This window comes from Faecalibacterium sp. I3-3-33, from assembly GCF_023347295.1.
Classification (GTDB): Bacteria; Bacillota; Clostridia; order Oscillospirales; family Ruminococcaceae; genus Faecalibacterium.
Genome location: NZ_CP094469.1, coordinates 2633516 through 2690606, shown reverse-complemented (window position 1 = coordinate 2690606; position 57091 = coordinate 2633516). Strand labels below are relative to the sequence as shown.

Genomic DNA, 57091 nt, shown 5'->3' with positions numbered 1-57091 from the left:
ACGCTGGAAAACGGCGTGGAGCGGAGCGTGAGCGTGACCATTGTGGTGAGCGATAACCCCTATGCAGCCTACTATGGTTACTGGGACTTTACCGGCGGCAGCGCAGCCAACAAGACCACCGCAAAGAACCTTGCGACCAAAAAGGATGACAGCATTCTGGTGAACGTGAATGGCACCGAAAGCGGCTATCTGACCGGGGACGGCCTGACGCTGGCTGCAAACAGTGCCGTGAAGATCCCCGTGGTAAGCGGGATGCCGGACGGCATCGAGATCTACATGGACTTCACGCTCCCTGCAAGCCTGTACGGAGATGGCCTGAGCAATAAGGGCTTTATTTCGCTGGCAAAGGGCACTGCGAATGTGCTCGCCTTCGGCAGCGAGCTGTACAGCTATGCGTGGCCTTCGATCTATGGCATTGCGGAAGGAAAAACGGCAGAAGCAGACTGCGCATGGCGCTGGGCGACAGACGCCGGTGGCACTTCACTGGGAAACACCTATATGTGGTGGGGTGCCGAGTCCCTGCACCAGCATCTGCGGCTGCGGCTGAACACCTCCGGCGGCGGTGAGTTTGCGATGCAGGCAAATACAAACGGCGACAACTGGTGCACCTGGACACTGCCTACCTATGGCGGCGCAGAGAACAAGTACCCCGGCTTCAAGGCCTTCAAGAGCGCCTGTGACGCGATCCTTCTGGGCAACCGTGCGACCCTGAATTTCTGCCCCGCAGGCACTATCCTCCATAGCGCCTACATCAAGGAATACAACGGTTAAGAAAGGATGTGAACTATGGCGATTAAGCAGTATAGCCTTACCAAAGACGGTAACCGCCGCCTTGCACCGGACTTTAAGGTGCGGGAGCTGCGCTGCCAGGACGGCACCGACACCGTTATGGTGGACGAGGTGCTGACCGTGGTGCTCCAGTGTATCCGGGAGCACTTTGGGAAGCCGGTGACCATTACCAGCGGGTACCGGACGGCAGCGCACAATGCGGCCGTGGGCGGTGCCAAGAGCAGCCAGCATCTGCTGGGCCGGGCGGCAGACATCCGGGTGGAGGACGTGAGCGTGGAGGACGTGGCCGCCTACACCGAAAGCCTGATGCCGGACTGGGGCGGCGTGGGACGCTACCCCGTCAAGGCGGGCAGAACTACCGGCTGGGTGCACGTGGATACCCGGGCAGACAAAGCCCGGTGGAGGGGGTGAGCGCGATGACAAGCATCATCTCGGCCATCATCGCAGGCGCGGTGACCCTGATCGGCGTGCTGATCGCCAACGGAAAAAGCCAAGCGGTGACCGACACCAAGCTGGAGGAACTGACCCGGGAGGTGCGGGAGCATAACAACTTTGCCCGCCGCGTACCCATTCTAGAAGAACAGATGAAGGTGGCAAACCACCGCATCGCAGATTTAGAGAAAGAGAGGAACTGAACCTATGAACGATACCCATTGCAAAATTTCTGCCGCCACACTGGCGCGCACGGCTGCGCTGGCACTGGCACTGACCAATCAGGTGCTGAGCGCCTGCGGCAAGCCCATGCTGCCAATCGAGAGTGCCACCGTGGAACAGCTGGTGACCACCGGCCTGACCGTGACCGCCGCCCTTGTGGGCTGGTGGAAGAATAACTCCTTCACCCCGGAAGCTATCAAGGCCGATGGCTATCTGGAACAGCTGAGGGAAAAGCAGTAAAAGCCGCCGGGCAGACGGGACGATATTTTTGTGAATAGGGCAATGCCGGAGCGTCTGCGGACGCTCCGGCATTGCATTTTCACAGGGAGGATATTGGAGCCGTTTCCAACAAAAAACTCCCCCGGCGGGTTGCCGGAGGAGCATTCATTTTTCTATTCTAAACACGGATGCGCCGCCCTGACATGGTGCGCAGCCGGGCTTACTTCAGGAACTTTGCCACGGCGCGGGCGACGATGCCGCCCAGAATGCCGGACACCAGAAATTCGGCTACGCCCTGCACGCCAACCAGCAGCACAACGAACATGAAGGGGTTGGCAGCGCCCTTGACGGACACCAGATTCTGCACATAGTCGCAGCCGTAGAAGGCCAGCACGATGTAGCCCATGAAGAACAGGGTGTTCAGGGCGGGTGCGGTCATGGCGCTGAGGATGTAGCTCCAGGTGCGGGACTTGTCCAGCTTCCGCAGCGCCTGGAAGATCAGGCCGCAGCACAGACCCATGAGCACACGCATGCCCACGCACAGGATAAAGGTGTTCAGCGGGCTGACCTGAAACAGTGCGCCGGTCATGGCAGAAGCGCCGGTGATGGCATCGTAGAAGCTCACAGCGCCGAACACGCCGCCCAGCAGCGCGCCCACAGCGGGACCCATGGTGATGGCACCCACGGCGATGGGCAGGGTGAGAAAGCTCATGTACAGCGGGCCCATGGGCACACTGCCCAGACCGACAAGCTTCATCACCAGTTCAATGGCCACCAGCAGGGCCACACGAGTCAAGGTCTTCGTATTGGTATTCTTCATAATTCAGTTTTCCTCCTGCTGCCGTTCCGCCCTTTGTTGTCGGATACGGCGCAAACCTGCCCGCTCTGTGCGGGTTTTAGGTGAATCTTCAAATCTTTGGAAGCGCGTAGTTGTCAGGGCGTGTTCCAGAGAAAAATGCGTTAGAATCTGTCACCGGGGAAGCGCACCCCGGCGCTGCGGCGCGCCACCGTGAGGACCCGGCTCACCGCGATGCTGGTGTCCAGCATCCGGGTGCACAGTTCTTGGTCTCCGGTGGTCATGGCGCGGTAAAAGGCCTCGAACTCTGCCGCCTGCCGGGGACGGTCTCCGTTCAGGTTATAGTGCTCCTCCTTGCCCTCGTTGGGATGGAAGGTCACGCCGCCGCAGTAGTTCGGGGTGGATTTTTGCAGAATATAGCCCTTTGTGCCCTGAATGATGCAGCGGGCAGGAGCTGCGCAGTCCTTGGCGGCAAGGCTTACCGCCTTGAAGCCGCTGTAATCCATCATCAGCACACCGCTGGTGTCGATATTGCGCTCCATGTTGGCGGCATACACCGCCTTGTTGGGCTCACCGAACAGACCCACGATGTAGCTGACGTTGTACACGCCCAAGTCCATCAGTGCACCGCCCGCGCACAGCGGGTCGAACACCGGCGGGGTCTGCCCGGCGCAAAAGGCATCGTACCGGCTGGAATACTGGCTGAAGCTGCACTGTACCATACGCACTGTACCCACCCGGGGCAGCAGCTCCCGGAGCTTTGCGTAGTTGGGCTGGTACTGGGTGGTGATCGCCTCAAAGAGGAACAGCCGCTTGCGCTGTGCCAGCGCAGCCAGTTCCTCGGTCTCGGCGGCGGTCACCGCCATGGGCTTTTCCACAATGACGTGCTTACCCGCTTCCAACGCCACCCGGGCGTAGCGGGCGTGCTGCAAGTTGGGCACGGCGATGTAGACCGCGTCTACCCATTGCAGCAGTTCAAAGTAATTGGTGGTGTGCTGCGGGATCTGATATTGTGCACACAGCTCTGCGGCCTTTGCCGCCGAGCGCGGGGTGCTGCACACCGCCTGCACAGTAAACGGCGTGTGCTCCACAAGCCATGGCAAAAATTCCTGCACGATCTTACCCGTGCCAAGAATGCCCAGTTTCATAATGCTCTCCCTTATCCTCTTGTTCCCTCAGCCTACCAGCGCCTCCGGCTCGCGGCGGGTGCGGCGGTTGGGGTACGGGTGCTTTGCCCGGGGGCGTCCCTGCTGACCGTAGTGTCTGCCGCCGCCATGGCTGCGGCCGTGCTCCTGCGGGGCGTTCAGCTGGTACAGCAGTGCCAGCCCCTTCATCAGCAGCTCGGGGTCATAGGTCAGGGGATGACGGCACAGCGGGGTGACGTACTTTGCCAGACCGCCGGTGACCACCAGCGTAGCCGGGCAGCCCAGCTCTTCCTCAATGCGCTGCACCATGCCGTCGATGAGCACGGCGGTGCCCAGCACCGAGCCGGATAGCATACAGCTTTCGGTATTGGTGCCGATGGCTTTTTTCGGGGAGCCCAGATGCACCTGCGGCAGCTGGGCACAGCGCTCGCCCAGTGCGCGCAGCCCGGTGGAAAGGCCGGGGCAGATCACGCCGCCCCGGAATACCCGATCCTTGTCCACCACATTAAAGGTAGTGGCGGTGCCAAGGTCTACCGTGACGACCGGCAGCGGAAAGTTTGCCGCCGCGTAGGCGGCATCCACCAGCCTGTCCTTGCCCACGGCGCGGGGCTCGTCCACCCCCATGGTCAGCCCGGTGCGGATGTCCGGCGAAATGATGACCGGCTTTTTGCCGGTGTAGTGACGGGCGCACTCGGCCAGTGCCCCGGTGATCTGGGGCACTACGCTGGTAAGCACCGCGCCTTCAAAGCGCATGGGACGCTCCGGGTGGCGGCGGTGCGCAAAAATTTTATCCATTTCGGCACGATATTCCGCAGCCGTGCGGGTGCGCACCGTGTCCATGCGCGCCACAAAGCATACACGTCCGTCCCGGATGCCCCCAAGGGCGACGGTGGTGTTGCCTATATCAATGGCTAAGATCATAATTCTGTTTTCCTTTTCAATATAAAAGAAAAGAACCGGTTTGCTCTTTGTCAAGCGTATTTTACCGCATTTTTGCGCAGGATACAAGTTCCCGGCAAAGATTTTGTTGTGCTGGTGGAAGTTTTGCATTATACTAAGGTAAGATATGTGGAAAAGAACTGTTTTTCCGGGAGGTAAACGAACCATGGATCTGAACGGCAAGTGCGTCCTGCTGGGCGTGAGCGGCGGCATTGCCGCCTATAAGATGGCCAATGTGGCCAGTGCACTGCGCAAGCTGGGTGCGGATGTGGAGGTCATCATGACCCAAAATGCCACCCAGTTCATCACCCCTCTCACCTTTGAGACCCTGACCGGCCACAAGTGCATGGTGGACACCTTTGACCGGGATTTCAAGTTTGAGGTCACCCACATCTCGCTGGCAAAAAAAGCGGATGTGATCCTTGTAGCTCCCGCCACCGCCAACGTGATCGCAAAGATGGCGCACGGCATTGCGGACGATATGCTTACCACCGTGGTGCTGGCCGCTAAGTGCCCGAAGCTTGTGTCTCCCGCCATGAACACCGGCATGCTGGAAAACCCCATCACGCAGGATAACCTTGCCACGTTGGAGCGGTACGGCTTTACCGTCATCCCCTCCGAAAGCGGTGTGCTGGCCTGCAAGGATGTGGGCAGCGGACGCCTGCCCAAGGAAGAAGTGCTGATCGAGCACATTCTGCACGCCATTGCCCGCCCGAAGGATCTGGCAGGGCTGCGCATCGCGGTGACCGCCGGCCCCACGCAGGAGGCGCTGGACCCGGTGCGCTACCTGACCAACCACTCCACCGGCAAGATGGGCTACGCCCTTGCCCGCGCCGCCGCCATGCGGGGCGCCGAAGTGACCCTGATCCACGGGCAGACCGCGCTGCCGCCGGTCAAGTTCACCACCGATGTGCCGGTGACCACCGCCCGGCAGATGTACGAGGCAGTGACTGACCGCTTTGACACCACCGATGTGCTCATCATGGCCGCTGCCGTGGCGGACTACCGCCCCGCCACTGTGGCAGATGATAAGATCAAAAAGAAGGAAGGCGACCTTTCCATCCCGGTGGAGCGCACCGAGGACATCCTTGGCACCATCGGCCCCCGCAAGACCCACCAGTTCCTGTGCGGCTTTTCCATGGAGACCCGGGACCTTGTGGAAAACTCTTCCGCGAAGCTTGCCAAGAAAAATCTGGACATGGTGGTGGCCAACAACCTCAAGGTGGCCGGTGCAGGCTTTGGGGTGGACACCAACGTGGTCACCTTCATCACCCCGGACGGCACACGGGAGCTGCCTCTGATGAGCAAGGCAGACGTGGCCGATGCCATTCTGGACGAGATCCTGCGGCGGCGGGCAAAGTAATACTACCGGGATTTTGTTGTACACATATCACAAAATTCACTAAAACTTTATGGTTCTTTCCGAAAATTCGGCCTTACCTGTTTATTTTATGCTGCAAAAATTATATAATAAGAGTGTGTCCCCATATTTGGAAGGAATCGGTCTGCGCTGCAGCCGTTAATATTTGGAGGAGAGCCTTACTATGTTCATGTACTCGGATTATAGCCAGCATCTGCTGGACCATGTAAAGAAGATCCATTTTATCGGCTGCGGCGGCAGCGGAATGTACCCGCTGATCCAGATTTTGGCCGCCAAGGGCTACGAGCTGTCCGGCAGCGATGTGCTGGACGGCAGCATCATCCGCTACGAGCGGGAGATGGGCGTGAAGGTCAGCCTTGGCCACAATGCGGATAACGTTGTCGGCGCGGACATGGTGGTGTACTCTGCCGCCATCTCCAAGGACAACGTGGAGCTGAACGCAGCCGCCTCCTACGGCATTCCCACCGTGGAGCGCAGCGTGCTGCTGGGCTATGTGAGCCGCCTGTACAAGCAGAGCATCTGCGTGTCCGGCACCCACGGCAAGACCACTACCACCTCCATGATCACCACTGCGCTGGAACTGGCAGGCCGCGACCCCTCTGCCGTCATCGGCGGCAAGCTGCCCCTCATCAACGGCTACGGCAAGGCTGGCAAGGGCGATGATATCGTTATCGAGGCCTGCGAGTTCGCCGAGACCTTCCTGAAGCTGACCCCCTATCTGTCCGTGGTGCTGAACATCGACAACGACCATCTGGACTACTACGGCAGCATGGGCGAGCTGAAGTTCGCCTTCAAGCGCTTTGCCCTGATGACCCAGTTCATGATCTTTGCCAACGCCGACGACAAGAACACCATGGACGTGATGTACACGCTGGACCGCCGGGTGCGCACCTTTGCCATCGACAACCACGGCGACTACCGCGCTGTCAACATCAATGAGTATAAGCCCGGCTTCTTCGAGTTTGACCTGAAGGAGTGGAACACCACCGACACCACCCGCATCCGCCTGTCCGTGCCCGGCCGCCACAATATTTATAATGCACTGGCCATGTGCGCCGTGTGCCGCTTTGTGGGCCTGAGCGCCGAGCAGTGCGCCGAGGCTGCCCTGAACTTCAAGGGTGCAGGCCGCCGCTTTGAGGTGTACGGCGAGTGCAACGGTGCGCTGGTCATTGATGACTACGCTCACCACCCCACCGAGCTGCGCGCCACCCTGAACACTGCCAAGGAGATGGGCTATAAGCGTCTGATCGCCGTCCACCAGCCGTTTACATACAGCCGCACCAAGATGCTGTTCAACGACTTTGTGGATGTGCTCAAGATCCCGGACATCACGGTGCTGACCCCCATCATGGGCAGCCGCGAGCCCAACGACCCCACCATTACCAGCGCAAAGCTGGCAGCGCAGATCCCCGGTTCTGTGCTGGTGAACAGCCTGCAGGAAGCCGCCGACTGGGTCAAGCAGAACGCCCAGCCCGGCGATCTGGTCATCACCCTCGGCTGCGGCGATATCTATAAAGCCAGCAAGATGATGGTGGAAAAGGATCAGTAAGTTTATTTTAAAAAGGACACCGGACAGCCCGCGGGCTGTCCGGTGTCCTTTTTTAGATACAGCAGCTGCTGTCAGGTGTCATCGTAATGTCCGCGGCAGGAAACGATAAACACAATGCCGTTTTCTTCGTAGTAAACGATGCGGTTCACATCATCGATACGGCGGCTCCACCAGCCGCTGAGCGTACCGCGCAGCGGTTCCGGCTTGCCGATGCCGTCAAAGGCGTTGCGGGCGATATCTTTGATCAGCGCGTTGATGCGTTTCAATGTCTTTTTGTCCTGCATCTGCCAATAAAGATAATCCTCCCATGCGCGATCCTCCCACAGCAGCCGCATCAGGCTTCCTCGATGAGATCATGCGGGGCAAAATGCGCCTTGCCGCTGCGCACATCCCGCATGATGCCTTCCAGATAACGCTGATTGGCAGAGGAATAAAAGGGGTCTGCGGTCAGCTCGAACGGAATGCGCTTTTCCCGGGCGCAGGCCTTGAGAAAGATCGTGATAGCCGTGTTCATGCTCAGACCGATCTCGTCAAAGGTCTGTTCTGCTTCATGCTTCACAGCATCATCTACGCGAACACTGATCTGTGCCATATCCAGCACCTCCTTCTTTCTTTGATTGTATCACAAATGAAAGCAGAATGCAATCAAGATGCTTTCTTTTTTATTCTATGCCTTTCATACGGAAATATTCCAGCAGATACAAGGAGCGCCCCGCAGCCGAATGGCTGCGGGGCGCTCCTTGTGTATCTATATACGATTCTGGAAGGATGTTGGCATTATCAGAACTTGAACAGGTCCACGATGCGCTGCCACAGGCGGGTGAAGATGTTGCCCTCCTGCACCGTCTCGGTCTCAGCCACAACATTGTCGGCAGCGGCCACGGTCTCGGCGGTCTTGTAGATGAACTTCACGCTGCTCTCGGCGTCCTCGGGGGCACCGGCAAAGCTGGTGTAGCTTTCCAGCCGGTCGGTCATCTCGTCCAGCACGGTCTTGAGGCCGTGCAGCTGATCCTGATCCAGTGCGCCGGTCAGCTTGGAGATGCCCTCCTCGTTGAACTGGTTCAGACCATCGTTCAGCTGGTGGGTGCCGTCATTCAGCTGGCTTGCGCCCTCGTTCAGGGTGTTCACGCCATCGTACAGGGTCTTGGTACCGGCGGCAAGCTGTGCGCTGCCGTCCTTGGCAGAGTGTGCACCATCTGCGGCGGTCTGCACGCCGGCGGTGTACTGGCCCACGCTGGAAACGAAGTACTGGATCTTGGAAAGGCTGTCCTTCAGGGCACGCACATCGGCGATATCCTGACTGTTCTCTACCTGATACTTCAGCTCTGCCTTGGCGGTGTCCTTGGCCTCCTGACTGGTCAGCAGCTGCACCAGACCGCACAGCATGGAGGGGTCGTAGTTCTGCATCAGATGCAGAGCAGCCTCCAGATCATGGTTCGTCTTGGTAGCGGAAAGGTACAGTGCCAGATCCAGCTGGCTGTCCTTGAAGCTGGGAGCCTGCTCCCAGATGGTGCGCACCATCTTGCGGCGTCCGGCAGCCAGCGTCTTGTCGTTGATGGTCAGGATGTTGTCGATGACCGCAGCGTAGTTGTCCCAAGTCATGTCGGTGTCGATCAGGCCACCCTCTTTCAGGGTCTTGTTGGCAGAAGCCAGCACACCGTCCGCCACCTGCTGCGCGCCGCTATTCAGGGCGCTGTTGTTGGAGCTCAGGGTGTCCAGACCGTTGGTCAGCTGTCCCAGACCCTTGTCCAGCGCGGCTGCACCATTGTTCAGGGTGTTAGCGCCGTCCAGCAGTGCCAGCACACCGCTGGCCAGCTGACTGGTACCGTCCTCCAGCTGAGAAGCGCCGTCCAGCAGCTGGCTCATGGCGTCGTTCAGCTGGTTGATGCCGTCGGTCAGGTCGTTGATGCTGCTCAGGTCAAACACGTTGTCAGTGCCCAGAGCCGCAGCGCTGGTGGCGCAGGCCATCATCACCTGCGGGCAGGTCAGTTCGGTGACATCCGCTTCCACTGTGATGGTGTCCTGCAGATAGTCCTCAATGGTGTCCAGCTCGTCCGGCAGCAGACCGGACAGGGAATCCTTCACGCCCGGCAGGGTGACAAAGGCAGCCACATTGCTCTTGGCGGCGCTTTCCACCAGACCGTGCGCAGCCACCACGTTGGTGGCATCCTGTCCGAAGATCACGCCCACAGCGGTGACCAGCGGGGTGACGATGGTGCGGTCGGTGCCGTTCACCTTCACGGTGCCGGTCTCGTTGTTCTTCAGGGCGATGGTCATGGTCAAATGACCGCTCTTGCCGATCAGATCTTCCAGTGCGGCTTCCTGACCGTCCAGTGCGTAGGTGACGGTAGCCTGAATGGGCAGGGCGCGGTCGGTGTTACCTTTATAATACACATCGGTATCATCGGTGTTCCACACCAGCTTTTCGCCGTCCTGTGTGAACTCGGCGCTGCTCTCGGTGTTCTGGATATTGGTCAGGGTGCTCTGGTCGGTCACCTTGGACAGGCCGGAGGCGCTGTAAACATGCTCGCTGACGGTGGTGCTCTGGATGGAGCCATCGGCGTTCATCACAGCGTACACGGTCTCAGACTTGGTAAAGCTGCTGCCGCCTGCGGCAAAAGCCGGGGCTGCACAGCTGGCGGCGAGGGCAACTGCCAGCGCCGCACTGGCGAAACGAAGCGATTTTTTCATAACGCATTACTCCTTTTCAGACTTTTTGGCGTTGGCAGATTCAGGCACCATCCACTTCAGGGTGGTGTGGCGGATGATCCAGTCACACAGCATCAGGGCGGCGGGCAGCACCACCAGAATGACCAGCATACTGATCAGAGCGCCGCGGGAGATCAGCAGGCAGATGCTCCGCAGCAGCTCCATCTTACTGATGGCTGCCACGCCGACCGTAGCGGCAAAGAAGGTCAGGCCACTGGTCAGGATGGACTGACTGCAATGCTCCAGCGACTGCTGGGCAGCTTCCTTGGGGGTGCGGCCAAAGGCACGCTCCTCGTGATAACGGGTGGTCATCAGGATGGAGTAGTCCACGGTAGCGCCCAGCTGGATGGTGCCGATAACGATGCTGGCGATGAAGGGCAGCTGTGTACCGGTAAAGTACGGGATGCCCATGTTGATGGCAATTGCGGCTTCGATGCTGGCGACCAGCAGCACCGGGATGGACAGGCTCTTGAAGGAGATGGCGATGATGACCAGAACGGCCATGATCGACCAGACGTTGACGTTCTTGAAGTCCACGTCTGCCACCTCGATCAGGTCTTTGGTCATGGCGCCTTCACCGGTGATGACGCCCTCGGGATCTACATTTTTGATCAGGCCGATCATCTCGTCCAGCTGGCTGTTGATGGCATCCGTGCCGGTCTTGTAGGAGCTGTTGGCCAAAATCAGCTTGTAGCCGCCGGACTGCAGAATCTCCATCACGCTGTCGGGCAGCAGCTCGGTGTCAAAGCCGGGGCCGGTAATGGAATCCAGACTTACTACCTGCGTGATACCATCCACGTCCTTCAACTCGTCGCACAGGTCGGACACCTGCGTGGCGGTCAGATCGTCATGCACCAGAATGAAGTGGCTGGTAGTCATGCCGAAGTCCTCGCCCAGCTTGTTGGTGCCCACGATGCCGGTCAAGTCCTGGGGCAGAGAGTCGAACAGGGTGTAGTACACGCTGGTCTTGTTCTGCGCAATGGCAAAGGGGATGAGGATGAGGATAAACACGACCACGATGGGCACGGAATGCTTGGAAACAAAGTAGCTCAGCTTGGTCAGCCGGGGGATAACGGTGCGATGCTTGTATTTTTCCACCCACTTATCAAAGGTAAGGATCAAAGAGGGCAGGATGACCACGGTGCAGATGACGCCCAGTGCCACGCCCTTTGCCATGACAAGGCCGATATCGCGGCCCAGCGTCAGACGCATGGCGCACAGTGCAAGGAAGCCTGCAATGGTGGTCAGGCTGGAAGCGGAGATGGAGGTCATGGTCTTGCAGATAGCGCTGGTCATGGCCTCCTCATTGGAGGAGCGCAGCTCCTTTTCTTCCTCATAGCGGTGCAGCAGGAAGATGGAGAAGTCCATCGTAACGCCCAGCTGCAGCACGGTAGCAAGCGCCTCGGTGATGTAGCTGATCTGCCCCAAAAAGATGTTGGTGCCGAAGTTGTACGCGATGGGGAACAGCAGACCCAGCATGAACAGCAGCGGGGTGAGGGTGCTTTCCAGCGAGAGGAACAGCACCAGCAGGCTGGCGCCCACGGCGATCAGGATGTACAGGGGCATTTCCTGATTGACCAGCGCCTTGGTGTCCTGCAGAATGACGCTCATGCCGCCGAAGAAGCAGTCCTTACGCAGCAGCTTTTCGATCTGCTTGACGGCTTCCATGGTCTCGTCGCTGGCACTGGGGGCGTCAAAACGGACGATCAGCATGGTGGAATCGTTTTTGCCGAACATGAACTGCTGCACATCGGCAGGCAGCATGGCGGTGGGGATGTTGGGGTCGATCACATCGCTGAGCCAGAAGGTCTGGGTGACGCCGGGCACGGCTTCTATCTCCTTTTTCATGGCGATGAGTTCATTGGTTGGCAGGCCCTCTACCGTGATCATACCGGTGGAGGCCAGATGGAAATCGTCCTCAAGGGCTACCTCGCCGATCATGGAGTCCAGATCCTGCGGCAGGTAGGTGAGGATGTCATAATTGATGCGGGTGGCAATGGCGCCGATTGCGGAAGGAATCAACAGCAGCACGGCCACTGTTAAGATCAGCTTGCGCAGACGCACGATGCCTTGTGCGATCTTTTTCATGAGAACCCTCCAGAATAGAAAGTTGATTGGGAATGTCCGCAAAACTGACTGTCGGTCATCTTCCGGGCAAACACTATTATATCCACCCCGGACAGTGTGTCAAGCAGGAAAAGTGACTGAAAGTCAGTTTTTTTATCACTTGCAAAAAATTGTATAGCAAACCGGGCTTGCACAAACGGCCAAGGACTGCTAAACTAAGGTACGCAGACCGGACGCAGCACATACCTGCGTCTGAATTTAGAGAAAAGAGGAATCTACCCAGAGCATGAGCACCGTGGAAGGTAAGAAACAGGAAAAGCGCCGCGCCCTGCTGGATGCAGCCTACGAGCTGTTTCTGGAGCGGGGCACCGCCAAGACCAGCGTGGAGGATATCACCAGCCGGGCAAAGGTGGGCAAAGGCACGTTTTATCTGTATTTTCAGGATAAGGGCGCGGTGATGCAGGCGCTGCTGGGGCGGGTGAGCTACCAGCTGCTGAGCGATGCCTGCCTTGCGGTCGAGCAGCACCCCGAGCTGCCCGACTTTACCGCGCAGGTAGTGTTCGTCATCGACCATATCATCGAGGCTTTGCGGCAGGATGTGCTGGTGCTGCGGTTTCTGGAGCGCAACTTCGTCTGGCCCGGGCTGGACCAAATCGAAGCCAGCAGGGAAGCCGAGCCCCTGATGCGCAAGCTGCTGGCCATTGTGCTTTCCAGCCCGGAGATGGCCGGACGTAGTGAGCGGGAGGTCTACCAGCGCATCACCGCCCTTGGCAGTATGTGTATGTCGGTGTGCTATTCCAGCATTCTGGAGGGCAAGCCGGACAACATCGACGCCATGAAGCCGGTGCTGTACGATATCATTCGCCGGGCACTTTCGCCGGAAAAGTAAAAAAGAACGCATAAAAAGCATAAAAGGTCTTGCTTTTTGCAAAAAGCTGTGGTAAACTATCCAAGTCGATATGACATGGACGGTTAGCTCAGCTGGTAGAGCATCTGCTTGACGTGCAGGAGGTCACAGGTTCGAGTCCTGTACCGTCCACCAAACAGTTCGTACTCGAACCCGATTCTTTACGAGAAAGGGTTCGGGTACGTTTTTTTGTTTATCGGAGGTTCTGCGGAAGGACTACTCGGAACGGTAAACAAGAACGAACAAAGGCAGGGTATCACCATGACGGTAGTATCCTGCCTTTGATATAATATATTTTAATCTTGGCACCACCAATATAGCTGATAGTTTCGAACTGAGCTAATAAAAAAGCCTACCACAAAAGCTGTGGTAGGCCGTAGTATATTTAGAATGCGTCAATCTGCATCAATTGACGATGTTGAATCAGAAATTTCACTATTAGGCAAAGTAATGTTAATGTCCGAGGGAGAACTATTGTTCAGGTTTACTACAATAGGTGATGAACTTGCCTTAATCATCAAAGCGAGACAAAGGACACTAAGAACGTATTGCTTCTTTTTCATACTGGTCGAGCCCCTTTCATTGTCCGATGATTTGTTACATATGACTTATCTTTGGGGGCTTAGATGTCCCCCTCATTAAATGTACAGCATAATTAAACCCCCCTTATGTGTTTCTGTTAATAAAATATCAAATCTGTGGTGATTTGTCTATAGGCAGCCTAAACGAAAATGCAACACAGTTTTCGGCAAAAAACACAAAAGGCTCAACCAAAAAAATCGATACGTTCGATTTTTAGAATGATTTTGTTTGATAAAAAACGAAAAAGTAGATTGCCTCGATTGACTTTTTCTCTAGAATTATGGTATTATATAATATACAATTTTGTCAGATCGCATATTTTCATTAAATCGAAGGAGACACTCTTATGAAGGGCTTTGATGAGCTTAATGGAACAGATTTTGCTGTTCTAGATGCAATTCGGAGATCGGAATCATCAGATAGATCAATACTTGAGACATATAGTGGCTTATCGTGGCCAACTGTAAAAAAGGTATTTTTGCAATTGCAAGAGTCAGGAAACATACGAAAAGATTCAGATATAAAAAATGATGAAGAAGCAATTGTATGTAACCAAGGCTACTTTCTGGGTGTTTCAGTAGGGACACGAGAAATCAAGGCTGTTTTCTGCGATGCGCAGTTTAATATGTTGTCACATATGGAAATGCAAAAGATGTCAAGTTGTTTTTCCATGAATAAAGTTAAATATTTAATTGATAAGAGTCAGCAGTACAAAATATCAAAAGGGCGCACGGTGGAACCAAATGAATTATATTTCTGCTTTGAATCATCATCTCTACAAGATGTAATTTCTGATGTTATTACAGAAATAATAGAAGCATATTTTGAACTCGATGATGACACACAAAAATTGTTGGGTATTGGTTTGGCTTTTCCCGGAATTGTTGATTCACAAAAAGAACAAATTATTGCATGCCCTAATATTCCAAGTCTAAATGGAAAAGAACTTCGTGGAATACTAAAGCACGATCTTTACAATAGTTTAAAGAAATATAAAATTCCTATTTATATAGAACACAACGCTAAAGTTAACTTTATAAATGAAAAAGAACTTCTATATAAAGATCACAGCGAAAGCAGCGTTGCGTTTAAGGAAAATGTCCTATGTTTATATATGGGAACAGGTATAAGCTTGGGAGGCTGTATTAATGGCACATTGATTACTGGTTCAACAAATTCTTTTGGCGAAATTGGGCATACCGGAGTGATAAACTTTGCTAAAGAAATGAAAAAAGACGAAATAGATGATCACGATGTTTGTCCTTTTTGTCATCAAAAATGCGTTGAATGGCTCATTCGAAAAGATGTTTTCGATGCAGTATCAATCAAAACTTATAGAGAAAATTCGACTGCCCAAAAATTAAAAAATTTATCACCAGAAAAGTATAAAAAATTGACACAATATCTTGGCTATTTGTTAAATATTATAATAAATGTATTCAACCCGGATGTTCTAATCTTAAGCGGAAGAATATTCGACAATATATCGGCACTTCGTGGAGATATAGAAGCATTAAAAAGCAGTCACACTCTTTCGTTTTCTGGTTCAAATTGTAAAATTATTCTTGGAAATGGTGGGCAGTATGGAATAGCTCGTGGAGCCGCATTAAATACTTACATGAAACATTATACGTATAAAGACAAAGCTATTCAATGGCCAACGACTGAAAACAGATTATAAAGAATCCGGTCACATATATTATACGATCTACATAAATCTTATGGTTTTTAGAATTATCTTGTGTGAATGCCGAAAAAATTGCTTTCATAACATGCTTATTATCGACATCGAACACAACGATGAATGGAAAATATTTGGATATATTGAAGAGTGGCTTTTTTTGTGATATAATCATCATGGGTAATTTTAGAATTTTAAAATGATGCGAGGCGAGATCATGGCTACTACACCGAGTACTGGAAAGTTAATTTATCATATAACATCTATAGATAATCTGCCTTCGATTTTAAAATTTGGTCTGCTCTCTCGAAAATGCTTATTACAAAACCACGATATACACTTTACTGACATTGCTGATCCAGAAATCTTAAATAAACGTGAGCGATATAAGGAAGCTCTTTCGCAATATGTCTTATTTCATTTTTTTGCCAAGAATCCATTTGATGGTGCGGTGTGCGAAAAATATGGATCAGAAAATATGGCAATCATCGCTGTTTGGAGAAGTATTTGTGAACATAATAATTATCAAATAATTCCATCACATCCATTGGATAGTGATGCTCCAGATCTTTATTCTTATGGAGAAGGTTTCAAGAAGGTTCGATGGAATATATTAGACGATAGAGAGCATCGCGATTATAAAAATGCAGAGATCCGGAAAGCATGTATGGCAGAATGTGTTGTGAAGGGATGTGTTCCGGTATCAGATTTTGCATATATTTATGTTTATAGTGAAAGGGCAAAAGAAAAGATTTTAAAAATGGAAAATGCCGTAGCTATTAAGGATAGGATACAGGTTATGCCTAGTATGTTTCCCATAAGTCGATAATTAAATTGGGAGGTGATTCAAGTGTTTTTCTATACAACAGGAGATTTGCTCCAGTCCGATGCGGAAGCTCTTGTCAACACAGTAAACTGTGAAGGTTATATGGGAAAGGGAATCGCCTATCAATTTAAACTTAAATTTCCAAACAACAACAAAGACTATGTTAAGGCGTGTAAAAATGGTACACTACGTCCCGGAAAACTTCATGTTTATAAGGAAAGTGAAAAAATCATCATTAATTTCCCGACCAAAGATAAATGGCGTGAAAAATCACGAATGGAATATATTGAGGATGGGTTGGATGCGCTTGTTTTACTAATAAAAGAACTCAACATAAAGAGTATAGCTATTCCACCGTTGGGAAGTGGTAATGGTGGTCTTATTTGGAATGACGTTAAGCAAGTTTTGGCAAAAAAACTAGAGGACACAGCCAAACAGGTAGCGATTTATATTTATGAGCCTTCTCGAAACTTTGCCACAACGCCAACACAGGAGCCAAAACTGAGCACATCAGCACTCGTGTTAATGGAATTAAAGGGGCATTTAAAAAAGTTTAACAGTCTTCGTTTGCAAAAAGCGGCGTATTTCATGGATTTGTTTTCCTCAAAAAAATATTTTCGTTTTGTTCCTCATAAATACGGTCCTTATGATCATTCCATTGATATAGTTAGTAAGGGAATTCGTGAATTTCAGCAGTTTCATGGAACATCTTCTACAAAAGAAGCTGAGAAAATTCTATTTAATAAACTTACGAGTGAGTCGGTAAATAATACTTTACAAGCATTGCTCCCTTGGATCATAAAGTCTTGTGATTTTGTAAACTCTATTGAAACTGATCATGAACTAGAATGTTTGGCAACAATTTGTTTTCTAATTGAAAATTCAGGAGGCTTAACAGCAGAAGGAATTGTTTCCGGATTTAAGAATTGGTCTGAGGAAAAGGCAAAGAGGTTTACTGAACAAGAAATTATCGAGGGAATCCAAAAGTTATATATGCTTGGAGTTATAGAAAAAAATCTTGTAGGTTATAACCTTGTTGCATAAAACAAAAACAGGGTGCGCCCACCCGGACGCACCCTGCCAAAGACCACAGACAATAGCGATATGTATACCAGGGAGTTCCCCAGCGGGAACTTCCTGGATTTCTTTTTTGTTTGCGTGATGAGCCTGCTCCGCCTGCCACGCGGCAAACTCCTGCTGGCCTTCCTCGCTGTTCCAGCAGGCAAGGATCGCCGGGTAGAATGCCCGTGCCAGACGGTCGATGACATCATCGGGGTAAGGGGAAATGTTTGTGGACTTTTTCTTTTTGTTCAAACGCACGCTCCTTTGACTGTCCCACCATGGCAAAGCCGGGCGAGAAAATCAAAGTTCCAATTTTTATCAGGCGCAAGGGCGCGGATGCTTTCCGCCCTGCACTTGCGGCTGGTGGCTCATTGATGGCTTACAAGTGCCTGTCGTTATGCCGTTTTTTCTTCTTCAAGGGCTTCTGCAAGAGCCTTTTCCAGATAGGTTTCGATTTCAGTCAGGTAGTTAGCAGGCCTCTGCATTGCGAAGCGGAGAACCTTTTGCTTTTCCGGGTCAGTGAAATAGCTGGGATTGTTTTTGAGCGTTTTCTTCCATGAGTTTTTCATCATTTCGGTCGCACGGCTCAAGGATTTGTAAACCTTCATAAACTCGTCCGGTACATGATATCACCGGAATTCTTCTGTTTGTGGTGTGGGCATGGGAACGGGTTCCGCTTTTTCAGGTTCAAATTCTGCGCTGGCAGATTCCAACACTTCCAATGCCTCTGGATGCAGGATTTGAGCAAGGACATCTGAACGATGCTCGACACTTGCCTGCACAAGCTTGGACATTTCTTCGTTGGTGAACTTCACTTCGCCGGAAAAGACTTTCTGCTTGATGCCGGGAGAGAGGTTGTCTGCGATGTCAATGCCTCGTGTATAGTGGCTGGCGCGGAGAACGGAGGCACGGCTGACACCGTTTTCCTCTGCGATCCGGTCGCAGGTTTTCTTCCCGGAGTGGTGGTTATCACCGTGATCACCACCACTTTTCTTTGCTAAAGTGTACTGATTGCCCCGAAAGATTTTTGCAGCTTTCTTCTCGGCTTCGTACTGCTTCCCAAGCAGATAGCGTTTCTGTTCAGGACTCAGGTTTCGCCGTCCCAACTGATTCCGGCAGATCCACGCAATGGCTTCTTCGCGGTTCTCGAATCGGAGCGGCATGGTGGAGAAATAAATCTCCGGGTGCTTTTGGAGGATGGCATAACGATTGTGACCGTCAACGAGGGTATTGTTCCATACAATCAAAGGGGAGAGCAGCTTGCCTTCCTTGAGGATATTTTCTTCAAGCTGCTTAAATTCATCATTGGTCAGAGGGGGAATCTGGGACTGAAACTCCGGGTCGATTTTCAGATTGATCATATGCGCACTCCTTTATCTCTCCTGCTGCGCCGGTTCTTCCTCCCGGAAAAAGGACACAACATTCTGCTTTGCGGTTTTCAGTTTGAGCAGTTCCTCTTTAGATTCCTTGTACTGCTCGTAGAACTTCGCCTTTTCGGATGCCAGCTGCGCATACTCGGCTTCCAGCTTTTTCGAGCTGGGCAGCTTTGTAATGTTGTTTGCCTTGAAATAGGCTGCTGCCGCCCGGTACGCTGTCAGCTCTGCACGGTGCTGCTCCTCAAATGCTGCGGGTCGCTTGGCGGTCTTTAACTGCTGTGCGACATTCTTGGTGCTGGTGTAGGCTGCGATGTGATAGCGCAGCTCTTTGTTGAATTTCATGCGACCTTCGAGGTCTTTCACCACCGCCAGTGCGTCGTGATACTTGGTTTCCAGTTCGGTGATGCGCTGGTTCAAGGTGTCCTCGTCGGTCAAGTCCTTTTCCTGCAGAAGCTTCACGGTTTGTGCCATAACTTTGAGATTGTGTTTCGTGAGCCAACGCTTATAGCCGATGCCCTTGCCCTCGGTCATCCTCGACTGGATGTCGATCAGTTTCCCGATGGCATCCTGCTTGAACTGCGCCTTGGGTTTGCGTTCGGCATTTGCCTGCAACGTGGCAAGCACTGCCGCCTTATCGAACTTGTCACCGAGATGTTTCGCCCGGATGAACTTCGTTCTGCCAGAGGGCAGATAGCTGAGCAGTCCACGGCTTTCCTTGACGGTGATGCCATACTGTTGCATGAGCCTGTCAGAAAATTCTTCAAAACTTGTTGTGCGGTACAGCACCGAAGAAATCTGTTTCCGTAAAGTGTCTTTCATGGTTTCAAACTTCTTCTGCCGGGACGGTTGCCCAGCTGCGGTGAGGGCTGCGTTCTCACGGTCAAGTTTCAACTGACCACGCCTACGCGCCCAATACTCAGCTTCGCTGACACGCTCTTTCGAGCCGTTGAGCAGGTCGATCTGGTACAATCCGGCACCCTCGCACAGCTCCATGACCTCGACACGCAAATGCCGCATGGTCTGGGCTGTGCTGGAGTGCTTCATGCCCTCTAGCCAGTCACGGGGCTTCTGCATATAGGGCTTGCGCTCCACTTCCCGTGTTCGGACGCTGCCAATCACGATGTGGACGTGGATGTTTCCCGAATGGTTGTGCCCATCCGGGTGAGTGCAGACGATGGCAGGGTGACCGGGAAAGTTTTCTTCGCAGAATTTCAGGCCAAGTGCCTGTGCCTTTTCCATAGTCAAGCCGTTGTCGGCTGCATCTCTTGGGTCAAAGCTGATGATATACTGGTGGCTCTTGATATCACCATGCTGGGTATTCTTACCATACTTGCGGTTTGCCAGCAGACAAGCTGTTGCAAACGAGAAATCGCCACACTCAAGGGTGTCGAGCAGGTACGATTCTCGCAGCTTCGGTCTGCCCTGTTCATCCAGAAGTTGCTTTCCAGTGAACGCATCATGCTGGTAAACGAGATACGCTTCGATGGCGGTGTAGTCCGAGTTTTTAGAGCTGATATGCTTGAGCGTTGCCATACAGTTCACCCAGAACTTTCTCGGCGTGCAGCCGAAATGCGGTCAGGTCCGCAAGTTCGTCAAGGAGTTTCGCCCGGATCTGCTCGGTGTCCGCACCGCCGGAATTGAAGTGCCTTGCAAGCTGGTTGAGGTTGGTGCCCACTTTGCTGCACTGAGCAAGCAAAGTGGAAACAGCGGTTAGGGTTTCTTCTCCGCCGCCGGCAACGATGACTGTTTTCTCAATCTTGACGTTGTGGATGGCACGGCGGATAAAAGTGGAGAGGGAGAGATTCAGGAGTTTGCAAGTGAGTTCCAGTGACGCTTTTTCCTCCGCTGTCACACGGAACTTGATGACGTGCGTTTTGTTGTTCGGCGTGTCGTGGTGCTGGGAATTGCTAGGGATCGGTTGAACATTCGTTTTGGTCATTGTACCTCCTGTCTGTTCGATAACTCCTCGGTGAAGTTATGTAAAGCACGACACGCCGTTGCTGTTCGCACCGTCAGGTGCGAACCATGAGCAGGGTTTGGGGTTGGACCGCGTTTGCGAAGCGCAGCGCAGCAATGAAAGCCCCAGTGGGGCTTTTAAGCGGCAGCGCGGTCTGCGACAGCAGATGGAGGGGCGTTGCCCCGACAAGCTCGGTGGGATTTGCGATAGAGAGTATCATGGATTGCGGCGAGCGTCAGGATGATTTTGCAAAATTTATTAAGGGAATGCAGTGATAGTAGGACTTATATTTAACACACGGCAAGAAACAATTTCCGTTTCGCACATTGTAATGTTCGCAGAAAAAACTTATAATGCTTTTGAACCTGTAGGACACACAAAACGCGGAAAAGAGAGGGAATCATGAGAAAACTGTTCCTTTTGGAAGATGATCTGAGCCTGATCAGTGGGCTGACTTTTGCATTCAAGAAACAGGGCTTTGCACTGGATACAGCCCGGACGCTGACAGAAGCCGAGGTGCTGTGGTCAGACAGAAAATATGACCTGCTGGTGCTGGATGTTTCCCTGCCGGATGGCTCTGGCTTTGATTTCTGCCAGAAGGTGCGGCGCACATCCAACGTGCCGATTCTGTTCCTGACTGCTTCGGATGAGGAAATGAATATCATCATGGGACTGGAACTGGGCGGGGATGATTACCTGACCAAGCCGTTCAAGCTGGGTGTCCTGTTGTCGCGGGTCAATGCACTGCTTCGCCGTGCAAATGCGTCCAGCGCAGGAGAACCCGTACTGGAATCGGGCAGCATCACCGTCCGGCTGTTGCAGGGGCAGGTATACAAAAACGGAATCTTGCTGGAACTGACCGGCGCAGAGTACAAGCTGCTCTGCTTCTTTATGCAGCATCCGAATGCCGTGCTATCCAAGGAACAAATTCTGGATGCACTGTGGGACTGCGATGGGGATTACATTGACAGCAGTGCCTTAACAGTGTATATCCGGCGGCTGCGGATGAAGATTGAGGACGACCCCGGCAAACCGCAGATGCTGCTGACTGTCCGCGGCATGGGTTATAAATGGAATGGGTAAAGGTGCCGTATGAAAGTATTCGCAAACCGGGAGATCCGAAATTTGTTCCAAGCCGTGCTGGCGGTCTGGGCGGTGGCATTGGCGCTCACGCAGGACATCGTATGGCATACGACGCATGTATTTTCTTTCGGGTTACTGTTGGTTTTTCTGCTTCTGGGCGGCTGTCTCTGGGGCGTGCTTTTTCGCTATTTCCAAAGGCAGAGCGCGCTTCTGGAACAGGCAGTCCAGCAAATCCAAAGCTGTCTGGATGGCAACTCGGATGCACGACTGGGCTGCGACCGGGAGGGAGAACTTTACCGTCTGTTTCACTCCGTTAATGCATTGGCGGCAGTTCTGAGCGCACACGCAGACAACGAGCAGCGGGAGAAGCGTTTTTTGAAAAATACCATTGCAGATATTTCGCACCAGCTCAAAACACCGCTGGCGGCGTTGAATATCTACAACGGTCTGCTTCAGGACGAAGCGGTTTCGCCGTCGGAAGTCAAAGAGTTTGCAGACCTGTCCGAACAGGAGTTGGACCGCATCGAAACGCTGGTGCAGAATCTGCTCAAAATCACCCGGCTGGATGCCGGTTCGGTCGTCTTGGAGAAGAAAAACGAAAATGTTGCTGAAATGGTGCAGGACATCGCGCGGCAGTATCACTATCGTGCAGAGCAGGAACAGAAAAAGCTCGTTCTGTCCGGCTCAGAGGCGGTTACACTTTGGTGCGACCGTGACTGGATGCAGGAAGCTGTGGACAATCTTGTAAAGAATGCCTTTGACCACACAAAGAGCGGAGATACGATTCAGGTAGAGTGGAATGCACTGTCGCCCATGGTTCAAATCAAAGTACGCGACAACGGCAGCGGCATCCACCCGGAGGATCTATACCATATCTTCAAGCGGTTTTATCGCAGCCGCTTTTCACAGGATACACAGGGCATCGGGCTGGGTCTGCCGCTGGCAAAAGCCGTTGTGGAAGCCCATCACGGCACCATTGAAGTAGACAGCGAGCTGGGAAAGGGCACGACCTTTACTCTGAATTTTCCGATTCCTACAAAATTGTAGGCTGAGTGTAGGCTTGCAGTAAGGTTGACGTGTTATCCTTTTCTGCACAGACAGAGATAATCCGTCTGAATTGAAGGAACCTGCAAAGTGAGGGATACACTATGGAACTATTAGAAGTCAACCATCTCTGCAAGACCTACGGCAGCGGAGAAACCGCTGTCCATGCGCTGAAAGATGTCAGCTTTTCTGTGCCGAAAGGCGAATATGTGGCGGTCGTTGGCGAATCCGGCTCCGGCAAAAGCACCCTGCTCAATCTGATCGGCGGACTGGATACGCCGACTTCCGGCAAGGTGCTGATTGACGGCAAGGATGTTTTTGCCATGAAAGACCGGGAACTGACGATCTTCCGCCGCCGCAATATCGGTTTTATCTTTCAGGCATTCAACCTCATCCCGGAGCTGACCGTGGAGCAGAACATCCTGTTCCCGGTGCTGCTGGACTACCAAAAGCCGGACAGGGCATATCTGGAAGAACTGCTGACCGTGCTGAATCTGAAAGACCGTCGGAAGCATCTGCCAAGCCAGCTTTCCGGTGGGCAGCAGCAACGGGTAGCCATCGGCCGCGCCCTGATGACCCGCCCTTCACTGATTTTGGCGGATGAGCCGACCGGCAATCTGGACACCCAGAACACCAGCGAGGTCATTGCCCTGTTGAAAGAAACGTCCCGGAAATACGAGCAGACCATCCTGATGATCACCCACAACCGCAGCATTGCACAGACGGCAGACCGGGTGTTGCAGGTATCGGACGGCTGCCTGACCGATTTTGGGAGGTGCCGGGAATGAGCAGCACAGAAATGAAAAGCTATCTGAGCCTGATCCCGATTTCTGCCAAGGTACGCAGACGGCAGAACCGCATGACGATTTTGTGCATCGTCATTGCGGTGTTTCTGGTCAGTGCTATTTTCAGTGTAGCGGATATGATGCTGCGCACCCAAATGAATCGCGCAGCAGGAAAAGATGGCAGTTGGCATTTACAGATTGCTGGAATTACACAGAGTCAGGCAGAACAGCTGGCACAGCAGCCGGACGTGGTGTGCACAGGTGCAGGAGCGGTGTTCAATGAGGGCGGAGAAGAGGATTACCGCCTGAACGGAAAACGGGTGGTTCTTTACGGTTGTGATGTGCAATTTCTGCTTGTGAATCGTTCCGTAGCCTTTGAGGGGACTTTTCCGGAACAGGACGGAGAGGTGCTGCTTGGAAAAGGTGCCGCCCGGATTTTTGGTGTGGCAATCGGAGATTCGGTCATGCTGAAGCTGCCGGACGGGCAGAACCGGACACTGACTGTGACTGGAATCGGCGGTGTGGACGAAAGCTATTACGAAATGCAATTTGCACTGGTGGATATTTATCTGCCGCAGGAGACATTTGAATCGCTTCTGACTGGGCAGGGAGAAGCTCTGCCGCAGACTGTGTACGATCTGCAGTATACCAGCGCTGCCAAGGCGGCAAAAGCTCTGCCGCAGCTACAGCAGCAGTATGGCGAGGATGCCGTGCATGAAAATTTGAATGTGATGGGTTCTGCCGGACAGAGCAACAGCACTGCGTTCCGGACGGTGTACGGCATGGCGGGCGTGCTGTTTGCTCTGGTGCTGCTTGCCGGTGTGCTGATGATCTCCGGTACCATGAACAGCAATGTTGCGCAGCGCACCCGGTTCTTTGGTATGATGCGCTGTCTCGGAATGAGCAAACAGCAGGTCGTTCATTTTGTCCGGATGGAAGCACTCAACTGGTGCAGGATTGCGGTCCCGATCGGCCTTGTTCTGGGGACATTTTCCAGTTGGGCGGTGTGCGGCGCACTGCGGTACGGCATTGGCGGCGAGTTTGCGACAACGCCAGTATTCCGGTTGAGTATGGGCGGTCTGTGCGCCGGTGTTGTGGTGGGCGTAGTAACGGTGTTGCTGGCGGCACAGGCTCCGGCCAAGCGGGCTGCAGAGGTCCCGCCTGTGGCGGCGGCTTCCGGGAGTGAACAGGCGGCAGTTGTGCATCATGCAGCGAATCTTGGCTCCGGTCGGACTGAAACTGCACTGGGCATATACCATGCCACCGCAAGCAAAAAGAATTGGTTCCTGATTACCGCAAGCTTTGCATTAAGCATTGTGCTTGCACTGGGATTTATCGTTATTTTGCAGTTTGCTTCTCTGCTGTTGCCAAGTTTGGCACCATGGCAGGCGGATGTGATATACACCGGTTATGACAACGAACGGGTGCTGCCGGATACCATGGCGCAGCAGTTGCGAAGGATGCCCGGTGTTGCACGTGTATGGGGCTGTACGGGTCTTGTCCATGTACCTGCCAGCAGCGACCGGAACAATGTCGAGCAGGTCACATTCTGTTCGTACGATGACTTTATGCTGGAATCCAGCAAAAGCATGGTGGTCAAGGGAAGAATGGCAAAAAATTCCGGTGCAGACAATGAAGTGATGACGATGTACAACAAAACAAACCCCATCCGTGTCGGGGATACCATCACGGTGAACGGTGTGCCGCTGACGGTCGTGGGCGCATTCTCACAGGGAATATTTCCGGACGATGTGACCATTATTGCGCCTGAAACGCTGTTCCGCCGTGTAGCAGGAGAACAGAATTACAATATGATCGGGGTGCAGCTGGACCGCACCGCCAATGACGAGACCGTGCTGGCGCTGGCGGCTTTTTCCAGTGATCAGATCGTTGTGCAGGATTTGCGGGAAAGCAACCGGCAGGACCGTGGGACTTATTATGCGGCACGGATCGTACTGTATGGATTTCTTGCCATTATTGGCGGCATTTCCCTGCTGAACATCATCAACAGCATTTCCATGAGCGTGTCGGCACGAATGAAGCAGTATGGCATCCTGCGTGCCATCGGGATGGATGATGCACAGCTGAAACGCATGGTCTCTGCCGAAGCTGGCACCTATGCAGTGTCCGGCCTTGTGGTGGGCATTGCGCTGGGTCTTGTGCTGAACCGGATGCTGTATACCCGGCTCATCACCCATTATTTCGGTGCAGCGTGGCAGGTGCCGTGGGGCTGTCTTGCCGTGATTGTCGTAGTCGTGCTGGCGGCGGTGGTGCTGGCAGTATATAACCCGGTCAGGCGAATCCTCATGCAGCCCATTACTGCAACCATCAGTGAATTATAAGCCAGAACAACAGATGCCCACCAGCTTATGGCGAAAAGCATAGGTCGGTGGGCATCTGATTTATGAAAAGAATTAAATGCTGTTCGTTGATTTTCCCATTGCAAACCGTTGTAAAACATGGTATATATTATACGAAACTACATTTTGAAAGAACCGTTCGCCGTTTAATGATGTGTAAAGTGAGGTGCAACCATGACTGCTGTGATCTACGCCCGCTATTCTTCCGACAGCCAGCGCGAAGCGTCCATTGAAGGGCAGCTGCGCGACTGCAAGGACTACGCCGAGAAGAACGGTATCACCGTGGTCGGCACCTACATCGACCGTGCCTACTCTGCCAAGACGGATGACCGCCCGGACTTCCAGAGGATGATTAAGGACAGCGCAAAGAAAATTTTCGATGTGGTTCTGGTCTGGAAGCTCGACCGCTTTGCCCGGAACCGCTACGATGCCGTGAACTACAAGTACCAGCTGGAGAAGAACGGTGTCCATCTGGTGTCTGCCATGGAACCCATCTCGCAGGGGCCTGAAGGCATTATGGTGGAGAGTATGCTGATTGGCATGGCGGAATACTATTCCGCCGAACTCGCCCTGAAAGTAGCGCGCGGTGAGCGCGAAAATGCACTCCAGTGCAAGTACAACGGCGGGATCGTTCCGCTGGGCTTCACCATTGGCAAGGAGGACAGGCTGTACCATATCGACCCTGAGACAGCTCCCATTGTGCAGGAGATCTTCACCCGGTACGCCAACGGCGAGCCTGCCGAGAAAATCGCAGCATCCCTGAATGAGCGAGGGCTGCGCACCCGCACCGGGAAGCCGTTCGTAAAGAACAGCTTCTTCCAGGTTTTCCGGAACCGCCGTTACATAGGTGAATACCGATATAAGGACATCGTGACACCGGGCGGCATTCCCGCCATTGTGGATGAGGACTTGTTCAACCGGGTGCAGCAACGTTTCGAGCAGAACAAGATCGCCCACGGTCGCCCTGCGAAAGAGGATGTGAGCTATCTGCTGACCACTAAACTGTTCTGCGGCAAGTGCGGTACGCTCATGGGCGGCGAGAGCGGCACCAGCCACATGGGAAACACCTACTATTACTACAAGTGCGGCAACGCCAAACGCCACGGCAAGGCGCACTGCGACCTGAAAGCCATCCGCAAGGAGCCTCTGGAGCGGTTCGTGGTGGACACTGCCATTAAGGTGATTTTCAGCGATGAAATCATCGAACAGATGATAGATTTGGTCATGGAAGCCCAGCAGAAGGAGAACACCCGGCTGCCTGTCCTGAAAGACCAACTCCGGGATACAGAGAAGCGGCTGGCAAATCTTCTGGAAGCCATTGAACAGGGTATCCTAACCCCGACCACCAAGCAGCGGCTGGACGAACTGGAAGCCCGGAAAGAAGCTCTGAACACCAGCATTCTGGAAGAAGAGCTGAAAAAGCCCGTCCTGACCCGCGAATGGATGCGGTTCTGGTTTGAAAAATTCCGCAAGGGTGACATGAGAGACATGGAACACCAGCGGCAGATCATTGATACCTTTGTCAACTCGGTCTACGTCTTTGACGACCGGATCGTACTCAATTTCAACTTCACAGACGATGCTAAGACGGTCACTCGTGAGGAAGTGTTGGGTTCGAGTGCTGTGGACAATGCTCCACCAAATCCCCAGACCATTCGGTCTGGGGATTTTTTGTTGTGACAGGACGAGAACAAAAATAAGCAAAGGCAGGGTATCACCATGAGGGTGGCATCCTGCCTTTTGCTATTTTTAACAGTGTATGGTATACTCGGCTTAGCCCAGTAAATTGGAAGTTATGGAGGTAACAATACTTATGAAAAGATTTCTTTCTTTGTTTTTGTGTCTTACCTGTATCCTGACTTTAGTTGCGTGTGGAAAAAAAGCAGCGCCCATTACGCTGCCTCAAGCCGATAAGATTACATCTATTGATATAACTACTGAAGAAAACACAGTAAGTCATTCAGACAAAACTTGGATAAGTGAAGTAATCGCCGATATTTCCAGTTCTGAACCAACTAAGAAGGAAAGCGTTCAAGACTTTCCGCAAGCGGAAAGTTATATCAAGATTGACTTCCGGCTTGAGAAAGGAACAATTACGATCTTTGCGTATGAGGACAGGGGAAAGTACTATCTTGAACAGCCTTATCAAGGAATTTATAAAACTGATCGCAAACTGTTCGAAAGGCTGAAAGAAACTGATTGATTTCGGCTTACCGTACTCGTTCCCTGCAAGGTTTGGGGCTCCGCACGCCCCAACAAGAGCATCCGAGGTGAAGTTCCCGCCATCTGCAAAAAGCTTTCCGCGCCAAAAACCGCCTTGGCAAGAAGGATATCCATGCCATAATAAGGATACAGCAACATCTTTTGACCGAAAGGAGCTTCGTGATGCACTATCTCCTGCTGAACAAGGATACCGTCTGGCTTGCGTTTCATTGCGAGCAGAACGAATACATGGAAACCGCTGCACAGGAAGATCTTTGGTACACCGCGCAGCGGCCTTTCGGCTATACGAACCTGACGGATTTTCTGGAGCGCCGCAAAGCGCCCAAGCACCGGGCGCACATTGCAGCGCTGCTGAAGGAATACGGCTGCGATACACTGGAGGGCTATTTGAATGTGACCCATGCGCTGTCACTGAACGATACCTTCTGGGTCAGGGCAGCAGATGCCGACCTGCAATGGAGGGACGTTTCTCTTTATCAGAACCCTTTCAACGAGATGATCTCGCAGGCTGCTTTTGACGGTTCTGTGTTCAGCACGAGCTTCTCGTCCACCTCCCCGGAGTTCAGTACAGACGGGCAGTACGCCAAATGCTGGGTGCGGGAGAAGAACACCATTCAGCTGTATAAGACCGGCAGCGTATTCGGCATGGAACCGGTGTCGGAGTATCTGGCTTCTCAGCTGGCAGTCCTGCTTTGCCCGGGAGCGGCAGTCTATGACCTCGGTTTCCACCACGGGGAGCTGATCTCCAAGTGTGCCCTTTTCACCAGCGAACACTACGGCCTTGCCAAGGCCGCTGTTCTGACAAAAGACCGGACGATCGCCGGATTTCTGCACTATTTTGAAGGCATTGGAAGCGGCGACGCCTTCCGGCGGATGTGCATTCTGGATGCACTTATCCTGAATACCGACCGGCACAGCGGAAACTTTGGTGTCCTGTTCGAGAACGACACGCTGCAAGTCCAAAAAATGGCACCCGTTTTTGATAACAACCGCAGCTTGCTGTTTGATTTGGACAACGACCAGCTGAAAAATACGGAATGGTGCATCCGGCACTGTTCTCCGCGGCTTGGCACTGATTTTATTGCAACAGCGCGCGGACTTCTGACCGACAGCATCCGCGCCGATCTGGAAAAGCTGCGGGCGTTCCATTTTACCGGCCACCCCGTGCTCTCCATCGACCCGGAACGGCTGGAGCGGATGGACAGCATCCTGCAATTCCAGCTGGATAAAATACTGGCATAACGAACCCCCGGCAGACTATCACCATCACGGTGGCAGCCTGCCGGGGGTATTATACTGTTATGCGGTCAAAAGCTTTCTTGCCTTACGCCTCGTGCTCGGCCCAGTCCTGACTGCGGCCCACGGCCTTGTGCCAGCCCTTGACCAGCTTTTCCCGCTGGGCAGCGTCCATTTTTGGCTCGAACAGCTGGTTGCAGCTCCACAGGTGGCTGATCTCCTCCCGGCTCTTCCACACGCCGGTGGCAAGGCCGGCCAGATACGCCGCGCCAAGGGCGGTGGTCTCCCGGATGGCGGGGCGCAGCACCTCCTTGTTCAGGATGTCGGACTGGAACTGCATCAGGAAGTGGTCGCGGCTGGCACCGCCGTCCACCTTCAGGGTGCTGATGGTGATGTCGGTGTCCTTTTCCATGGCCCACATCAGGTCGGCGCTCTGGTAGGCGATGGATTCCTCGGCCGCGCGGATGATGTGGTTCTGGGTGGTGCCGCGGGTGATGCCCAGAATGGCACCCCGGGCGTACATATCCCAGTAGGGTGCGCCCAGACCGGTAAAGGCGGGCACGATGTACACCCCGCCGTTGTCCGGCACCTTCTGGGCATAGTACTCGGAATCGCAGCTGTCTTGAATGAGGTGCATCCCGTCCCGGATCCACTGGATGACCGCGCCGCCCACAAAGACAGAGCCTTCCAGCGCATACTCCACCTCGCCGTCAAGGCTGATGGCAATGGTGGTGACCAGACCGTTCTTGCTCTGGTAGATCTTGTTGCCGGTGTTCATCAACAAAAAGCAGCCGGTGCCGTAGGTGTTTTTTACATCGCCGGGCTTAAAGCAGCCCTGCCCGAACAGCGCGGCCTGCTGGTCGCCTGCAATACCGGCCACCGGCACATCCACGCCCTGAATGTTGGTATAGCCGTACACCTCGCTGGAGTCCTTCACGCTGGGCAGGATGCAGCGGGGAATGTCCAGCGCCTTGAGCAAGGTGTCGTCCCAGTCCAGCGTGCGGATGTTGTACAGCATGGTGCGGCTGGCGTTGGTGCGGTCGGTGACGTGCACCTTGCCGCCGGTCAGCTTCCAGACCAGCCAGGTGTCCACCGTGCCGAACAAAAGCTCCCCGGCCTCGGCCTTTTCCCGCGCACCGGGGACGTTGTCCAAGATCCACTTGATTTTGGTGGCAGAGAAATAGGCGTCCGGCACAAGGCCGGTGTTTTCCCGGATATAGTCTGCCATGCCGGGGGTTTTGAGCAACTCGTCCACAAGGGGAGCGGTGCGGCGGCACTGCCAGACGATGGCATTATACACCGGGCGTCCAGTGCTCTTGTCCCACAGGATGGTGGTCTCGCGCTGGTTGGTGATGCCGATGCCCGCAATGTCCTTGGGGTCTACGCCGCTCTGGGCGATGACCTCGTTCATTACGCCGTACTGGCTGGACCAGATCTCCATAGGGTTGTGCTCTACCCAGCCCTGATGGGGGTAGATCTGCTCAAATTCCCGCTGGTGGACGCAGACGATGTTCTGCTCGTTGTCAAACAGGATCGCCCGGCTGCTGGTAGTGCCCTGATCCAATGAGAGGATATATTTGGTCTGGCTCATGATCGTCTCTCCTTGCTCTCAAGCTTGAGCGCAAAACAAAAAAGAGCGCACCAAACAAAGCTATCTGCTCTGTCTGTCGCTCTCCTGCTCTGCGCAAACATATTCTGTGCTTATTGTACACGCTCCGCAGGTAAAATACAAGCTTCAGCGCGATTTTTGGAGGTTCTGCACAAGGGAACCGCCCCGCCGTTGAACACTCTGCCGAATAGGGGTGCAATGCAGCTGCCGGGGATGTAAAAAGCTTGCAAATTTGCGAAAAAGACGTGACGAAACGGCGCGGATGTGGTATCGTTAAGGGGTAGACTTTTTTGTTCGGAAAGGATTTCTTTGCTATGACCCGGATCGCTTTCTGTGATGATGATGCCGCTTTGCTGCATCAGATGCAGGATTTTCTGGAGCAGTACCGCACCCTGCGGGGGGTGCAGCTGGAGCTGACTCCCTATACAAAACCCATGGAGCTTCTGGCAGATATCGAGGCCGGGGTGCGCTTTGACGTGCTGTTTTTAGATGTACTCATGCCCGGCATCAACGGCATCAACGCCGCCCGGGAGATCCGCCGGTACGACACGGCGGTGCAGATCATCTTTGTCACTTCTTCGTCGGAATTTGCCGTACAGTCCTATGTGGTAGGTGCGTACTACTACCAGCTCAAACCCATCTGGAAGGACAGCTTTTTCCACCTTACCGATGCCGTGCTGGCTGAGTGCCGCAAGCACACCCAGCACAGCCTGATCCTGCGCTGCAAAAGCGGCGTGACCCGTATTACGCTGGACAGTCTGGAATACTGTGAGGTGCAGGGGCGCACGCTGGTGTTCCATCTGCTGGACGGCACCGTCATCGAGAGCAGCGGCAGCATGGATGAGCTGGCACGGCAGCTGGCAGATTACCCGGGCTTTCTGCGCCCGCACCGTTCCTATCTGGTAAACATGGAGTACATCCAGAACATCACCGCCAAGAGCATCACCATGGAAAGCCTTGCCGAGGTGCCGCTGCCCCACGGGCGCTTTACCGCCGTGCGGGACCAGTATCTGGAGTACTCCTTTGCGGGAAAGAAGGTCGTCCTGTGACCGCCCCGGGGGCACTGCTGGAGCTGCTGGACGGCGCAGCGGTGGGCATCTTCGGCATCCTGCTCAGTGCGGCGTTCTGCCCCATCCGCTGGACGGGCAAAAAGCGCTGGGCGCTGGCAGGCTGCACCGCCGGGCTGCTGGCGCTGCAGGGGATGTTCTACTTTGGTGCCAGCCCCACGGCTGCCAAGTATCTTTACCCGCTTATCACCCATCTGCCGCTGTATGTCGTGCTGGTGCTGCTCAGCGGGCAGAAGGTCTGGCCGCTGGTGGCAGTACTCACGGCTTATTTGTGCTGTCAGGTGCGGCGCTGGGCGGCGCTGGCGGTAGCGCTGTTCTTCCCGCAGCATCCGCTGGTGCAGCCGGTGGCAGAGCTGCTGTTCACCCTGCCGCTGCTGCTGTTGTTCATCCGGTTCCTTGCGCCCTCCATGCGGCAGCTTTCCCACTACCCGGCCTCGGTGCAGTGCCAGTTTGGCGTTGTGCCGCTGGTGGGCTATCTTTTTGATTACATCACCCATGTCTACACCAGCCTTTTGTCCGAGGCAAACCCGGCGGCGGTGGAGTTCATGTTCTTTGTGTGCTGCGCGGCCTTTCTATGCTCCATTTTGCGCGCCTCCCGGGTGGAGCGGCAGCGCATCCAGATGGAGCAGTTACAGACCAGCTTGAATCTGCAGGTCACGCAGGCCATGCGCGAGATCGAGGCGCTGCGCCTTTCCCAGCAGCGCGCCAGTACCTACCGCCACGACCTGCGCCACCACATGCAGTTTCTGGCGGGCTGCATCGAGAACGGCCGCACCGAACAGGCGCTGGGCTACATCCGCAGCGTGTGCAGCGAGATCGAGGCCGGCAAGGTGACCGCATACTGCGAGAACGAAGCGGCGAACCTGATCTTTTCCGCCTTTGCAGACCGCGCCGCCAAGGCCGGGGTGCAGTTCACCGTGCAGGCGGGCATCTCGCAGGCGCTGCCGGTCTCGGAGAGCGACCTGTGCGTACTGCTTTCCAATGCGCTGGAAAACGCCCTGCACGCCGCCGTGCGCTGCCGCGAAGCGGGGCAGGGGGCTTTTATCGAGACCATCGGACACGAAAAGGGGCACAAGCTGTTTTTGCAGATCACCAACAGCTGTCTGCCAGACGTGCAGTTCCGGGAGGGCATCCCGGTCACCGACCGCACCGGCCACGGGCTTGGAGTGCGCAGCATCTGCGCCATCTCGGAGCGGTACGGCGGCCTGACCAGCTTTGCCGCCAAGGACGGGCAGTTCACCCTGCGGGTAATGTTATAATAAAAAGGGACTCGAAAACGCCTGCGGCGTTTCCAAGTCCCTTTTTTATAGGAAGATGTTATAATTGCTGCTTTGCCAGCACGTCAGAGGTAGGGGTCTGGAACACCGGGATGTCGGCATAGGGGTCGGCAGCGGTGTCGGCGGGCAGGCTCTTCATATATTCGTCCATGGCCACGGCCACCTTCTTGGCAACAGCCACAGCCTCTACCACGGTGCGTGCGCCCATGACGGCGTCGCCGCCGGCAAATACGCCCTCGCGGGTGGTGCGGCCGTCCTCGCTGACGCTCAGCAGACCCTTCTGGTTGGTCTCGATGCCGGTCGTGGTCTTGACGAGGTTGCTCTCAGAGCCCTGACTGACCGACACGATGACGCCGGTGTGGGGGTAAAAAGTCTCGCTGCCCTCTACCTGCGTAAACTTGCCATCCTCGCCCTTGACGGTGTCGCGGCAGATCAGACCGTCCTCGCGGATCTCCACCGGAGCCTTGCAGAAGCGGAAGCCTACGCCCTCCAGCTTGGCGTAGCTCACCTCGTACTCGGAAGCGCTGATGCAGTTTTCGTCCCGGCGGGCGTAGCAGGTAACGTGGCGGGCACCGTTGCGGATGGCGGTGCGGGCGCAATCCATAGCGGAGTTGCCCACGCCGATGACGGCCACGTCATCGCCCAGACGGAAAGCCTTGGAGTTGGCCAGATAGTCGATGCCAAAGGCTACGTTGCCAAGGCTCTCGCCCTTGATGTGCATGGCGTTGGCCTTCCACAGACCGGCACCGATGAACACGCTCTTGTAGCCGTCGCGGAACAGATCGTCGATGGTGATGGTCTTGCCGATGGTGGTGTTGGGGCGCACCTTGATGCCCTTCAGCTCCAGATGGCGGTACTGGAAATCGTCCAGCACGCTGTCCGGCAGGCGGTAGTTGGGGATGCCGTAGCGCATCACGCCGCCGATCTTATCCCGGGCATCAAAGATGGTCACATCGTAGCCCCAGCGTGCCAGCAGCACGGCGATGGTCAGGCCCGCCGGGCCGGAGCCCACCACAGCGGCCTTCATGCCGTTTTTCGGGGCAGGGCCTGCGGTCATCTTGTTGGCGTAGGTGGTGGAGATATAGTCCTCGATGATGGAAAAGTGCACCGGGTCGTGGCTGGGCATCCGGTTGCGGATGCAGTGGCCCTCGCACTGCTTTTCGTGGTTGCACACCAGACTGCATACAGTGGTCAGGGGATTGTTTTCAAACAGCATCCGGCCCGCAGCGTCCATCTGGTTTGCCTTGAGCAGACGGATGACCTCCGGGATATTGGTGTGGATGGGGCAGCCCTCCTGACACATCGGCTTTTTGCAGCCGAGGCAGCGGTTGGCTTCGTCCAGAACATGAAGTGCCATGGGTTCCTCCTTGTGTTTCCCCTGCGGGGACGGTCGTTTTTTACAGGCTCGTTGTATCCAACATTGCATTACTTTAATCATACACCCGAACCGCGCCGGATACAAGAGGGCACAATATAAAATTTTTCACGTTATTTTTTGTCAATTCGTCAAAAAGATAATTTTTTGACGATATATCCCGCCCATCGGCTCCGGTTTTGCCCGGCACAGCGCACCAAGGTCGCTGGCCCTGCTCTGGGCGGCAGCCATCTGGGCGCAAAGTTCGTTTTCCCGCGCAAGCCGCGCCAGCGAGTGGGACAGCGGCAGCGCCGTCTCCCCGGGCAGGGGCAGCGCCTCCTTGCGCGCGCCCAGCAGGTGCAGGTAGGGCGGCAGTGCCGGGATCTGGGCGGTGTAGCCCAGCGCCGCATCCATCGCCAGCCGCCGCATCCGTGCCCGGGGGTAGCGCACGGTGGTCAGGGCATCCAGCAAAGCGGGCAGGCTTGCGGTCTCCCGCACGGCGTTTTCCAGCCGGTGCTCCAACCCCTCGGATACCCCGCGCACCGCAGCAAAGGGGGCTTGCTCTGCGCAGGCTGCTCGCAACAGCGCCAGCTCGCAGTGCCCCATGACTGCAAAATCCGTATACTTTCCGTCATATTCTGCCTGTATATACAGTTTTAGTGCCTTTTCCGGCACATAGGGCGCCAGTGCCGCCGCGCCGTCCTCCGCCCAGAGCGCCCGCAGGGCGCTGGCGCTGGCAAAGGCTGCGTGGCTGCTTTCGGTCAGCGCCTGCCCGTGGTCTGCGCCCTGCCGCGGCAGGGCAATAGGCTGCATTTCTACATTTTGTTCTATAATTGCCTTGCAATACTCTACGGCAAGATTATTGTTGGGTTTGTCCAGCAGGGCGGCAACGTCCGACCCCGGGCACAGCGCCTGCACCGCCGCCTGCCGGGCGGCGGCAAAGCTGCGTGCCCCGGTGGCAAGCTGCTGCCTGAGCGCGGCACGGTATTCCTCGCTGCACAGCACCCGGGTGGCTTTTTGCAGCAGGGCGGTGTCCGGGGTCTCTGCTCCAAAGACCAGCGTATCGCACCCGGCAGCGGCCAGAATACGCACCCCCGCCCGGGCAAAGGCCTCAGCACCGGCGCAGGCGCAGGGTGCGGGCAGGGCAAACACAAGGTCTGCCCCGCAGGCCAGTGCCGCCTGCACCCGCACCGGTTCCGGCAGCAGCGGCAGCGCGCCCCGCTGGGTAAGCCCGCAGCTCATGGCAACAGCCACCCGCTGCGCCCCCAGCGCCCGCGCCTGTGCCAGCTGCCAAGCGTGGCCGTTGTGGAAGGGGTCGTACTCCGCAATGATGCCTGCAAACTTCATGGAACTGCTCCTTTTCGCCGAAAGATTGTTAAATTTATATCGCGTATACAGAAAAAACCTGCCGTTTCCGGGATTTGTGGGCAGGATGTACAAAAACCTTGTACACAAGTTTTACCGCTTTGCCCGGGTTGCGCCTTGAAAAGCCGCCATCCCTATTATATAATAAACATAGGAATCTGTAAAATTCTGTCCGCAGGTTTTTCACGCTGCGGATGGTACAAAAATTTTCAGGAGGCAACACAGATGAAAGTTCTGGTTATTAACTGCGGTTCTTCTTCCCTGAAGTATCAGCTGATCGATATGGACGGCGAGAAGGTGCTGTGCAAAGGCCTGTGCGAGCGCATCGGCATGGAGAGCAGCATGATCACTCACGAGGCCAACGGCACCAAGGCTACCACCCCGGCGATCTTCCCCACCCACACCGAGGCTTTTGCCGAGGTCGTGAAGAAGATGACCACCGGTGCAGGCAAGTGCATCAATGACGTGAGCGAGATCGACGCCATCGGTCACCGCGTCGTGCACGGCGGCGAGAAGTTCAAGAGCAGCTGCCTGATCACCGATGAGGTCATCAACACCCTGCGTGAGCTGAGCCCGCTGGCTCCTCTGCACAACCCCGCCGGTATTCTGGGTATCGAGGCCGCCCGCAAGGTGTTCGGCAACATTCCCATGGTGGCTGTGTTCGACACCGCTTTCCACAGCACCATGCCGCCGAAGGCTTATATGTACGCCATCCCCTACGAGTACTACGAGAAGTACGGCGTGCGCCGCTATGGCTTCCACGGCACCAGCCACAAGTACGTTGCCCACAAGGCAGCCGAGTATCTGGAGGAGCCCATTGAGCGCCTGAAGCTGATCACCTGCCATCTGGGCAACGGTTCTTCCATTGCCGCAGTCGATCAGGGCAAGGTGGTGGATACCTCCATGGGCATGACCCCGCTGGCCGGCCTGATGATGGGCACCCGCTGCGGCGACCTGGACCCCTCTGTGGTCAACTACCTGAAGTACACCCTGAACATCACCGGCCACGAGCTGGACGAGATCCTGAACAAGAAGTCCGGTCTGCTGGGCATCTCCGGTGTTTCCAGCGACAAGCGTGACGTGGAAGAGGCTGCCGAGGCCGGCAACAAGCGCGCACAGCTGGCTTCCGATATGCTGAACTACCAGATCAAAAAGACCATCGGCAGCTACATTGCAGCCATGGGCGGCGTGGATGCCATCGTCTTTACCGGCGGCATCGGCGAGCACGATGCCATTGCCCGTGCAAAGATCTGCCACCACATGGATTGGCTGGGCATCCGCATCGACACCGAGAAGAACAAGCACCCCGTTGGCGATGTGTGCGAGATCACCGCTTGGGGCGCAAAGGTGCGCACGCTGGTCATTGCTACCGACGAGGAGCTGATGATCGCCCGCGACACCAAGGAAGTCATCGAGAAGTAAACTTTTCCCAAAGGGCTTTGCAGGGGCTGCTGCACAGAATGTGCGGCAGCCCCTTTTTGTGTAGAACGATTTGAATGGCCTCCGCTGCGCTCTGGCCATTTTCAGCGGAAAGATTATTTATGATTTGTGATTCAGAAACACCTGCGGGTGTTTCTGAACCACTTTTTCACGAGAAAAGACCAAACCGGAAACGACTTCTTTACCGGAAAATTTCCCGTTTTCCTTTACGGCCCCTTCTGTGAAAATGCGTTTGGAGCGGCCCGCGTTTGCGCAGCAATGAAAGCCCCAGTGGGGCTTTTAAGCGGCAGAGCGGTCTGCGCTAGCAGATGGAGGGGCTTTGCCCCGACAAGCTCCGCAGGCCGCGACAAACGCGAAACATAAATAAATTTTCCTCTATTTATGGCCAGAGCATAAGCGGAGGCCATTTCCAATCGTCTGCGTCCAAAAGCGGTGCGCCGCTTTTCTCTCCTTCCGGCGGTGATTTTACCCAAATATATGCTGTCGGTTTGTGCCATGTGTACAAATTAAAGGGCGAACGGTTGTTTTTTGGTTGACAAATCTCAAAAAGAACGGTACAATAGGAAAGTCCTCAATCCGAGGGCGTTTATCTATTCAAGCCCCTGGTAAGCTTACTGATCAGCGCGATGGTCCCAAAACCAAAGGTATGGTTACAATCCTTCCGTGGGCAAGAACTAACTAAAGAGGAGATACTACTATGTTTGAAGACAAGACTCTGGTCTGCAAGGACTGCGGTAAGGAATTTGTTTGGACTGCCGGCGAGCAGGAGTTCTACGCTTCTCGCGGCTTCGAGAACCAGCCCCAGCGCTGCAAGCCCTGCCGTGACGCCCGCAAGAACGGCGGCGCACGCAGCAACAGCGGCGAGCGTCAGATGTTCGACGCTGTCTGCGCAGCTTGCGGCAAGACCTGCAAGGTTCCCTTCCAGCCCCGTGAGGACCGTCCGGTCTACTGCTCTGACTGCTTCGCTCGCATGAAGCAGAACTAAGCGCTGATTTTTCATTTAAATCGGTAACAAAGCCCCCGCTGCCAGCTGGCAGCGGGGGCTTTTTGCGTTTCTCTTCAGGGATGCTTGCGTTGATTTGCGCCCGAGAGCAGCAGCACCGCGCGGCACAGCCGCAGCTTGAGCAACAGCAGCTTGACCCGGTCGTTCCGGCTTTGCATGGCGTGCAGCGGGGTGCTGTGCACCGCTGTGCGCACCCGGGGCTTTTGCAGGGTGCTGCGCAGCCATGCGGTCTGCTCGGCGAGAGAAAGCGGACTGCACCCGAGGTTCTTGACCCCCATCATCAGGTCGCGGACGGTGCAGTAATCGGCCTTTGCGCGGTGCATGGGGCTGTTCTGCAAGCCCCATGCGGCAACGGTGTCCCACACGGCGTCACTGAGATAGAAGTTATCCTCCAGCCGCTCCGGGTGGTAGCGGTTGGACAGACTTCCCCGCCGGGCGATCGTGTAGTGGTACAGCGGCTTTTCCAGCATTACCAGACAGCCGGGGTCCTTGCGATAAAAGGCTACATAAAACAGCCCGTCCTCCCCCAGCTGATGGCAGGGAAAGCGCAGATGGTACTGCTCCAGAAACGCCCGGCGGAACAGCTTGTTGATGACCAGATACGAGGACGCCATCTCATCAAAATGCTCCTTGAAGGGCTCGCCCCGGTACACGCCGGAGAGGGCGCAGCTGCTGGTCTGTGTGTGCAGCAGCTGGTCGGTTTCATCATAACTGTCCAGATACAGCCCGAACTCCACGCAGTCCGCATCCGCATCCCGAGCGGCATGGTACAGCACCTCTGCGGCATCCGGTTCCACCCAGTCGTCCGGGTCCAGAAAGAAAATATATTCTCCCCGGGCGGCATCCAGACCCGCGTTGCGGGCAGCGGCTACGCCGCCGTTGGGCTGGTCGATAAAGCGAAACCGCGCATCCTCGGCAGCAGCCTGTGCGCACAGCTCGGCACTGCCGTCCTTAGAGCCATCGTTGATGAGGATGGCCTCGAAGTCGGTCAGGGTCTGCGCCCGCAGCGAGCGCAGCGCCCGGGGCAGCAGGCGTTCCATATTATAAATGGGCAGTATAAACGAGATACAGGGCATGATCCCAACTCCTTGAAATGATTATCCCGGCAGGCCAAGCCGCCGCAGCAGCGGCCGCAGATGCAGCCGACCGGCAAAACGGCAGAACAGGTACGGCATTACCAGACCGGCCGCAAAGCAGAGGAGAACTGTCCCGCCCGCAGAAACGCCCAGTTTTTCATACAGCACAAGCCCAGGCACGGCGCAGCAAAAGGGCTGATGATACAGATAAAACAGCATGGTGTTCTGCCCCAGCGGAACCAGCCGCCGCAGGGGCTTTTGCAACAGCACACACGCCGCCCAGATGCCTACACAGAACCCGCTGACCGTAAAATAGTCCACCCATGTGCGCACAGCTTCTGCAAGCAGACCATCCGGCCAGACCACAGTGGGCGACAGCAGTCCCCATACCACCCACAGACCGCACAAGGCACCAAAAAGCGCCAGCGGCTTTGCGTGCTGTTCGGCCTTTTCACGCGGGAGCACGCAGCCCAGAAAGAAAAACGCGCCCTGCTGGAAGAAGCTTTTCACTGCCCAGAACCATTCGGTGAAAAGCAGCTGATAGCACACGGGCAGCGCCACCACCAGCACCAGCTTTGCCGTCCGGGCTGCCGCCGGGGACAGGGTTTTGTCCAGCAGCCATGCCGTGATGGAAAACCAGAACAGGGTAGGCAGATACCACAGATGAAAACCGTAGGGGTTCTCGTTGCGCAGCACCAGCCAGAGATATTCCGCAGGCTGTTTTAGCTGGTATGCGCTGCCAGACAGCAGCGCCTGCACCGGCGGCACCAGATTTGCCACGCAAAACAAAGCGTATAAAAAAACAGAATATATCCCCCACGGCAGCAGCAGACTGTGTGCCTTTTTGCACACGAACTGCCGAGCGGAAAGGCTGCGGTTCTTCTGCGCGGTCAGGGTGCAGCCCATACCGGAGAGCAGAAACAGCAGCGGGACGTGGAACCGGTAAACAAAGGTATACGAAAATGCACACCATGGATGTACGGCGCGCATGGACATCCGAAAGGTATGGCCGTAGATCACCAGCAGCAGGCCAATGGCCTTGGCAATGTCGATGTGATCCAGACGCTTGGTGGTTTGTTGCATCTCCATCAGTCCTCCTGCATCAGAATATGGATGCGGTCCCGCATCTCCTGTCGACTATCCGGCATCCACATCTTGGGCTTCGGGGGCTTTTTGCGCTCCATTGTATAGGCAAGCGTCACCAGTCGAAGCGCCATTGTGCTCCAGAAATAAAAGGCGGTATTATCGGTCAGGTAGGTCACCGTCATATAGCCCAACTCGCACAGATACAGCAGTGTTGTCTGCTGGTCTGCATAGCGCTGCCAGAACAGCGGGGTCAGAACATACTGGATGACGGACCAGAGCAGAAAGCCGGGAAAGCCCATTTCCACAAAGACCTTCAGGATGTCATTGTGAAAAGGAAAGGGCTCGTTGATAAGACCGGCATTATACCATTGGCCAATGATGGTATCCACATATTCAAAGCCGTGGCCGAGATAGGTAATGGAAAATTCATAGTAGGGGTTCGCCATGCTCCACAGGTAATCCCGGCCCATCATGTCAATGCCAAAACTGTTCAGCAGTCTCGAGATGATGCCGTAGCGCACACAGTAGAGAAATACCAGAAAAAACAGGATGCAGGACCCGCCCACCGTTGGGTAAAACCAGCTGGGCACCTTGCGCTTGCGGAGAAGCAAAGCGAGCAGAACAAACAAGAGCACTGCCGGAATGGCGCTGCGCTTCATGCCGATCAGAAAAAACCAACAGCAGGCCAGCAGATACAGCCAGCGTTTGCGTTTTTCCTTCCGGGTGGAATGGGGCGCAAAGACGGCGTAATACAAAACCATCTGCCCGAACACAAAGGTCAGGTCGTGGATCTCCAGCTGCAGCGCGTAACCGTCTGCCTCACCAAAGGTGACCAGACAGGTGACGAGAGACTGGATGCTGGCTGCAAGACCGTAGCTGGGAATGCTCAGCAGCATGATGGCCGTGTTGGCAATGCAGATGCTGATGGTAAACAGCTCAATGGCCTTTTCGCGGAACAGATAGACCAGCGCTACGGCCGTGAGGATGGCAATGCTCTGGAACAAAAGCTTAGAGCAGCTGCGGATCATGGAGGAAACCGCGGCAAAGCTTTCGATCCAGATGACCATCGACCAGAAAAACAGCGCCACCATCAGGGACATATACAGCAAGGCGGGCTTCCATATCTCCCGGAAGCGCGTTTCATCCGGGTAAAACAGGGCGTACAGAACTGCCAGCCCGATCACACCCAGAGAGATGGCCTTGGGCAGACCGCCCAGCATACTGTTGAGGACTTTCCACTCTCCCAGCCCGGCTCCGGCCAGAAAGACCACGCAGCCGATGGTCAGCAGTTTTTGCCACAGAGGGCTGTCCTTATAAAACAAAGAGGCCGGGGTTTTCCGGCTGTAATCCTTTTTGGTCAGGATCTGATCCAGTGTGCGCATGAAAAAGGGTTCTCCTTTTGTAGTGGGTGTTCCCGCAGGTGACTTACGCCTCCCCGCTCAGCTGCAGGTATTGCTGCTGCAAGCGGGCGGCGGCGATGTTGATATCGTAGCCCGCCTGCCGGATCAGCTCTGCACCGGCAGAGCGGTCACAGGGCTGTTGGAGCATCCGCTGCAAGCCTGCCGCCCAGTCTGCATTGCTGGCAGAAAGCGGGATCTGGATGGCATGGGGCGAAAGCAGCACCTCCTCCGGCACTGCGTCCGAAAATACGCACCCCAGCCCGGCGGCCTGTGCCTCGATGCCCACCACCGGCAGACCCTCGAAGCGGGAGGGCATGACGAAGAGATCCATCAGCTGGTACCAGTCTGCCACATTGCTTTGCAGCCCGGCAAACAGGATATGGTCTGTGATGCCAAGTTCCTGCGCCTGTGCGCGGACAGCCGGTTCCAGTCTGCCGGTGCCGATGAGCACCAGCATCGCCCGGGGCTCCAGCTGCAAAAAGGCGGCAAAGATCTCCAGCAGACGCTCGTGGTTCTTGCGGATATCAAAGCGCCCCACATGGCCCAGCACCACCCGGTCCTCCAGCCCGTAGCGCGCCCGCATTTCCGCGCGGACGGCGGGGGAGAAGCGGAAGGCGTCCGGCTCGATGGCGTTGGGGATGATCTGTCCCCGGCGCTCCCAGTCTGCTTTGCCAAAGTAGTAGATGCCCGCGTCCCGCCCGCAGGCCCACAGATGGGTGGCGGCGCCGGGCAGCAGCTTCTTGCAGAACATCTTCAGCGGCCACTTGTAGTCCCGGACGATCCAGATATTATGGGCGTGGGCAATGCGCACGGGCAGCCCTGCCTTTTCCGCGCCCTTCAGGGCGTACAGCTCCATCGCCTCGTTATGGGCGTGCAGGATGCGGATGCGGGGGTCTGCGGCCACGGTCTGCTGCACAAAGCGCAGATACGCCGGGTAGTGCAGCGGGTCAAGCCCCGGGCTCTGGTAAATATGCCCGCCCAGACGGCGGATCTCGTCGTCGTAGTCGCCGGGCTTTTTCTTGTTGACGATAAAATCAAACTGGACCTTTTCGCGGTCGATATGCCGGTAGTAGTTCATCAGCATAGTTTCGATCCCGCCGCGGTCCATATTGCTGACCGAATGCAGCACTCGTATCATGGGTACTCCTTACCTTATAACAACTGAAATCTTCTGCCGTAGCGGCACCACAGCCCAAAGTCCTGCTGCCGCAGGGCGCGGGCACCCCAGTGGGCACGGCGGGGCAGTGCGCCCTCCTGCGGCAGCGCCTTGGCGTACAAAGCACAGCACAGCCGGAAAACCGCCTGCTGCGTTTCCGGCGGCAGACCGGATACGGTGACATAGCAGAAAGCCGAAAGCTGCAGCGTCAGGCTGCAGCGGTACAGTGCATCGTGGGGCAGACCCAGCGCAGCATCCTGCGCCAGCAGCTGCTCTATGATCCAATAGCTTTGCACGGCGGCAGGGCGGTGCTGACTGTTCGCAGTAAGCCCCTTGGGGTTTTTGCGCCACAGATAGACCACCTCGGGCACAGAGGCCACGCTCTTTGCCTGCCGGAACACCAGAAAATGGATGATGGCATCCTCAAAGCAGGTATAGTAGGCCGGAAAGCGTATCTGTGCAAACAGCTCCCGCCGGTACACCTTGCCCCATGGCATCCCGGGCAGCTCGAATCGCTCCGGTGCGGCGGCTCCGGTATAGACTGCCGCCGGGTAGCGCTGCACCGGGCCGTAGCCGCCATCGGTGTACAGGTACTGCCAGCCGCCCTGCACCACATCGGCGTCAAGGCGCTGCGCGGCCTCCAGCAGGGTGCGGATGGCACCGGGCAATAACAGATCATCGCTGTCCACGAACATCAGCCAGCGCCCCACGGCATGGCGCAGCCCTTCGTTGCGGGCGGCAGCGGCGCTGCGGGGTGCGCTGCAATTGCACAGCACCACTCCGGGCTGTGTCCGGTAGCGTTCCAGCACGGCGGCTGTGCCGTCGGTGGAATCGCTGTCCACCACGATCAGCTGCACGGTGCAGCCGGTGTCCTGCTGCAAAATGCTGTCCAGACAAGGGCCTATGGTGGCTTCGCCGTTATATACCGGCACGATGACCGAAAGGGTCACCGCCGGGTCCTGCGGCGGCAGCGGCGGGCAGGTCTTTTCCGCTGCGGGCTTCGGGCACAGCGCTGCCAGCGCGGCGCGGTCGGACTGTGTGCTGTCCGGCAGCGGTGCACCGCTGCGGTGCAGCAGGTGATACAGTCCAAGGTCTGCGTAGCCGCAGGCGGCACCGCACACGGCGGCAGCGCCTGCCAGCAGACGGCTGTGGGTGCGGCAGTGGATCAGCTGATAAGCGCGTCGATTCTGGATCATGCTTTACCACACTCCATTCCCGCAAGGGCAGAGCCGCCCTCCTCTGCGATCAGGGACATCTTTTTCTGCGCTCTGCGCACAAGGTCGCGCACATGGTAGAGCTCCTCCTCCGAGGAGGTGGCCCATGCGGCGGTGAACAGGATGGGGTACTCCGGGTTCAGCTTGTTGTACTCATCCACCTGACTTTGCAGGATGCGGATCATGACTTCTGCCTTCCGGCTGCTGCACTCATCAAAGAAGGCAAGGAACTTGCCTGCGCCGTTGTAGCCCACTGTGCCATCGGTGTCGCCCATCAGCTGCAAAAGACCGGAAAAATCCTTCAGGATGCTGTCGCCCACATGGTAGCCGAAGCGGCGGCTCATTTCGGTCAGGTTGTCCAGCTGAAAGGCAAAGCAGGTATAGTCCTCCGGCAGAATGCGGCCGGCCATACTGGTGATATACACGTTGAGCTTTTCGCGGTTGGGCAGGCCGGTCTTTTTGTCCACATACAGCAGATAATCCACCACATCCGAGATGCGTCCCAGCAGAATAGCACCGCAGCAGCCGATGACAAAGAACAGCACCAGTGCCAGCATCAGGTACAGCTTGACATTGATGGCGGCAGCCACCTGCACCGAGCTGATCATCTTCAGATAATCCGCGCTGATATACAGGTTCAGCTCCTTGCTGCTGGTATTGATGATCTCGTAGTAGTTTTTCAGCTCGGTCTCGTAATCATTGATCAGGCTTTCCATCTGGGCGTGCTGCTCGTCTGTGCCGCCAAAATCTACGTTGCGGAAGCTTTGCAGGATCTCCTCCTGAAACTGCCGGTCGATCTGGCTGGCAGCCACCTGCTGTTCCAGCGACACCAGCTTCAGCACCAGACCGTCGTAGGTGGTCTGTGCCCTATCGCCCGAGCCCTCCAGCTCGATGTTGTTCAGGATGTATTCTGCGGACACCACCTCGCCCCGGTCGGTAAAGTAGTTTTTCAGCAGGTCGGCGTTCTTGTACACATACTGGTCGGTCAGGCTCCACAGGCTGTCCCGCTGCTCGGTGGTGATCTGCTCGTCCTGTTTTGCAGTCTCGATCCAGTTGGCCAGATACTCCTGCAGTACCGTGCCGTCCCGCACCTGCGGGCCGTTGAGCACATAGGCGTACAGCGCCGGAATGGTGTATTTTTTGAAATCAGAATAGATATCGCACAGGTCTGCATAGGTGTAGCCGGTGCGGGAGGAGCGAAAGTCCGGGTAGTGCTCCTGCTTGCTCAGCAGGTAGTCCTGCATCTCAGTGGTATCGTTTTCCAGAATGCGGATACACTCGTAGTAGTCGTAGCCGTTGTCCAGCAGGCCGGACGAGGGGTTGAGCGAGAGCTTCTGTTCCACATATTTTTCGGTATAATAGGTGCAGTAGCTCTGGATGATGGCATCCAGCATATTGCGGGCATAGCCAGCGCCCAGCGAGCCGTCCACCACAAGGCTCACCTTGTAGGTGTCGGGGAAGTAGGTCACCTCTTCGCCCTTATCCAGTAAGGCATCATTGATGGTCTGCTGATCCTCTGGAATCACCGGAGTCACAGAGATATTGGAGCGGATGGTGCTCAGCCGCCCGGAAGCGCCCAGCGCATCCATGGCCTGCGAGATGACCGTGGAGGAGTAGATCTCGTTGACGTCCAGATCGCTGCCGTCCGGGGTGTAGCCGTCTGAGATGCCATCGTTGGTATAGCGGATGATGACCGAGGCGGTGTACATCTGCCGCCCGTCTGCATACAGGTAGATGGCGGCCGCACCTGCCAGCGATACCAGAAAGATCAGCAGGCTGAAACGCTTCAGATAGCGCAGGATCTCAAACTTTTTCATTTGCGCTTTCCTGCCTTTCTGCGTTTGCGTTCGTGGAGCAGCCATGCGCCGCCCAGCATGACGGCAACAGACTCCATCAGGGTCTTTTTCAGGCTCAGCCGCTGGATAAAGGAGGCTGAACCGTAGGCAAAGGTGATATAGTTCTGGGATTTATACTTGACATAAGCCTTATCCAGCACGAACAGCTGCTCCGAGATCTCGTTGATGGCGGTCTCCAGCTTGTTCACCATGGCCTGTGCTTCGGCCAGACGCGGCTGTCCGGCGTCCAGCTCCCGGATCTTCTGGATCACATAATTCGTGCTCACGATCTCGGACTGGTAAGCGGTGGCATCGGACAGAGAAGTATCTGCCGAGCGCGCCAGCGCGTCCATGGCGGTCTTGGTGCGGGACATATAGTATTCACTGGCCTCATCCACGGTGGGGATCATCATGATGGAGGTCATGGACTTTTCGTAGATGGAAATGCCCTTTTTGTCCGCATCATAATAGGCCTGCTGCTTGCGCATGGCAATATCGTCGATCTTGTTCTTATATTCCAGAATATTGGTCAGCATGGACGGGTCGCGGGCAACGCCGCCCTCAATGATAAAGGCCATGGCATTGGGCAGATCGTAATCCACCAGATTATTGATCTTTTTACCCAGCGTGGTAAAGTTGTTGGTGGCAGAGTCGGGGTTTGCCTCGTCCGTAAAGCTTTTGTTTGCCTGCAGGCGGGCGTTCAGGTAGCGGTTCAGCGCAGCGGCGCGCACCTCCAGCTCGTTCAGCCGCAGGTAAGGCTCACACGCAGTGGTCACTTCCAGCTTTTCCTTGAGGATACTCTGGTTGTCGCAGTAGTTGCTCTGAAAGATCTCCCGGTAGGATTCGCACACGCTCTGCAAAAGATCCGTAGCCTTGCGGCTGCCAAGCTCCAGCTTGCGGGTGTTGATGGAAAGATAGTAGTTGGTGCTGATATACTCGCTGCCGTTGGCGCTGCCTGTACTGTCCGGGCTCAGATAAAGGCACGCAGCCAGCTGGGACGGGGTAAGGCTGTCCTGTAAGCCCACCCGCCGGATGGCGCGCTCCATCACCTCGTCCGAAACGATCTCGTAGGCGTTGAAGCGGGTCTTGTTGGGGTTCATGCCCAGCGCGGCTTCGGAGTAATTGAAGGAGATGCTGGCGGTGGCGCTGTCGGCACTTTTAAAATAATGGATCAGCCCGAACAGACAGCACAAGGTCAGCAGGCAGAGAAACAGGCGGTATTTATTTGTCCAGATATGGCGCAGCGCCTGTTTGATCTTTTCTTTGATGTCATCCATGGCATTCTACCCTTTTGCAGCGGCCTGCACGCGCAGCGCAGACTGCTTAGTCGATGTCAATGACCGAAAGCTCCGGCACGTTGTTGATGCGGGGCACCCGGCTGGAATCGCCCAGTCCCCGGCTTACAATGAGGGTGGCGCTGTTGGCAAGCGCATAGCTGCCCCCGGCATAATCGGGCAGAAAGCCCTCCTCGGCGGTATAAAGCGGGCCGATCTTCGGCAGACGGACGATGCCGCCGTGGGTGTGCCCGGCCAGACCCAGCTCAAAGGAATAATTTTCCAGATGTTCGGGAAAGTAGGTGGGAACGTGTGCCAGACAGATGCGCAGGTCGTAGTCCGTCTGCTGCTCCGCGCTGTCCATAAAGGTGCTGGCACCGTAGTTGTAAAAGTCCGCCGGACTGCCCTCCACGCCCAGAATGCTGATCACATTGTCGTGGACGGTATAGCGCGCCTCCTCATTGCGCAGGATGGTCACCCCGGCGGCGGTGAACTTTTCCACCAGAGCCTGATCGCCGTCCAGAAAATACAGCTCGTCCTCGTGGTTGCCCAGCACCCCGCACACCGGCGCGATCTGGCTCAGCTGACTGCACAGGGAGAGCATATTATCATAGCTGGAACCTTCGCCGTAGGTCACAAGGTCGCCGCCCAGCAAAATCAGATCCGGGGCAAGGCTGCGGATATCCTGCACCAGCTCGCAGTTATCCTGTCCGTATTCCCGCAGGTGCAGATCGGTAAGAAAAACGACCCGGCAGCTCTGGGTCAGCTTGCGGGAATGGATCTGATAAAACTCTGCGGTGTAGTGGGTGCGGTTATAGCAGATATTCTGCCACAGCGCCCCGCCCAGCAGGGCGAGCAGAGCAATAAAGATCAGCAGCGTCAGCAGTACCTGCTTCCAGAGAGATGCTGCCCTCTGTGCGCCGCCGCTGTGTGTGTGTCTGCTGTTTTGCACTGCGCCTTTTCCGTGCTTTGCTTTGATAAAGGCCACATCCTTTCTGTGGGGGAACGTTGCATGGAGACGCGCGCAGCACAAGGCCGCAGCTCATCTCTTTAAAAACGGATACATAAATTGATATATAAAGAAATTATAACATATTTAAAGTGAAAAGCAAAGAGTGCATCTCTGCCGTGAGCGGATTTCACATTTGGGAGTTCCCATCAAAAAAGGGATGCCGCGCACGCAGCATCCCTTTGGTATTTGCAGATCAATCGTCGTCGCTGTCCAGCTTGAGCACGGCGGTAAAGGCCTCACTGGGCAGGGAAACGCTGCCCAGCTGACGCATCTTCTTTTTGCCTTCCTTCTGCTTTTCCAGCAGCTTCTTTTTACGGGAGATATCGCCGCCGTAGCACTTGGCCAGCACGTCCTTGCGCATGGCCTTGACCGTCTCGCGGGCAATGATCTTGCCGCCGATGGCTGCCTGCACCGGGATCTCGAACAGGTTGCGCGGGATGTTGTCCCGCAGCTTTTCGCAGATGCGGCGTCCCTTGGCGTAAGCGTTGTCCCGGAACACGATCATGGACAAAGCGTCCACGGGGTCGCCGTTGAGCAAAAAGTCCAGCTTGACCAGATCGCTCTCGCGATACTCCTTGAACTCGTAGTCGTAGCTGGCGTAGCCCCGGCTGCGGCTCTTGATGGCGTCGAAGAAGTCGTACACGATCTCGCCCAGCGGCAGCGCGTAGTGCAGGTCTACGCGCACATCGTCCAGATACTTCATATCGATCAGCACGCCGCGCTTGCTCTGGCACAGATCCATTAGGCCGCCCACATAGTCGTTGGGGGTGTACAGGTGCACGTCCACAAAGGGCTCTTCCTGCTTGACGATATTGCTGGGGTCCGGGTAGCTGGAGGGATTGTCGATCATCTCCACGGTGCCGTCGGTCAAAGTCAGGCGGTAGCGCACGCTGGGGGTGGTGGTGATGATGTCCAGATCGAACTCCCGCTCCAGACGCTCGGTGATGATCTCCATGTGCAGCAGACCCAAAAAGCCGCAGCGGAAGCCGAAGCCCAGCGCCGCACTGGTCTCCAGTTCAAAGGTCAGGGAGGCGTCGTTCAGCTGCAATTTTTCCAGTGCGTCCTTCAGGTCGGGGTACTTGGCACCGTCGGCGGGGTAGATGCCGCAGAACACCATGGGCTTGACCTGACGGTAGCCGGGCAGCGCCTCTGCGGTGGGGCGCTCTGCCAGCGTGACGGTATCGCCCACGCGGGTGTCCTGCACCGTCTTGATGCTGGCGGTCAGGTAGCCTACCTCACCGGCCTGCAGCTGGGCACAGGGGGTCAGGGAGGTGGCACCCATGTGACCCACCTCCACCAGCGTGAACTCTGCGCCGGTAGCCATCATGCGGATGGTGTCGCCGGGCTTCACCGTGCCCTCGAACACGCGGATGTAGACGATGACGCCCTTGTAGCTGTCGTAGATGCTGTCGAAAATCAGCGCCTTGAGGGGAGCGTCCGGGTCGCCGGTGGGCGCGGGAATATCGCTGACCACGCGCTCCAGCACCTGATCGATGTTCAGGCCGGTCTTGGCAGAGACGCGGGGCGCGTCCATGCAGGGCAGGCCGATCACATCCTCCACCTCCTGCGCTACCTCGTCCGGGTGGGCGCTGGGCAGGTCGATCTTGTTCAGGATGGGCACCAGCTCCAGATCGTGCTCCAGTGCCATATAGGTGTTGGCCAGCGTCTGCGCCTCCACGCCCTGCGTGGCGTCCACCACCAGAATGGCACCCTCGCAGGCGGCCAGACTGCGGCTGACCTCGTAGGCAAAGTCCACATGACCCGGGGTGTCGATCAGGTTGAACTCGTAGGTCTTGCCGTCCTTTGCAGTATAGTTCATGGTCACGGCACGCGCCTTGATGGTAATGCCGCGCTCGCGCTCGATATCCATGTTGTCCAAAATCTGGTCTTCCATGGTGCGCTCGTCCACGCTCTTGGTCAGCTCCAGAATGCGGTCGGACAGGGTGGATTTGCCGTGGTCGATATGTGCAATGATGCAGAAGTTGCGGATGTTGTCTCTTGCCATGTAGTTCCTCCGGGCAGCTTTATGCTTCTAAGATCCAGTCCTCCACGGCCACGATCTGTCCGTGGTCGCGGTAGACGCGGGGCACGCGGCGGGAAACGCCGCACAGCACTTCGTAGGGGATGGTATCGGTCTTGCGGGCAATGGTCTCTGCGGTGTCGCTCACGGTGCCGCCCCACAGGATGGCCTCGTCGTCCTCGCGCACTTCCGGCACATCGGTCACGTCCACCATCATCTGATCCATGCACACCCGCCCCAGTACCGGGCAGGCCTTGCCGTGGATCTCCACCACGCCCTTGCCGCAGCTCAGCAGCCGGGGGTAACCGTCGGCGTAGCCGGTGCAAAGGGTGGCTACCTTAGTGGGCTTTTCGGCAGTAAAGCGGCGGCCGTAGCTGGCGCACTGGCCGGGCTGCATCTCCTTGATCATGCTCACCACGGTCTTAAGGGTCATCACCGGCTTGAAGCGGCCAAAGCGCACCTCGTCGCTGGGGTCGTAGCCGTACAGGATGATGCCGGGGCGTGCCATGCAGCGCTCCCGGGGCAGTCCCTCCGGCCAGTCCGGGTGCAGCATGACCCCGGCAGAGTTGTCGCAGTGCACAAGGGCAGGCTCCCGCCCGGCAGCCTTCAGTGCGTGGAAGGCTTTCACGAACAGCTCGTGCTGCTCGGCAGTATAGGCCACATTCTCCGGGGCGGTGTCATCGGCCACGGAAAAATGCTGGAACAGGCCGGTCATTTCCAGTCCGGGCAGCGCACAGGCTTCCAGCATCTCCCGGATGGCGGCGTCAAAATCGGTGCGCAGGGCAAAGCCGATGCGTCCCATGCCGGTGTCGGCCTTGAGGTGGATGTGTACTTTGCCCCCTGCCGCCACGGCAGCTTCGCTCAGCGCGCGTGCCTGCGCAAGGGAGTAGCACGCCACGGTGATGTCGTTCTGGATCAGGGCGGCGGCGTAGGCGGGCTGTACATGCCCCAGAATGAGGATGGGCAAAGTCTGTCCTGCCTTGCGCAGCTGCACGGCCTCGGTCAGGCAGCTGACTGCCAGCCATGCGGCGCCCTCCTCGGCGAACACCCGGGCGCACTGTACCGCGCCGTGGCCGTAGCTGTCCGCCTTGACCACTGCGCACAGGGGCAGCGCCCCTGCCCGGGCCTTGACTGCCCGGAAATTATACCGAAGGGCCTCGAGGTCGATCTCGGCCCAGACGTGTTTTTCAAACGGTTGTTTCTGCATGATCTGTTTCCTTTTTTGGTACGATAAAGCTGCCCCGGCCCGTGTGGACGGGACGCCAGCCGTCAATGCCGCTCTCCTGCAAGGCATGGAGGGTCTTTTGACGGAAGGCGTGGTCGGTGCGGCAGCGCTCCTGCACAAATTCTTTGGTCTGTTCCCGCACGGTAACGCCGTCGGCGGGGCAGCGGCTCTTCACGATGGGCAAGCCCGCCTCCCGCACGGCGCACTGCACTTCGTACTCGGTGGCCAGCAGCATGGGACGGATGAGGGTGAGGTCCCGCTGGGAGAGGTAGGTCACCGGCGAGAAGCAGCCGATGCGTCCCTCCCGCCAGAGGTTCATATAAAAGGTTTCCACAGCATCGTCCAGATGATGCCCCAGCGCTACCTTGTTGCAGCCCAGCTCCTGCGCGGCGGTGTGCAGCGCGCCCCGCCGCAGCTTGGCGCACAGGGCGCAGGGGTTCTTTTCCTTGCGGTACTCGAACACCACAGGGCCGATCTCGGTGCGGCGCACCTCGTAGGGGATGCCGTGCTGCCGGAACAGCTCTGCCAGCGCCGAGTAGTCCATGGGCTGATGGTCGAACTGCGGGTCCAGCGTGACCGCCACCACTTCGTAATCAAAGCCGATGTACTTGCGCAGCATGGAAAGGCCGATGGTCAGCGCCACGCTGTCCTTGCCGCCGGAAACGCCCACCATCACCCGGTCGCCGGGGGCGATCATTTCATAGTCCTGCACGGCTTTGCGCATCAGCCCGCAAAGCCGCTGCATTGCACGAAGATCACTCATGACAGGCTCACGCTTTCTACCAGATTGACCACATCGCTGATGGACGCCAGCTTTGTCAGCGCCGATACATAGACTACATCGCCGCTGTCGTAGGTGATGGTAGCCAGCACGGCGTAGTAGGTGCGGATATCGCAGCGCACCGCCTCTACGGTTGCACCCTCCACGGTCAGGTTGACCTTGCGGGGTTTGATGACGCCGTAAGCTTGTTTAAGGTCAGTTTCCGAATCCTCAATGAAGTTTTCGTAGCTGTCGGCGGTGCCCCGCTGTAACAAAACGGCCTGATAATCCTCGCTGTCTGCCGTGTCGGCGGTGGCAAGCTCCAGCACGGTGCCGAGGGTTGCATCCTCGGTCATGCGGCACACGCTCCACACGCTGCTGTCGTAGTAGACAGAGACGCCGTTCGTGCCGGTATAGTGGGTGTCGGGTGTCGCGGGAGTCTGCCGGTTCACCAGCAGGGTGAGCACCATGTAGGCTGCGATGCCCAGACAGATGAAAATGGCCATCGCCGTCAGCAGCTTGGAACTGCGACGCTGCGCCGAAGAAGTGCGGTCGATCTCGTTTGGCATGGATGTATTCTCCTTGTATTGGCAAGGCAGCTGTGCGCCGCCCATATCCTTTATAGTATACCACAACCACGGCGGGATTTGTAGCGGGCAAATAGCAAAAATATGCCGGTGCGGGCAAAAAACTTTTGCAAAAATCGAAATTCAGAAATCAAGAGAATTTGAGAGAAAATAAGCGATTTTAAGAGTTTCAAAAATTTCCGCTGAAAAAATCCAAAAATCATGTTGACAGGCGCGTTTTTGTGTTGTATACTGACACTCGCGCCCCAAAAGGGTGCCTGAAACGTACAAAAAGCTTATCAGGAGGAAATAGATATGAGCACTACTCTCGTAAAGCCCGCTGAAGTCGAGCGTAAGTGGTACCTGCTCGACGCTACCGGCAAGAGCCTGGGCCACGTCGCTGCTGAGGCCGCTGTTCTGCTGCGCGGCAAGCAGAAGGTCGATTACACCCCCAACGTTGACTGCGGCGATTTCGTGGTTGTCATCAACTGCGACAAGGCTGTTCTGACCGGCAAGAAGGCCGAGCAGAAGTTCCACATCACCCACAGCAAGTACATCGGCGGCCTGAAGAAGGTCCAGTACAGCAAGCTGATGGCTGAGAACAGCGATCTGGCTATGACCTACGCTGTCAAGGGCATGATCCCTTCCAACACCATCGGTGCTAAGGCTCTGACCCGCCTGCACTGCTACCAGGGTGCCGAGCACGCTCACGCTGCTCAGAAGCCCGAGAAGATCGAGTTCTAAGAAGGAGGCAATCGAATATGTACGAAACCAAACCTTATTTCTACGGCACTGGTCGTCGTAAGGATTCCGTTGCCCGCGTTCGCGTTTACACCGGCACCGGTAAGATCACCATCAACGATCGTGATATCGACAACTACTTCGGTCTGGAGACCCTGAAGCTGATCGTCCGTTCTCCGCTGGTCCTGCTGGGCCTGGAGGGCAAGTATGACGTCGTCGTCCGCGTTTCCGGCGGCGGTGTTTCCGGTCAGGCTGGCGCTATCCGTCACGGCCTGAGCCGCGCCCTGCTGCAGCAGAGCGATGAGAACCGTCCTGTGCTGAAGAAGGCTGGCTTCCTGACCCGCGATCCTCGTATGAAGGAGCGTAAGAAGTACGGTCTGAAGGCTGCACGTCGTGCTCCCCAGTTCTCCAAGCGCTGATTATATCTCAGTATGCACTTTTACGGCTCTGCTTCGGCAGAGCCGTTTTTTGTTGCCCTTTTCCCGGAGAACTGGGGAGCACGACTGCGCATCTCCGGCGGTTGCCCCGCAAGGGGCGAGCCGGAGGCGCTTATAAATCTTTGCTCAAGCATCGCGTGCAGGGCTGTGCCCTGCCAGCGATGCTCCCCAGTTCAGCAAGCGCTGATTATATCTCAGTATGCACTTTTACGGCTCTGCTTCGGCAGAGCCGTTTTTTGTTGCCCTTTTCCCGGAGAACTGGGGGGCACAGCTGAGAACGTGATCTTAAAGAGGGAATCCGCCGCAAAAAGGTGCGTTCCCCCTTTTTTTGCGCGGCAGACTGTGCTATACTATAATTGCATTGGTGCGTGCCGCAAGGGCAGCAAACCGGTGCGTTTTACCCAAGGTAGCGTATCCCGGGCAAGGTGCACGGAAAAGGCTGTCTTTTGAAAAAAGGATAAAGAGGTCATTTATTATGCTTACTGCAATTACGGGTATCAACTGGGGCGATGAGGGCAAGGGCCGCATGGTCGACCTGATCAGCCAGGAGTACGACATCGTTGCACGGTATCAGGGCGGCAACAACGCAGGCCATACCGTTAAAAACGAGCGTGGCAAGTTCGTGCTGAACCTGCTGCCCTCCGGCATCCTGCGCCCCAACGTCGTCTGCGTTATGGGCAACGGTATGGTCATCGACCCGCATCATCTGGACGGCGAGATCAATAAGCTGCGCGAGCAGGGCATTGCGATCACCCCGGCGAACCTGAAGATCTCCGACCGCGCAACCATCACCATGCCCTACCATGTGGAGCAGGATGGTCTGGAGGAGGCACGCCTGTCCAAGACCGGCGCACAGTTCGGCTCCACCAAGCGCGGCATTGCCTACGCTTACGGCGACAAGTACATGAAAAAGACCCTGCGCATGGGCGACCTGCTGCATCTGGACGACGCCGTGAAGAAGCGTCTGGTCACCATGGTGGATTCCAAGAATCTGGTCATGGAGGGCAGCTACAACGCTTCCCCCATCAGCGTGGACGAGATGTGGGCATGGCTCGAAAAGTATGCCGCCATCTTCAAGGACTATATCTGCGATGTGGGTCAGTATCTGGCCGATGCCGATGCAGCCGGCAAGAAGGTGCTGTTTGAGGCACAGCTGGGCGCACTGCGCGATATCGACTTTGGCATCTACCCCTACACCACCTCCTCCAACGTCATCGGTGCTTATGCGCCCATCGGTGCCGGCATCCCCGGCCACAAGCTGCACAACTCCATCGGCGTCATGAAGGCCTACTCCTCCTGCGTGGGTGACGGCCCCTTCGCCGCCGAGCTGGCTATGACCGAGGAAGAGAAGCACGCCCTGCGTGAGGCCGGCCACGAGTATGGCGCAGCCACCGGCCGTCCCCGCCGCGTGGGCCCCATCGATCTGGTGGCAAGCCGCTACGGCGTGTTCTGCCAGGGCTGCGACGAGGTCGCCCTGACCCTGCTGGACGTGCTGGACTACATGGAAAAGATCCCCATGGTCACTGCCTACAAGCTGACCGACGGCACCACTACCACCCGCTTCCCCATGGGTGAGGCACTGGATACCGCACAGCCTGTGGTGGAGTACCTGCCCGGCTGGCACTGCGATATCACCGCAGCCCGCAAGTGGGAGGACCTGCCCCAGCAGGCCCGCGATTATGTGGAGTATCTGGAAAAGGCTGTGGGCTGCAAGATCACCTATATCTCGGTGGGCGCAGAGCGCGAGGCCTACATCCACCGCGGCTGAGCTGCCGCCAAAAGCAGCCCCGAGTTTCAGAAAAGGAAGCGTCACAGATGTTTGATATCATTACCGACAGCGCCTGCGACCTGACGCTGGACACCGCCAAGCAGCTTGGCATTGAGGTCGTGCCCTTTTATGTATCGCTGGACGGCGAGCATTACCGCAAGGAAGGGCTGGAGATCCCTGTGCGGGACTTCTATCAGTTCATGGTAGATAACCCGGCGGCCTATCCCAAGACCAGTCTGGCCTCCATCGAGGACTTTGAAAAGGCCTTCCGCGCACACGCCGAGGCGGGTCGGGCGGTATTGTGTCTGGTGTTCACCGGCAAGATGAGCGGCTGCGTGGGCAGCGCCCGCAACGCCCGGGATCTGGTGCTGGAGGACTACCCCGATGCCCGCATCGAGGTCATCGACTCTGCCGCCGCCACGGTCACCGAATCCACCATGGTGGAAAACGCCGTGGCCATGCGGGACGCAGGCTGCACCTTGGATGAAACCGTGACTTGGCTGGAGGCCGAAAAATCCACCAACCAGATCTTCTTCACCGTGGGTGATCTGGATTACCTCATCAAGGGCGGGCGCATCGGCAAGGTGACCGGCCGCGCCGCCAATATGCTGGGCCTGAAACCCATGATCCTGTTCAAGGACGGCGAGATCTTCTCCGGCGGCGTAGCCCGCGGCCGACAGAAGAGCTTTGAAAAGGCACTGGAACAGCTGATGAACTATCTGGATGCCCACGGCGGCACCCCGGACGACTACCGCATCACGGTGGGCTACGGCTACGATGCCGATGAGGGCAAGCGTTTGTGGATGCAGACCCGCGCCGCCCTGCGCGCCAAGTACCCCGGCGCACAGTGTGAGGTAGGACTGTTGCAGATCGGCTGCACCATCGCGGTGCACACCGGCCCCTATGCACTGGGCATGGGCGTCATGCGCCGCTGGAAAAAGCAGGGCTGATAGAAAACAGAAGAAAACGGATAAAAAGAGATGGACTTTCTCGGAAGGGAAGGTCTATCTCTTTTTTTGTTGCAGGCTGAAACTGT

General features: G+C 56.1%; 52 protein-coding genes and 1 tRNA gene (1 of these 53 only partly in view). 26 read left to right on the top strand and 27 right to left on the bottom strand.

The annotated features are described in order from the left end of the window. The 4 genes in view from MTP39_RS12625 to MTP39_RS12610 are tightly spaced (at most 15 nt apart) and all read left to right on the top strand, a layout consistent with a single transcriptional unit that may run on beyond the window. Window positions 1-771 carry the 3' end of a collagen-like triple helix repeat-containing protein gene (locus MTP39_RS12625; RefSeq protein WP_249240790.1) on the top strand. It extends 1725 nt beyond the left edge of the window, so only the last 771 of its 2496 coding nucleotides appear in the window; its start codon lies beyond the left edge, outside the window; the stop codon is at window positions 769-771. Between the two features lie 15 nt (window positions 772-786). Further along, on the top strand, window positions 787-1200 hold the full coding sequence (locus tag MTP39_RS12620; protein ID WP_249240789.1) for a YcbK family protein: 414 nt from the start codon (window positions 787-789) through the stop codon (window positions 1198-1200). 5 nt (window positions 1201-1205) lie between these two features. Further along, the gene (locus tag MTP39_RS12615) at window positions 1206-1424 is read left to right on the top strand and encodes a hypothetical protein (protein WP_055186805.1); all 219 of its coding nucleotides are present in this window, start codon (window positions 1206-1208) and stop codon (window positions 1422-1424) included. A 4-nt stretch (window positions 1425-1428) separates the two neighbouring features. Beyond that, complete coding sequence (locus tag MTP39_RS12610; RefSeq protein WP_249240788.1) at window positions 1429-1683, top strand: phage holin; 255 nt, start codon at window positions 1429-1431, stop codon at window positions 1681-1683. A gap of 199 nt (window positions 1684-1882) precedes the next feature. Here MTP39_RS12610 and MTP39_RS12605 read toward each other — a convergent pair whose 3' ends face one another. The 3 genes from MTP39_RS12605 to MTP39_RS12595 all read right to left on the bottom strand — a co-directional run bounded on the left by MTP39_RS12605 (window position 1883) and on the right by MTP39_RS12595 (window position 4524). Beyond that, complete coding sequence (locus MTP39_RS12605; protein ID WP_249240787.1) at window positions 1883-2482, bottom strand: ECF transporter S component; 600 nt, start codon at window positions 2480-2482, stop codon at window positions 1883-1885. Window positions 2483-2622: 140 nt separating this feature from the next. Continuing rightward, window positions 2623-3606, bottom strand: coding sequence for a Gfo/Idh/MocA family protein (locus MTP39_RS12600; RefSeq protein WP_249240786.1), 984 nt, complete (start codon window positions 3604-3606; stop codon window positions 2623-2625). A 27-nt stretch (window positions 3607-3633) separates the two neighbouring features. Continuing rightward, window positions 3634-4524, bottom strand: a complete 891-nt coding sequence (locus MTP39_RS12595) for a type III pantothenate kinase (protein ID WP_249240785.1) — start codon at window positions 4522-4524, stop codon at window positions 3634-3636. 184 nt (window positions 4525-4708) lie between these two features. Here MTP39_RS12595 and coaBC point away from each other — a divergent pair, with 184 nt between their 5' ends. Both coaBC and murC read left to right on the top strand, forming a co-directional pair. Next, entirely contained in the window at window positions 4709-5905 is a 1197-nt protein-coding gene (coaBC, locus tag MTP39_RS12590) for a bifunctional phosphopantothenoylcysteine decarboxylase/phosphopantothenate--cysteine ligase CoaBC (protein ID WP_249240784.1), read from the top strand. 181 nt (window positions 5906-6086) lie between these two features. Beyond that, window positions 6087-7472 (top strand): UDP-N-acetylmuramate--L-alanine ligase, encoded by a 1386-nt coding sequence (gene murC, locus MTP39_RS12585; protein WP_015537359.1) that lies wholly within the window; start codon window positions 6087-6089, stop codon window positions 7470-7472. Between the two features lie 71 nt (window positions 7473-7543). On the opposite strand, the gene MTP39_RS12580 is transcribed toward murC, so the two are convergent. From MTP39_RS12580 to MTP39_RS12565, 4 genes are all read right to left on the bottom strand, one after another. Further along, window positions 7544-7807, bottom strand: a complete 264-nt coding sequence (locus tag MTP39_RS12580) for a Txe/YoeB family addiction module toxin (RefSeq protein ID WP_097778442.1) — start codon at window positions 7805-7807, stop codon at window positions 7544-7546. Continuing rightward, window positions 7807-8064: a type II toxin-antitoxin system RelB/DinJ family antitoxin gene (locus MTP39_RS12575; protein ID WP_112090901.1), complete on the bottom strand. Its 258-nt coding sequence runs from the start codon at window positions 8062-8064 to the stop codon at window positions 7807-7809. The genes MTP39_RS12580 and MTP39_RS12575 overlap by 1 nt, the downstream gene beginning before the upstream one ends. Window positions 8065-8252: 188 nt before the next feature. Beyond that, a complete protein-coding gene (locus tag MTP39_RS12570; protein WP_249240783.1) occupies window positions 8253-10163 on the bottom strand; it encodes a hypothetical protein in 1911 nt (636 codons plus the stop codon). Between the two features lie 6 nt (window positions 10164-10169). After that, window positions 10170-12269 (bottom strand): efflux RND transporter permease subunit, encoded by a 2100-nt coding sequence (locus tag MTP39_RS12565; RefSeq protein ID WP_249240782.1) that lies wholly within the window; start codon window positions 12267-12269, stop codon window positions 10170-10172. Window positions 12270-12534: 265 nt separating this feature from the next. Between MTP39_RS12565 and MTP39_RS12560 the strand changes: the two genes are divergently transcribed. The 5 genes from MTP39_RS12560 (at window position 12535) to darG (ending at window position 17288) form a co-directional block, all read left to right on the top strand. Continuing rightward, window positions 12535-13137, top strand: a complete 603-nt coding sequence (locus MTP39_RS12560) for a TetR/AcrR family transcriptional regulator (protein WP_097778446.1) — start codon at window positions 12535-12537, stop codon at window positions 13135-13137. A gap of 77 nt (window positions 13138-13214) precedes the next feature. After that, window positions 13215-13290, top strand: a tRNA-Val gene (locus tag MTP39_RS12555). A 793-nt stretch (window positions 13291-14083) separates the two neighbouring features. Then, window positions 14084-15418, top strand: coding sequence for an ROK family protein (locus tag MTP39_RS12550; protein WP_249240781.1), 1335 nt, complete (start codon window positions 14084-14086; stop codon window positions 15416-15418). Between the two features lie 217 nt (window positions 15419-15635). Further along, a complete protein-coding gene (locus tag MTP39_RS12545) occupies window positions 15636-16247 on the top strand; it encodes a DarT ssDNA thymidine ADP-ribosyltransferase family protein (protein ID WP_249240780.1) in 612 nt (203 codons plus the stop codon). Between the two features lie 21 nt (window positions 16248-16268). After that, the gene (gene darG, locus MTP39_RS12540; protein ID WP_249240779.1) at window positions 16269-17288 is read left to right on the top strand and encodes a type II toxin-antitoxin system antitoxin DNA ADP-ribosyl glycohydrolase DarG; all 1020 of its coding nucleotides are present in this window, start codon (window positions 16269-16271) and stop codon (window positions 17286-17288) included. On the opposite strand, the gene MTP39_RS12535 is transcribed toward darG, so the two are convergent. The 5 genes from MTP39_RS12535 to MTP39_RS12515 form a co-directional block, all read right to left on the bottom strand. Continuing rightward, window positions 17232-17564 (bottom strand): transposase, encoded by a 333-nt coding sequence (locus MTP39_RS12535; protein ID WP_249240778.1) that lies wholly within the window; start codon window positions 17562-17564, stop codon window positions 17232-17234. The genes darG and MTP39_RS12535 overlap by 57 nt on opposite strands. Window positions 17565-17701: 137 nt before the next feature. Continuing rightward, on the bottom strand, window positions 17702-17914 hold the full coding sequence (locus tag MTP39_RS14130) for a hypothetical protein (RefSeq protein WP_223474815.1): 213 nt from the start codon (window positions 17912-17914) through the stop codon (window positions 17702-17704). A gap of 21 nt (window positions 17915-17935) precedes the next feature. Continuing rightward, window positions 17936-18667: a hypothetical protein gene (locus MTP39_RS12525; RefSeq protein ID WP_249240777.1), complete on the bottom strand. Its 732-nt coding sequence runs from the start codon at window positions 18665-18667 to the stop codon at window positions 17936-17938. Between the two features lie 12 nt (window positions 18668-18679). Then, a complete protein-coding gene (locus tag MTP39_RS12520) occupies window positions 18680-20215 on the bottom strand; it encodes a relaxase/mobilization nuclease domain-containing protein (protein ID WP_249240776.1) in 1536 nt (511 codons plus the stop codon). Next, on the bottom strand, window positions 20187-20621 hold the full coding sequence (locus tag MTP39_RS12515) for a plasmid mobilization protein (protein WP_249240775.1): 435 nt from the start codon (window positions 20619-20621) through the stop codon (window positions 20187-20189). The genes MTP39_RS12520 and MTP39_RS12515 overlap by 29 nt, the downstream gene beginning before the upstream one ends. A 420-nt stretch (window positions 20622-21041) precedes the next feature. Here MTP39_RS12515 and MTP39_RS12510 point away from each other — a divergent pair, with 420 nt between their 5' ends. From MTP39_RS12510 to MTP39_RS12480, 7 genes are all read left to right on the top strand, one after another. Continuing rightward, entirely contained in the window at window positions 21042-21722 is a 681-nt protein-coding gene (locus MTP39_RS12510; protein ID WP_249240774.1) for a response regulator transcription factor, read from the top strand. Window positions 21723-21731: 9 nt separating this feature from the next. Next, window positions 21732-22769, top strand: a complete 1038-nt coding sequence (locus tag MTP39_RS12505) for a sensor histidine kinase (protein WP_249240773.1) — start codon at window positions 21732-21734, stop codon at window positions 22767-22769. Between the two features lie 101 nt (window positions 22770-22870). After that, complete coding sequence (locus tag MTP39_RS12500) at window positions 22871-23554, top strand: ABC transporter ATP-binding protein (protein WP_005942816.1); 684 nt, start codon at window positions 22871-22873, stop codon at window positions 23552-23554. An 11-nt stretch (window positions 23555-23565) separates the two neighbouring features. Further along, on the top strand, window positions 23566-25893 hold the full coding sequence (locus MTP39_RS12495; RefSeq protein ID WP_442899427.1) for an FtsX-like permease family protein: 2328 nt from the start codon (window positions 23566-23568) through the stop codon (window positions 25891-25893). 192 nt (window positions 25894-26085) lie between these two features. Then, a complete protein-coding gene (locus MTP39_RS12490) occupies window positions 26086-27591 on the top strand; it encodes a recombinase family protein (RefSeq protein ID WP_249240771.1) in 1506 nt (501 codons plus the stop codon). Window positions 27592-27724: 133 nt separating this feature from the next. Further along, window positions 27725-28114: a DUF5301 domain-containing protein gene (locus MTP39_RS12485; protein WP_249240770.1), complete on the top strand. Its 390-nt coding sequence runs from the start codon at window positions 27725-27727 to the stop codon at window positions 28112-28114. Window positions 28115-28296: 182 nt separating this feature from the next. Further along, window positions 28297-29376 carry a HipA protein gene (locus MTP39_RS12480; protein ID WP_249240769.1) on the top strand — a complete coding sequence of 360 codons (1080 nt, stop codon included), beginning with the start codon at window positions 28297-28299 and terminating at the stop codon, window positions 29374-29376. Window positions 29377-29458: 82 nt separating this feature from the next. Here the strand turns inward: MTP39_RS12480 and glpK are convergent, their stop codons facing one another. After that, window positions 29459-30961 carry a glycerol kinase GlpK gene (gene glpK, locus MTP39_RS12475; protein ID WP_249240768.1) on the bottom strand — a complete coding sequence of 501 codons (1503 nt, stop codon included), beginning with the start codon at window positions 30959-30961 and terminating at the stop codon, window positions 29459-29461. Window positions 30962-31293: 332 nt separating this feature from the next. On the opposite strand from glpK, the gene MTP39_RS12470 reads away from it, so the two are divergent. Next, complete coding sequence (locus tag MTP39_RS12470) at window positions 31294-32028, top strand: LytR/AlgR family response regulator transcription factor (protein WP_249240767.1); 735 nt, start codon at window positions 31294-31296, stop codon at window positions 32026-32028. Beyond that, the gene (locus MTP39_RS12465) at window positions 32025-33305 is read left to right on the top strand and encodes a sensor histidine kinase (protein WP_249240766.1); all 1281 of its coding nucleotides are present in this window, start codon (window positions 32025-32027) and stop codon (window positions 33303-33305) included. Before MTP39_RS12470 ends, MTP39_RS12465 begins: the two co-directional genes overlap by 4 nt. Before the next feature lie 58 nt (window positions 33306-33363). Here the strand turns inward: MTP39_RS12465 and MTP39_RS12460 are convergent, their stop codons facing one another. After that, window positions 33364-34680 carry an NAD(P)-dependent oxidoreductase gene (locus MTP39_RS12460; RefSeq protein WP_249240765.1) on the bottom strand — a complete coding sequence of 439 codons (1317 nt, stop codon included), beginning with the start codon at window positions 34678-34680 and terminating at the stop codon, window positions 33364-33366. Between the two features lie 141 nt (window positions 34681-34821). After that, on the bottom strand, window positions 34822-36024 hold the full coding sequence (locus tag MTP39_RS12455) for a nucleotidyltransferase family protein (RefSeq protein WP_249240764.1): 1203 nt from the start codon (window positions 36022-36024) through the stop codon (window positions 34822-34824). Between the two features lie 243 nt (window positions 36025-36267). Here MTP39_RS12455 and MTP39_RS12450 point away from each other — a divergent pair, with 243 nt between their 5' ends. Both MTP39_RS12450 and MTP39_RS12445 read left to right on the top strand, forming a co-directional pair. After that, window positions 36268-37464 (top strand): acetate/propionate family kinase, encoded by a 1197-nt coding sequence (locus MTP39_RS12450; protein WP_249240763.1) that lies wholly within the window; start codon window positions 36268-36270, stop codon window positions 37462-37464. A gap of 715 nt (window positions 37465-38179) precedes the next feature. After that, window positions 38180-38467, top strand: a complete 288-nt coding sequence (locus tag MTP39_RS12445; protein WP_112090753.1) for a zinc-ribbon domain containing protein — start codon at window positions 38180-38182, stop codon at window positions 38465-38467. 74 nt (window positions 38468-38541) lie between these two features. Here the strand turns inward: MTP39_RS12445 and MTP39_RS12440 are convergent, their stop codons facing one another. The 12 genes from MTP39_RS12440 to MTP39_RS12385 all read right to left on the bottom strand — a co-directional run bounded on the left by MTP39_RS12440 (window position 38542) and on the right by MTP39_RS12385 (window position 53112). Then, window positions 38542-39561, bottom strand: coding sequence for a glycosyltransferase family 2 protein (locus MTP39_RS12440; RefSeq protein ID WP_249240762.1), 1020 nt, complete (start codon window positions 39559-39561; stop codon window positions 38542-38544). 21 nt (window positions 39562-39582) lie between these two features. Beyond that, window positions 39583-40650 carry an acyltransferase family protein gene (locus MTP39_RS12435; RefSeq protein ID WP_249240761.1) on the bottom strand — a complete coding sequence of 356 codons (1068 nt, stop codon included), beginning with the start codon at window positions 40648-40650 and terminating at the stop codon, window positions 39583-39585. Next, window positions 40650-42029: an O-antigen ligase family protein gene (locus tag MTP39_RS12430; protein ID WP_249240760.1), complete on the bottom strand. Its 1380-nt coding sequence runs from the start codon at window positions 42027-42029 to the stop codon at window positions 40650-40652. The genes MTP39_RS12435 and MTP39_RS12430 overlap by 1 nt, the downstream gene beginning before the upstream one ends. A 43-nt stretch (window positions 42030-42072) precedes the next feature. After that, window positions 42073-43185, bottom strand: coding sequence for a glycosyltransferase family 1 protein (locus MTP39_RS12425; RefSeq protein WP_249240759.1), 1113 nt, complete (start codon window positions 43183-43185; stop codon window positions 42073-42075). A 14-nt stretch (window positions 43186-43199) separates the two neighbouring features. Further along, on the bottom strand, window positions 43200-44399 hold the full coding sequence (locus MTP39_RS12420; RefSeq protein WP_249240758.1) for a glycosyltransferase family 2 protein: 1200 nt from the start codon (window positions 44397-44399) through the stop codon (window positions 43200-43202). Further along, window positions 44396-46234 carry a GGDEF domain-containing protein gene (locus MTP39_RS12415; protein ID WP_249240757.1) on the bottom strand — a complete coding sequence of 613 codons (1839 nt, stop codon included), beginning with the start codon at window positions 46232-46234 and terminating at the stop codon, window positions 44396-44398. The genes MTP39_RS12420 and MTP39_RS12415 overlap by 4 nt, the downstream gene beginning before the upstream one ends. Next, entirely contained in the window at window positions 46231-47529 is a 1299-nt protein-coding gene (locus tag MTP39_RS12410) for a hypothetical protein (RefSeq protein ID WP_249240756.1), read from the bottom strand. Before MTP39_RS12410 ends, MTP39_RS12415 begins: the two co-directional genes overlap by 4 nt. A 46-nt stretch (window positions 47530-47575) precedes the next feature. Beyond that, window positions 47576-48478: a metallophosphoesterase gene (locus tag MTP39_RS12405; protein WP_249240755.1), complete on the bottom strand. Its 903-nt coding sequence runs from the start codon at window positions 48476-48478 to the stop codon at window positions 47576-47578. 253 nt (window positions 48479-48731) lie between these two features. After that, window positions 48732-50543 (bottom strand): translation elongation factor 4, encoded by a 1812-nt coding sequence (gene lepA, locus MTP39_RS12400; RefSeq protein WP_113992270.1) that lies wholly within the window; start codon window positions 50541-50543, stop codon window positions 48732-48734. A 19-nt stretch (window positions 50544-50562) separates the two neighbouring features. Further along, entirely contained in the window at window positions 50563-51765 is a 1203-nt protein-coding gene (gene alr, locus MTP39_RS12395) for an alanine racemase (protein ID WP_249240754.1), read from the bottom strand. Then, the gene (locus MTP39_RS12390; protein WP_005921098.1) at window positions 51746-52546 is read right to left on the bottom strand and encodes a tRNA 2-thiocytidine biosynthesis TtcA family protein; all 801 of its coding nucleotides are present in this window, start codon (window positions 52544-52546) and stop codon (window positions 51746-51748) included. The genes alr and MTP39_RS12390 overlap by 20 nt, the downstream gene beginning before the upstream one ends. Then, window positions 52543-53112, bottom strand: coding sequence for a hypothetical protein (locus tag MTP39_RS12385; RefSeq protein WP_249240753.1), 570 nt, complete (start codon window positions 53110-53112; stop codon window positions 52543-52545). The genes MTP39_RS12390 and MTP39_RS12385 overlap by 4 nt, the downstream gene beginning before the upstream one ends. Before the next feature lie 312 nt (window positions 53113-53424). On the opposite strand from MTP39_RS12385, the gene rplM reads away from it, so the two are divergent. From rplM to MTP39_RS12365, 4 genes are all read left to right on the top strand, one after another. Continuing rightward, on the top strand, window positions 53425-53853 hold the full coding sequence (rplM, locus tag MTP39_RS12380; protein ID WP_249240752.1) for a 50S ribosomal protein L13: 429 nt from the start codon (window positions 53425-53427) through the stop codon (window positions 53851-53853). A 17-nt stretch (window positions 53854-53870) separates the two neighbouring features. Further along, complete coding sequence (gene rpsI, locus MTP39_RS12375; protein ID WP_005921092.1) at window positions 53871-54269, top strand: 30S ribosomal protein S9; 399 nt, start codon at window positions 53871-53873, stop codon at window positions 54267-54269. Window positions 54270-54762: 493 nt separating this feature from the next. Beyond that, window positions 54763-56055: an adenylosuccinate synthase gene (locus MTP39_RS12370; RefSeq protein ID WP_249240751.1), complete on the top strand. Its 1293-nt coding sequence runs from the start codon at window positions 54763-54765 to the stop codon at window positions 56053-56055. Window positions 56056-56102: 47 nt separating this feature from the next. Then, on the top strand, window positions 56103-57005 hold the full coding sequence (locus MTP39_RS12365; protein WP_249240750.1) for a DegV family protein: 903 nt from the start codon (window positions 56103-56105) through the stop codon (window positions 57003-57005). Window positions 57006-57091 lie beyond the last annotated feature (86 nt).

Coding starts and splice junctions, on each gene's coding strand:
- MTP39_RS12365 (WP_249240750.1), top strand. CDS start 56,103: ATGTTTGATATCATTACCGACAGCGCCTGCGACCTGACGCTGGACACC.
- MTP39_RS12435 (WP_249240761.1), bottom strand. CDS start 40,650: ATGGAGATGCAACAAACCACCAAGCGTCTGGATCACATCGACATTGCC.
- MTP39_RS12575 (WP_112090901.1), bottom strand. CDS start 8,064: ATGGCACAGATCAGTGTTCGCGTAGATGATGCTGTGAAGCATGAAGCA.
- MTP39_RS12520 (WP_249240776.1), bottom strand. CDS start 20,215: ATGGCAACGCTCAAGCATATCAGCTCTAAAAACTCGGACTACACCGCC.
- MTP39_RS12570 (WP_249240783.1), bottom strand. CDS start 10,163: ATGAAAAAATCGCTTCGTTTCGCCAGTGCGGCGCTGGCAGTTGCCCTC.
- MTP39_RS12415 (WP_249240757.1), bottom strand. CDS start 46,234: ATGAAAAAGTTTGAGATCCTGCGCTATCTGAAGCGTTTCAGCCTGCTG.
- MTP39_RS12560 (WP_097778446.1), top strand. CDS start 12,535: ATGAGCACCGTGGAAGGTAAGAAACAGGAAAAGCGCCGCGCCCTGCTG.
- MTP39_RS12580 (WP_097778442.1), bottom strand. CDS start 7,807: ATGCGGCTGCTGTGGGAGGATCGCGCATGGGAGGATTATCTTTATTGG.
- MTP39_RS12615 (WP_055186805.1), top strand. CDS start 1,206: ATGACAAGCATCATCTCGGCCATCATCGCAGGCGCGGTGACCCTGATC.
- MTP39_RS12505 (WP_249240773.1), top strand. CDS start 21,732: ATGAAAGTATTCGCAAACCGGGAGATCCGAAATTTGTTCCAAGCCGTG.
- MTP39_RS12595 (WP_249240785.1), bottom strand. CDS start 4,524: ATGATCTTAGCCATTGATATAGGCAACACCACCGTCGCCCTTGGGGGC.
- glpK (WP_249240768.1), bottom strand. CDS start 30,961: ATGAGCCAGACCAAATATATCCTCTCATTGGATCAGGGCACTACCAGC.
- MTP39_RS12470 (WP_249240767.1), top strand. CDS start 31,294: ATGACCCGGATCGCTTTCTGTGATGATGATGCCGCTTTGCTGCATCAG.
- MTP39_RS12425 (WP_249240759.1), bottom strand. CDS start 43,185: ATGATACGAGTGCTGCATTCGGTCAGCAATATGGACCGCGGCGGGATC.
- MTP39_RS14130 (WP_223474815.1), bottom strand. CDS start 17,914: ATGAAGGTTTACAAATCCTTGAGCCGTGCGACCGAAATGATGAAAAAC.
- MTP39_RS12445 (WP_112090753.1), top strand. CDS start 38,180: ATGTTTGAAGACAAGACTCTGGTCTGCAAGGACTGCGGTAAGGAATTT.
- MTP39_RS12525 (WP_249240777.1), bottom strand. CDS start 18,667: ATGATCAATCTGAAAATCGACCCGGAGTTTCAGTCCCAGATTCCCCCT.
- MTP39_RS12370 (WP_249240751.1), top strand. CDS start 54,763: ATGCTTACTGCAATTACGGGTATCAACTGGGGCGATGAGGGCAAGGGC.
- MTP39_RS12565 (WP_249240782.1), bottom strand. CDS start 12,269: ATGAAAAAGATCGCACAAGGCATCGTGCGTCTGCGCAAGCTGATCTTA.
- MTP39_RS12480 (WP_249240769.1), top strand. CDS start 28,297: ATGCACTATCTCCTGCTGAACAAGGATACCGTCTGGCTTGCGTTTCAT.
- MTP39_RS12410 (WP_249240756.1), bottom strand. CDS start 47,529: ATGGATGACATCAAAGAAAAGATCAAACAGGCGCTGCGCCATATCTGG.
- murC (WP_015537359.1), top strand. CDS start 6,087: ATGTTCATGTACTCGGATTATAGCCAGCATCTGCTGGACCATGTAAAG.
- MTP39_RS12545 (WP_249240780.1), top strand. CDS start 15,636: ATGGCTACTACACCGAGTACTGGAAAGTTAATTTATCATATAACATCT.
- rpsI (WP_005921092.1), top strand. CDS start 53,871: ATGTACGAAACCAAACCTTATTTCTACGGCACTGGTCGTCGTAAGGAT.
- MTP39_RS12440 (WP_249240762.1), bottom strand. CDS start 39,561: ATGCCCTGTATCTCGTTTATACTGCCCATTTATAATATGGAACGCCTG.
- MTP39_RS12515 (WP_249240775.1), bottom strand. CDS start 20,621: ATGACCAAAACGAATGTTCAACCGATCCCTAGCAATTCCCAGCACCAC.
- MTP39_RS12605 (WP_249240787.1), bottom strand. CDS start 2,482: ATGAAGAATACCAATACGAAGACCTTGACTCGTGTGGCCCTGCTGGTG.
- MTP39_RS12620 (WP_249240789.1), top strand. CDS start 787: ATGGCGATTAAGCAGTATAGCCTTACCAAAGACGGTAACCGCCGCCTT.
- lepA (WP_113992270.1), bottom strand. CDS start 50,543: ATGGCAAGAGACAACATCCGCAACTTCTGCATCATTGCACATATCGAC.
- MTP39_RS12495 (WP_442899427.1), top strand. CDS start 23,566: ATGAAAAGCTATCTGAGCCTGATCCCGATTTCTGCCAAGGTACGCAGA.
- MTP39_RS12390 (WP_005921098.1), bottom strand. CDS start 52,546: ATGAGTGATCTTCGTGCAATGCAGCGGCTTTGCGGGCTGATGCGCAAA.
- MTP39_RS12455 (WP_249240764.1), bottom strand. CDS start 36,024: ATGAAGTTTGCAGGCATCATTGCGGAGTACGACCCCTTCCACAACGGC.
- MTP39_RS12610 (WP_249240788.1), top strand. CDS start 1,429: ATGAACGATACCCATTGCAAAATTTCTGCCGCCACACTGGCGCGCACG.
- MTP39_RS12510 (WP_249240774.1), top strand. CDS start 21,042: ATGAGAAAACTGTTCCTTTTGGAAGATGATCTGAGCCTGATCAGTGGG.
- MTP39_RS12485 (WP_249240770.1), top strand. CDS start 27,725: ATGAAAAGATTTCTTTCTTTGTTTTTGTGTCTTACCTGTATCCTGACT.
- coaBC (WP_249240784.1), top strand. CDS start 4,709: ATGGATCTGAACGGCAAGTGCGTCCTGCTGGGCGTGAGCGGCGGCATT.
- MTP39_RS12420 (WP_249240758.1), bottom strand. CDS start 44,399: ATGATCCAGAATCGACGCGCTTATCAGCTGATCCACTGCCGCACCCAC.
- MTP39_RS12490 (WP_249240771.1), top strand. CDS start 26,086: ATGACTGCTGTGATCTACGCCCGCTATTCTTCCGACAGCCAGCGCGAA.
- MTP39_RS12430 (WP_249240760.1), bottom strand. CDS start 42,029: ATGCGCACACTGGATCAGATCCTGACCAAAAAGGATTACAGCCGGAAA.
- alr (WP_249240754.1), bottom strand. CDS start 51,765: ATGCAGAAACAACCGTTTGAAAAACACGTCTGGGCCGAGATCGACCTC.
- MTP39_RS12385 (WP_249240753.1), bottom strand. CDS start 53,112: ATGCCAAACGAGATCGACCGCACTTCTTCGGCGCAGCGTCGCAGTTCC.
- MTP39_RS12600 (WP_249240786.1), bottom strand. CDS start 3,606: ATGAAACTGGGCATTCTTGGCACGGGTAAGATCGTGCAGGAATTTTTG.
- MTP39_RS12500 (WP_005942816.1), top strand. CDS start 22,871: ATGGAACTATTAGAAGTCAACCATCTCTGCAAGACCTACGGCAGCGGA.
- rplM (WP_249240752.1), top strand. CDS start 53,425: ATGAGCACTACTCTCGTAAAGCCCGCTGAAGTCGAGCGTAAGTGGTAC.
- MTP39_RS12550 (WP_249240781.1), top strand. CDS start 14,084: ATGAAGGGCTTTGATGAGCTTAATGGAACAGATTTTGCTGTTCTAGAT.
- MTP39_RS12460 (WP_249240765.1), bottom strand. CDS start 34,680: ATGGCACTTCATGTTCTGGACGAAGCCAACCGCTGCCTCGGCTGCAAA.
- MTP39_RS12450 (WP_249240763.1), top strand. CDS start 36,268: ATGAAAGTTCTGGTTATTAACTGCGGTTCTTCTTCCCTGAAGTATCAG.